Below are 56,367 nucleotides of genomic sequence, written 5' to 3' on the forward strand. Positions count from 1 at the left end.
CAAACTCACCCCGATCGAGTACGAGACAATAAACCGGCCCGCGCTCGCGGCCTGAAAGACCACACCCGCGAGTCAACCGAACTCGGGGCAGTCCCATGCCCAGCCCGGCCGCGATGCCGAGTGCGTATCCGATCGGGTCGACGTCGGCTGGTGGGCGCACGGTGTACACGTAGTGGTAGCCGAGTGTCCGGGCGTGTCGTTGCACGTCGTTGGCGTGGCGTGGCGCATGCAGACCGGACACGTCGTTGCGCACGAAACCAATGGCTTTCGGTTTGTCGTTCGTCGATGGTGACTTGATGGCTTGCGTGTGAGTCATGGTTCCCCCGGAACCTGGTCGGTGTGCTGGTTTGGGGCGTTCGGGTGACCGGCAGCAACGATCGTTATTTCGCTCGCGGGCATGGATTTCGAGCCACAGCACTTAGCTGAAGTTGGTGCAGCTCCGGATTTTTGACGACATCTCGGGGCGATGACCTGCAGTGTCATCCAAACGCTGTTACCAAGCAGACCACGAGCGATACGATGAGACGAGCTATCTGGGATTCCCAAACATAGTTGTCCCAAATCCGCAGGACGTATCCCGGTTCAGACGTACAGTGCGTTCCACATTCGAGTCGCGACCGTCCCAGATTTGCAGGGGGTGCAAGAACTTTGACCGACGAAGACGACGCTTCGACCCTGCCCCGGCGTCAGCTAGGGCGCTTCCTCCGCGAAACCCGCGAGGGGCAGGGACTTCCTCTCGACCAAGCCGCAAGGCTGGCCGAGCTAAGCAAGAGTGGCCTACACCGCATCGAAACTGCCCAAGTGGCGAAGGTCAAGATTCGCGAGATCCGAGCTCTCTGCGAGACGTACGGGGTGTCGGACGATGAAACCAGCCGCGTGCTCAAACTCGCTGAGCAAGCACAGGTCAAGACCTGGCACACGGCGTTCGATGGCCTCTACAGCGATTCGACATTCAATATGTATGTCGGACTCGAAGCCTCTGCACGTCAACTGATTTCGTACCATGAAATTGTCCCGGGCTTGCTGCAGACGCCTGACTACGCACGTGCGCTGATCAGCGCGTTCTACTGCGATAGCAGCCAGGACGACATCGACCGTCGGGTAGAACTGCGACTGAAACGGCAAGCCATCCTCACCCGCAAATCCGGGCCAGTGAGACTTGAACTGTTGCTTCATGAATCTGCTCTACACCGCATCGTCGGCAGCCCCCGCATCATGGCCGCAGAGCTGCGGCACTTGGCCGAGATCAGCAAGCTACCCAACCTCTCACTCCAGATTCACCCGTTCACCAGCGGATCAATGCGGGGGCTATTGCACGGTCCGTTCGTCATCCTCGACTTCGGCACCGACGCCAAGGGCGAGCCGGTTGAGCCACCGCTGGTCTACTTCGAAGGTGCCGGTAAGGCGGACCTCTACCTCGAGCGTGTCGAAGATGTACGACGTTATGCTGAGCTTGCTACAGCCATCCGGAGTACCTGCATGGATGCAACGAGATCGCGAGACCTGCTCAGGCGGGCAGCAAGGAGCTACGCAGCGTGAATACTGATTTGTCCGAGGTGAATTGGTTCAAGAGCAGCCACAGCAGCGGCCAAACCGAGTGCGTTGAGGTGGCTTGGCTTGAAGGGGCCGATGTCGGCGTCCGTGACTCCAAGAACCCAGCTGGCCCGGCACTGATCTTCACACCAGGCGAATGGGACGCCTTCACCGCTGGTATCACGAACGGAGAGTTCGACCGCCCCGCCTGAACCAGACACCACAAACCCACCAAGCGGCTCGTTCGACGAGCCCACGTCGGAATCAGGCCTTCGGCTGTCGTCAGACCACGAAAGCGCTTCCCGCGCAAGAAGTTCGGCGGCATCATGATCAAGAATGCCGCCGGGCCGAAGACCGCAATCCAGCACCGACATCCGCGTGGAAGTCATAGGCACTCTGCGAACTAGCAAGGCATCCAGGTCGCTGTCCGTATCCGCAGCACACACCTTCTACTTCGCTGGAGCCACGCCCCTGGGCGGTTGCATGCTGATTGACTGGGCCGGTACGTTCAGTCCAGCTGAACAGGGGGCGGGGTGCCGGGCCGGCCCTGATCGATGTCATCGATACAGCCGGCGGCCGGAAGGAACACACATGATCAGCAGGGAAAACACACTGCTCGGTGCCGCGTTTGCGGTCGGGGCTGTTGTCTTGTTGTCGGGATGTGGCCCATCGATCGGTGGTGAAGCCAAACCCTCCGCAAGCTCGACAAACACCGGACCAACACAGGCAACCGATGCGCCGAGCGCCTACGACCCGTGCAAAGACGTCCCGCAGGCAGTGCTGGACTCGGAGAAGCTGCGCCAAACCCGCATCGTCAACGACGACACGAGCGCTGGAGTCAAGTGGCGAGGCTGCGCTTACATACGGTCGAACGGCTACGTAGTGAGTATTACCACCACCAATCTGACCGTAGACGCCACGCGCAGCCGTAACTTCGCCGAGACGGCCGAGTTCACCATTAACGGTAGGCGAGCGATCTCGACCCGCCAGTTCGACGGCCCGTTCATCAAAGAAGCCTGCACGCTGAACGTCGAGATGAAGGGCGGCAGCCTCGATTTCAACCTGAGTAATCCCCCGTCGAATCGCGACACGGGCAGCATCGACTCATGCGTGCTCGCTCGGGGGTTGGCAGAAAAGGTTGTACCCAGCCTGCCCGCCAGTGCCTGATCATTGCTTCACGGAACGACTGGGAGGGGACCGGCATGGCAAACGACGAAAAGGCTCAATCGAGCCCATTGGCGAACCTGATCGGGGAGGCTCGGGAAGGTCGGCTGACGGTGCGCATGGATCTCGAGAAGTTCGTCTACGTCGACCGCGACTGCCAATACTTTATGGACCAGATCCGAGACATGCAGGCGAGAATGTCCGAGATCTCGAGGCAAGATACGTGGGGGCTCGGCGAGAAATTCGAGCCGCAGGGAGAACGGGATCTGATCTCAGCCAAGACGATGGTCACGCGCTGGCGAGAGAAGTCACACAGCACGCAGAACCCGAACAATATCTACGCGGTCATGGAGTCGCACTACAAGGTCATCGAGGACTTCCAGACGCTGTTCCGCACCGTCCGCGAACGCATCACCAGCGTCGACACCGAACAGGCCACCAAATACCAGGACCTGGAGGCGAACCTCCCGAAGCAACCACCAGCCCAGGCGAAGATCTTCTCCTGGCCGGGCCTGTAAGGAAAGCGGACCGGACGAAAGCACTGCCAATCATCCCCATTTGACAAAGCCGCTATCGGCGACTTGACCCAGCAGTACAAGCGATCTTTACGACAGTAAAGATGATGATTGGTATCAAGAAGGGGAGGAGAGGGAGAAATGAACTACATTCAGTCGCAATCCAGCAATGGTCGCCGCATGTCGCATTCCGGCCAGATGAACCGATAACGGAACCGTCCGGCGGACCTGTCAGGTACCCGAATCGTCCCAGTTCGTCGGCTGAAAATGTGGATTAGGAGTGAATCCTGCCGACGGGTCGGTCGGATCGATGAGTACACCTTTGATCTTGTTAGCTGGGACACCGCCTTTGAAGGCTATTTCTAGCTCGTCTGCGGCGACGGGCTGGTCCTTCGATGCGTACCAGAGGTTGACGTCGATACCGCCAGGGGCGTCCTCGATGATGTAGACGTACCCGCGTTCGTCGACGCCCGTGTGGTCGTTCGCATGCGCCGCATCGGTCGAGGTCGAAACATAGTTCGAGGTACTGTCACCTACCAGGTGATCGTCGAAGTCCTCGTTGGTACCTCTCGGTTCGAAGCCATGGAGAAAAACCTCGTGCGGCGGTCGCTGATCACCGCGATACAACGGCGATCGCGGATACCGCAGCCCACGTTCGCTCGCACTGTAGGGCACCCGGTAGCGCGGATTGGCGTCGAGGGCGTCCCGATACAGCTGGTCAGACCAATCACCCATGGCCACACCATGCTCGCGACCAGTGACGCCTCGTCGACGGAGGTCGTCTTCCATCATTCGCATGCCTTCGTCCCAAGCCCGAGATGCCAGAAACGCACGGTCCCCGACCAGATGGGGGCTGGCATGCTGCTCGACGTGGGAGTAGATGTCTTGAAAGCTCTGCGGTGCGGCGGTGTTCAGCGTGAGCCGGGGCATCGGGGTCCACTGAGGCGGGCTCGATACTGTCGGCATGCCGTCGCCGACATCGCTCAATTCGCGGGCCACGGTGTGGTCGGTAGCGCCCAGTTCAGGCCTATGGCCCAGTTCACCGCTCACGGAATGGTATCGGCCATACACCCCGCCTGCCAACGCCCTGGCGGCCTCGACGCATTGATTGGCAGACCTTTTGACGATCTGTGCGATTTCGCTGAACCCCGTCATCGCGAGACTGGCCCCTACCCCGGTTCTATCCCAGCACTGTCCTACTGGCGCAACCGCTTCCGGCATGAACATAGCAGCGCGCGATGTGGCTGCGGGGCCGCCGCGCACATGGCGGGCCTTCCATACCCTGCCTCTGGCGGTCGACCGGACCCGGGCACGAACCTGTCCTCCGCCCCCCTGGGGGGCATACTTCGGAACGTTGTGGCGACTTTCCACAGGGTGTACAAAGCCACCACGCCAAGCACTAGGACAACTCGAGAGAGTGCGACGGGTCGCCGAAGGATCAGCTGTGCGCCGGGCTCACGGGACGGTCTTCGGCGAGGCTTGGGCCGGTGGCGAAGTGCTGACGGTAACGCTCGGGGGTGGTGGAGAGGCGGCGGGTGAAGACTCGGTGGAGGGTTTCGCCATGTCGGTAGCCAACCGCGCGGGCGATGGCGGTAATGGTGAGTTCGGTGGATTCCAGCAGGCGGCGGGCCGCTTCGATGCGGTGGTCTTCCACGAATGCGGCTGGGGTGGTTCCGGTTTCGGCGCGGAAGGCGCGGGCGAAATGGCGTTCGCTCATCCCGGCGCGCTGAGCCAGGGCGGAGACGGCGAGGTTGTCGTCGAGATGGTCGGGAAGCCACTGCTGGACGGCGCGGATGGCAGGGGTGCGGGCGGGCTGGGCGCGCAGTTGGGCGCTGAATTGGGCTTGGCCGCCGGAGCGGCGGGTGAAGACGACGAAGGCGCGGGCGATCTGCTGCGCCATTTCGCGACCGTGATCGTCCTCGACGAGGGCCAGGGCGAGGTCGATGCCTGCGGCCACGCCCGCGGAGGTCCAGCGGTTGCGATCGTGGACGTAGATGCGGTCGGGCTCGACTGTGACACGAGGGTAGGTGCGGGCCAGTCGATCGGTCGTACCCCAGTGCGTGGTGGCTCGGTAACCGTCGAGCAGGCCGGCCGCGGCGAGCAGCAGCGCGCCGGAGCACACCGAGGTCACTCGGCGGGATTTGCGGGCCAGGGCGGGCAATTCGCGAGCCACTTGCGCGGACACCGGTTCGGAGATCCAGCCGCCGACGACCATCAGGGTGTCGATCTCCTCAGCGGAGGCGGCCAGGTCATGGAGCGCGTGTTCGACCGCGATGGTCAGACCGCCGTCGGCCTTGATCGACCGCCCCTGCGGCGAGGCGGTCACGAGCCGGTACAACGTTTTCTCGGTGACCGCGTTGACGAACCCGAAAACATCCATCGGCCCGGCCAATTCGACCAGCTGCATGCCCTGGTAGACGACGAAAACAATGGTGCGCGGCACGGGCATTCCGCCATCATCGCAGTCGGGACAGGTGGCCGCCACGGTCCGTGCGTAACAGTGACGGCAGTCGGGCTCCCCCACCGCCGCGCGCAGCGGGAGTATCGCCGCGCGCCATGGCGATCGGGAGGCCCTCCCAGACAGCCGCATCAGCCGACGCGCTCGACTCCGGCGCTCGTGCCGCGCACCACGTGCTGATCGAGGAACGGGATGATCACTGCGGCAACACGATCCGAGAATTGGGCGTGCGGATAGTGTCCGCCGTTGTCGACCATCACGACCCGGCCCAAACCGTCCGGCATGGCCGCCACGATCGCGTTCGCTTCGGCCTCGGGATCAGCGAAATCCGGTTCCGCCGAACCCATGATCACCAGTGCGGGGCAGCGGACATCCGCCAACCGGGCGTGCGCGTCCGCAGGGGTGGTCTGGCCGGTTTTCATGAATTCCGCCCAGCGCTCGGGCTGCCGCAGGATGTTCTCGAGGCCCGCGAGGTACCGGTCGTAGTCGGCGGGCTTGGTCGGATAGGCGAGGTCCAGATACCGCCGCCACCAGGGCAGCGAGTTCATCATCGAGGTGAGGGCGAGGCGGACCAGGCCGCGACGGTATCGGCGGTTGGTGAGCAGGGCTCCGGCGTGCAGGCTCTGGGTGAGGGTGAAGGGTCCGATCTCGACGATCGCGGTCACCAGCTCCGGGGCCTGCGCCGCGGCGATCGTCGCCGCGCCGCCCGACAGCGAGTGCCCGACGATCACCGCCGGGCCGCCGAAGTGGCGGATGACCCCCAGCAGATCCTCCGCTACATCGGTGCGGCTGATAGCGGCCTTCCCGGTCACCGAAGGCCAGTCGAGGCTCGATTCGCCGTGCCCGCGCATGTCCACGTTGACCACCCGGTAGCCCGCCGCGGCCAAGGGGCCGACGAGGTGGCGGAAGTCGTGCCGCACGGTACCCATGCCATGCGACAGCACCACGAGCGGTCCGTCACCGACCACATCACAGGCGAGTTGTCCGTGTTCGAGCGTCACATACTCGGTCATTGTCGTTTCCTTCCAGCGGAACCATCCATTGGCCGCGACTGCGACCTGCTGGAATTGAACGCCGGAAGACCGGCGGGACCGATACCGAAGGCCGGAAGAATCAGCCGGACGGCCGATTTCGTCAGATCCTGACCATTGTCACCGACCTTGCAAGGTCGGGGTTGCCCTCCCCACTGGTAGCGAAATTCGAGACCCTCCAGAACGACCGAACACCGGCGAATCGGCCTACGCGGCAAGCCCTCGTCGAATACAGAGCCGTCGACTGTGCCACCTTGTGAAAGTCGACCAGCGCAACAGGTTCGAAGTGACCGGAGCCCAGTGGGCAGATCCGGCGGTTGTGAGAGTACCTGCGGCTGCTGTTCTCGGCGGTGTCACAGCTTCCCGCCCGCAGCGAGCCATTGTGGCGGGGGGTGTCGTTGGACCTGCGTGCGCAGTATCCGCTGGGTCGGACCGTGACCTGGTGGGGAGTGTCGTCTTGCACGTCTCAGCCGAGCGTGGCACGGGGATTCCTCGGCAGTCGCGGCAAGCGAACACTTTTCGAGGTACTCCCCGCCCGGGCCGTGAGCATCCGGAATTTCTCCGCGTTCACCGACGAAGAGGAATTCGTTCTGTTGCCGGGCACTCAGCTCGAGGTAACACGCGTCAAGGCCGCGCGCGGCGGGTTGTGCACCGTGACGTTGACCGATTCGGACGAGCGACCCTCGTGTCCTGAGCGTCGAACTGCCCCCGGCCCCACGAACCACATCCACGGATTCCCAACGGGGCATGCTGGGTACCTCTCACTCGTGCCATTGCTGCGGATTCGTGCGTGCAGGTCGGGGCGTGCCTCCCCACTGGTGGTGACAGCCGTTGTGCCGCTGTATGAAGGTGAAGCGCGACGGCAGAGTTGACGACCGCCGACTACCGACAACTCCACATTCTGGACAGCAATTTTTCGAGCAAGTCTCGAGTGCATGTACGCGCCGATGGAGCTCCGCCCCGTGCGCTGCGCGTTCACGCAAGTCGAGAGTGATTGCGGCACAACCTACGATGGTCGTTGCGCTGAGCTTTGGCGGGACCGCAAGCGCCCAGCAAGTTACTTGATCTGAGCGACAGTCGAATTCGGGTGTCCTCGGTCACCGACCGGGGAACAAACAGGAGGTATGCGGGGTGGGTGGAGCAGCGCGATCCGTGAACCAGCGGGGAATTCGTGGTTGGCTGAGGAAGACCGGCGCTGCCATAGCCACGGCTGGGCTGATGTCGTCAATCGGTGCGACGGTCGCCACCGCCGCGCCGATCCACACGCCTGTACTGCGCGCACCGGCGGGCGGCTACCAGGAGCTCTTCGTACCGTCGAGCATGGGGCCGATCAAAGTCCAGGTGCAGTGGGCGCACCGCGGCGGGAGCGCCGCCCTGTACGTGCTCGACGGTTTCCGTGCGCCCGCCGACCACAATCAGTGGACGACCGATACCGATGTGCTGCGCCAGTTCGCCGGCGACAACGTCACTTTGGTGTTCCCCGTCGGCGGTCACTCGAGCTTCTACACCGACTGGTACCGGCCGAGTAGCACCAACCGTCAGACAACGACATACAAGTGGGAGACCTTCCTCACCCAGGAACTGCCCGCCTTCCTGCAACAGTACGGCGTGTCGCGAACCAACAACGCCATCGTCGGAGCCTCTATGGGCGGCAACGCCGCTCTGACGCTGGCCGGCCATCATCGCGACCAGTTCAAGTTCGCCGGATCCTTCTCGGGATTCGTGCATCCGACGTATCCGCTCTGGAACGAAGCGATGCGCGTTGCCATGTGGGACGAGGGCAACTTCAACGTGGACGACATGTGGGGTCCGACCAAGGACCCGGCCTGGACCCGCAACGATGCCACTGTGCAGGCAGAATCCCTGCGCGGGCTGCCGATATACCTCTGGGCGGGAAACGGGGTGCCCGGTCCGCTCGACCAGCGGTACGGAATCGGCAACACGATCAACGCGATGGCCCTCGAGGCGATGGCGACAGCCTCCACCCAAATGTTCAATGATCGAATCACGGCGCTCGGAATCGCCGCTCGCGTCGACATCGTCAACGGCACCCACACCTGGCCCTATTGGCAGCAGGCGTTGGCGACTGCGCGTCCGATGATCCTCGATGCTCTGGGCGTGCGCTGACGGAACCTGTCACGAACAAGGTCGCGGCTCTGGGCGAGGTTCGCAGGGCAATCGTGGTCGAGCGATAGCGGCGCGAATTCGGTGACCGGCCTGCCACATCGGTGATCGCCGGGCACGTAGTAGTCGTGGTGCGCGCCGGTTATCCGGATGCTTGCTGTCCGAACGTCACGTCGGCAGGCATACGCCTGAACGCAAACCTCGGTCCTAGTGCCGCGTCCACATAGCTCCTGTCGTATCGAGCCCTGTGTCCGGGAGTCCTTCGAACGCAGTCGAATGGTGGTTGCCCAGGCCGTATTCGACCGCCATATGCCTACGCTCGGCGCGCAGCCGGAGTGGGTAGCGCAGCGATCTATCTGGACGGGGCACTAGCACCCGAACACACTGATCGGTCGTCAGCGAACGGTGTCCGGTCCGGGCATGGCATGCTGGCGGGGTGAAGTCGGTCGCGGTGGAGATCGTCGGCATCCTCGATCAGGTGTTGGCAATCGTGAAACGCGATCCACAGGAGCTGATCTGGCAATCCCGATACTCGGATGAGCGGGAGCTCGTGAATGATCTGACCGATCATGCCCAGCGCATCAGGCAGGGAGATTTGAGCCGGTTGCCCGATCTTTCCTTCCTGTTCGTGCCGACCGGGCCGCTGTGTGAGATCGCGGCCAGCAGCGGATGGCTGGAGGCCTACACGGTGCTGGGGAACCGGTTCGATGAGTTGCATTCGCGCCTGCAGCAGTCGTGACACTGACAGATATTGAAACGAGCTTGGACTGCCAACTTTGGACGGTCTCTTGTTCGGGGCGGTTCGACCTGGACTCAAAGGTCTTTCGTGATGCCTATCCGGGAAGCCAGTTCCGGAGTGAAGACGACCATGACGTCGTCGGTGCCGAGCCAGAAGCTGGCTGCCGATCCTGTGCCCACTGAGCATCCCGCGGCGATCCATACGAAGCCGAGTCGGATAGCCGACGGCACCCGGGCTGTGCCATTGGGATCGTGGTCCCAGCAGATTTCGGCAGCGATTTCTCTGCCGATCAGCCCGGCCCAGTGCGGGTGGTCGGACACCGGCACCGCGGCACTGCCTCCCGGCCCGCCGACCAAGAAATCGGTCATCGACTTCGGGAAGATTTCGAGTCCGTACTCGTCGAAGGTGTTGTGCCAGATCGCTGAGTAACGATGACCGAGGTCGGTGATCAGCTCAACGCCCATGGTGGGTTCGTGCCGGTCGCCGAAGTCCCAGCCAGCGGCGAGCGGGGCAGCATCGTCGATGGGCAACGGGTAGTACACGACCTCGACGAGACGTTGGCCGCGCAGCGTTGCCACGACTGCTTCGAGGTGTTTCTCAGCGGAGGATGTCGATGGCGACACGACATGATTGTTGTCCGGGTGGTCGGATTTCACGCAGGTGGCGGCGGTGGGAGCCGAACCCGTACCTGTACGACGGTCGCAGGCCGACCAGGCGCGCCGGGTGGCCGACGTGGTGCGTCATCAGAATGTACTGTGCGGCGAACTGGGCGCAGATGCATGACGTTTCGGGCGTGCCGTCTGTGGACGTTTCGGCAGTTCGCTATGGAAGACAGCTCCGTCACAGAGCAGCGCGCCGAGGTACTGGGCGTCAATGAACTGCCAGCGTGGCGGGCTGTAATGTTCTGCGCCGTAATCGGTCTCGAAATGCCTTGATCGAGAATGCATCCAGTTCTCAGTCCGCGTCCACAGCGCGCCTCCTACTTCGCCGTAAACCCGCCTGGGGACGGTTGCACGCTGGTTGACCGGCCGGTACGGTCAATCCAGCTGAACAGGGGGCGGGGAGCCGGGCCGGCCCTGATCGATGTCATCGATACAGCCGGCGACCGGGAGGAACACATGACCAGCAGAGCAAGCACGCTGCTCGGTGCTGCGACTGCGGTCGGGGCTGTTGTCTTGTTGTCGGGATGTGGGCCGTCGAGTGGTGGGGACGCTAAGCCAGCGACTCCGACGAGTGCGGGCCCATCGCTTGCGGCGGATGTACCGAGCAGCTATGACCCGTGTAAGGACGTTCCCCAAGGTGTGCTGGACGCGGAGAAGCTAGGCTCGCCGGTCACAGCCAACAGCGACACGAGCAGCGGGGTCAAATGGCATGGATGCCGGTGGGTAAAGCCGAGCAGTTACTCGGTGAGCATCCGTACGACGAATCTGACCGTCGATCTCGTCCGCAGCCGCAACTTCACTGAGGCAACCGAATTCACCATCGGCGGCAGGCGAGCGATCTCGACACGCCAGTTCGATGGCCCGTCCATCAAAGAGGCATGCACCGTGGACGTTGAGATTAAGGGCGGCAGCCTCGAATTCAACCTGAACAACCCGAAGGCGACCGACACAGGCAGTCTTAACTCATGTGACTTGGCTCGCGACTTGGCGGAGAAGGTCGTCCCGAGTCTGCCCGCCACCGCCTGACCACTGCTTCGAAGAACAAACTGGGGAGGGGTCCCACATGGCCAGCGACGACAAGACTTCACCGAGCCCATTGGCGAACCTGATCACAGAAGCCCGCGAAGGTCGACTGACGGTGCGGATGGATCTCGAGAAATTCGTCTACCTCGACCGCGACTGCGAGTACTTCAAAATCGCCATCCTGCAGATTCAAGGAGCGATGACCGAGGTTGCCAACCAGGATAAATGGGGTCTCGGTGAAAAATTCGAGAAGCAGGGAGATCGCGACCTGATCTCAGCCAAGACGATGGTCTCGCGCTGGCGAGAGAAGTCACAGAGCACTCAGAACCCGAACAACATCTACGACGTCATGGCGTCGCACTACAAGGTCATCGAAGACTTCCAGACCTTGTTCCGCACCGTCCGCGAACGCCTCACCGGCGTCGATACCGACCAGGCCACCAAATACAAGGACCTGGAGGCGAACCTCCCGAAGCAACCACCAGCCCAGGCGAAGATCTTCTCCTGGCCAGGGCTGTAAGGAAAGGGGCGATCCGTTGACTGGCACCGAGTCCACCAAAATCCCCCCGCACGGGGAGAACGTATTCCATTGGGAACGCACCGAAATCGAGGAAGCGTTCACCCCGTTGAACCCCAAAGACGCCCACGACGCTGCCATGAAGTACTCCAACGTCGCCACCCAATGGGATCAAGGCCTCGAAACCTTCGCCCGTTCGGTCCAAGCCTCGATCGCCGAATCATGGGAAGGCTCGGCCGCGGATAAAGCCAAAGACGCGATCACCCGCTACGTCAAAGACGCTCACGAGCTGACCCCGCTGATCACCCAGATGTCCAACGACATGGAGGCCGCCGCCGACGCGATTCGCACCGTCGCCAACGGAATCCCGGAGGCCAACCACCACTCCTGGACCGCGAACGTCTGGCCACCACGTGCCTCGGAGGAAGAAAAAACTCGCAGCGAGGCAACCGCAGGCGCTCGCAACGCCATGCTCGAAAACTACGTGAAAAAGTTCGCCGAGTTCGATGGGCGGGTCCCGGTCCTCCCCACCGCACTCAACCCCACCAATCCTCTGGACATCTCCGGTCCCACCGTGCCCGGAGACAACGGCCCGGGCACGCCCGGCGGTTCGGGAAACCCCAATTCCCCTGGCAAGAGCGGCAATCCAACAGATACGGGCGACGAGAACCCGGACGAGAAGAAGTCCGAGGAAAAGTCGACCGAAGAACAGCCGACCTCGCAGGACACCAACCCATCCAGTACCAATCCGACCTCGACCGACCCGAGCAGCACACCGACCACCCCGACCACCCCCACCGCGCTCGACCCGTCCAAATCCGGCACTCCGACCACTCCGGCGGGCACGCCGGGCGGGCACCCCGGCTCTCCCGGCGGCTCCGGCACACCCTCCGGCTCCCCGAGCCCGGGCCGCAGCGTCCCCGGAGTCCCCGGCACACCCACCGGCGCCAATCCGGCGGCAGCTGCGGCGGCCAGACTCGCGGGCAGCAGCGGTATGCCGGGTATGGGCGGTATGGGTGCAGGCGCCGGCCGGGGCAAGTCCGATGACGAAAACACCCACCAGACACCGGACTACCTCATCAACGAAGCCAACACTGCGGAGCTGATCGGAGAGATCGCACGGACCGTCCCCGGCGGTGTGATCGGCGCAGACCCCGCACCTCCGCCACCACCACGCAGCTGACCACCCCCAGATATCCCGTTCGGCGGCGAATCGCGGACAGCAATGGACCGCGCGGCACCAAGCCGCGCGCGTCCTGTGTCGCGCGCAACCACCCGCCGATGAATCCGGAGCACCACTGTCGCCCGCCGAACGCGGACCCGCACAAACCCACCCCGCACGACCGATTGGAATCTCTAGATGGCTGAATGGACTTGGGAGCCCGACGATTTCGCCGCGCTATGGTTCAGCCCCGCGAACGACCGGTTCCCCAATCCACTCCGCTTCACCAGTCGCTTTCCTTATCGCGACGATTTCGACGCCCACCGCGTCACCGTGCGTGAGCGCTACTCCCGCGACGAGCTCGAAGAGATCCAGCTCGCCCTGCACACATTGACCACCTCGACCATGCGCATCGAAATCTTCGGCGGCACAACCCACCACAAGAATCCCCAGGGCGGAACACGTGTTTACCGCGTCGTCGGCGCGCGCAACGACCACCGCGCCATGTCGCTGGCCCAAGCCACTTTCGGCGACTCCAACGGCCCTATCCGCTGCCGCCTGTTCCCCGTCGACCATCTCACTGCGCAACTGGCCAGTGCCCTGCCGCCCTGCAAACCCGGCGCACAAGCACCGGACACCTTCCACCCCGACGACCTCTACGGGCGCCCCAACGGCCACCTCGAAAGCATCAGCCGTAACACCCCCCGCGAGCGCTACCAGCGCCTGCTCCATCGCCCCTCCGATGGCGGCGGATCCGCGCTTCTCTACACCGGCCCGGTCAACAAACTCACCGACCCACTGAACACCGTGCAATGGCACGACATCAGCGGCGACGGCCGCTACACCGAATTCCGCGGCCAGCACATCACCGTCCGCCCCACCACCCCCAGCGACCTCACCGCGCACTTCGGCGACTGGATCGACCGCGTCACCCAACGACTCCGCGAAGCCGAAGAAGACCGCTGGTAACCGGCACTCACCCAATCGGGTTCAAACCCCTAATCGGCCGCACCTCCCCCAGGGCTCCCGCCCAGCCGCCGCGTCCGGATAGCTTCTGCCGTATCGAGCCCCGGGTCGGGGAGTCCGTCGAGCGCAGTCGAATGGTTGCCGCCCAGGGCGTACTCGACCGCCATATGACTACGCTCGGCGAGCAGCCGAAGTGGGTAAGGCTGTGGATGAAGGCGGGCCCACGCCCGCCCCCCGGCCGGCACTCCCGCATGATCGACTCCGCAGCTTGTCGGCGCAGAATGAACGCTATGCGCTTCACCGTCCCCACCGTGATATTGATGATGGCGGCAGTCCTGCTGACCGGATGTTCTATACCGACACGAGGACCCGACCAGGCCGAGCGTGACAACTGGTCACGCGTGATCGAGTTTGCCCTCCGGGCGCTTCCCGGGGTGCTCGATGCGTCGCATTTGTTCGATTACGAGGGTAAGTCCCGCACGTACCATTCCCGGCTCTTCGTGCGGCTCGAGGATGGCGCCACACCGGACGAGGCCGCGTCCGTGGTGCGTGCCATGGGCGCCCAGCAGCTTCCGCCGCGCTACCAAGGCGACCAGACCGAGGTCCATCTCGACCGGATGACGGACTCTTATTATGCGAATTGGCGGTTCGGTCGGGACGTGAGCAGGGAAGCGAACTCGGCACACACCTGGGCGAGAGTCTCGGCCCCCGGCACGCAGGTGCACTGGTCGTCACGCGGCATCGACGTAGACCAGATGAGCAACGCCATCGGCGTCGGAGCGGGCTCCCAGGCGGAACCCCACCGTGCCATCGCGGCGATGCGCCGAATCATCCAGGACTTCCCAGAACTGGCATCCAACGACTGGACGGTGGCCACCCTTGATGAGGGCGACGGCAGCGCGATCAACGATCACTCGAGACTGGAACCCGGGTGGCTCAACTCGGACCGTCGCCCCCTGTTCCCGTCCAGCCGACCCCGCTTTCCGTCCACTAGCGAACTCGAGATGTGGGAGTGGTTCCTGACCGATCAACCCACCCCGTTCTTCGTCGAGATTTCCGTATACGACCCGCCCGGCAAAGCAGGCCGCACCCTGGACGTCGCGATATACCCTCCTGTCGGACAGCAACTCACCGCTGCGCAGGCAACACAACTCGCCGAAAAGCATCTTCCCTACTTGGCCCAGCCCGGTGCCGTGGTCGACTACACGATCCAGACACGCAACGGCCCCACTTTCGCGGTCTTCATCGGCGGTTGCCCCCAGCCATCCTGGCGCGATGTTTCACCGGAGTCGCAGCCCTACGCGAGTCAGTATGAACGCTGCTAGGCAGTGTCTCAATGGGGGTTTGCGTTGTGGGGCGCTGCGAAGCGGCGTCCCACAACCGATGGGTCCGAAGGTATTGGCCGCGTTGGTAATAAGGTGCGGCCTCCGGTAGATGAGTTTGTTTCGACCAAGAAGCAACTGAACGCCGGAGACCTCGTGCCCCGCGTAGCGGTGACGAGGCGAGCAGATCTGACCGATGCCCAGTGGGCACGGTTGGAACCGCTGCCGCCTCGCGGCAAGAAGGCGGGCCGCCCGCCGACATGGGCGAACCGCCAGCTGATCGACGGCATCCGATGGCGGACCCGTTGCGGGACACCGTGGCGTGACGTGCCCGCCTGTTGCAGGCATCAGAAGAGCGTCTACGGCTACGACATGGATGAAGGCAGGCCCCCCACCCACTTACGAGACCCGACCTGGGTGGCCTTCTCCATTCACGTTGGCGACCGCCCAATCCTCAACGGTGACAACGACTCTCAGCTGAGGGCCAAAAGGGCTCACTGCCCGAGTTCCCTGGTCAAACCAATCAGGAACTGTGATGCGTTACGGATCTGCTGGTCCGTGATTTTGAACTTTGATTCACCGCTTTCAGCCTTGATCAAACCCGTGTGGTTGTGAGTGTCCCCTGCCAACCGTCGACCTTGGTGGCAATACGAACCGCATCGTCGGCGCGCTTCAGCCATACTTTCTCGTCGTATCCAGTTTGGGAAATATAGCTCGGATCGTCTTTGAGCAGAGGAGGATCCGTCTCACTCGGCAGCATCACCCGAAGCCGTGTTTGCCCCACCCCACCAAGGATGCCTGCGTTATGGTACAGGTAGCTCCTCGCCCTATTACCCCTTCGGGCTTGTCGGACCCATATTCGATACTCACATCGGCTATTCCGAGGTCTTTTCCAAAGAATCCGAGCGTATTATCACACTGCTCACCAAGGGTGTGGTCAGAGTTTTGTTGTGCAGGGTTTTTGCTTGCTATCCCGCATCCCGATATGAGCACGATAGATATCAGTCCCGCAGTCGTGTACATCGATCGCCTTACAGCCCAACCCAATCGCCGCTCCCATCTTCAGTGAATGCCGGTTACTGCGTCCGTTTATCCGTATACCCGGCCACTTGCTGTGCCGTCGGTGACGGTCGCGTCATCAAATTTGGCAGAATCGCGAGAGGTGTCCTCTAACTCCGTAGGGGCTCGTCGTCTCAGCACTCGCCTCGTCGTAATCGTCGACTATCCTCTGTTGGTCATCGCGACACCTCGCGACAGAAACGGACTGCCAGCGCACTTTTCGTCGGACTCGACATAACACCCCCGTTTGCGTAGTACAGCCCAGCCTAGGCCCGGCAAGCGAATATCTTGTCGGCTGCTATTCGCATTGTCAACCACGACGACCTACCGGGCGGAGTCGAAGTCCGCCGTCTGATGGCGCGACCTAGGGGTGTCAGCGTGCAATGGCGTGGGCACGGCTTCAGCGCATCGATGATCGAGATGGCACCGACCGGCGGGCGTCAAAGTCATTGCTGTGCAAAGGTTCTCATCATCTGCGACGCACACCGTGTCCGTCGACTCGCCGCCACAACGCCAGGTGTCCGGTGCCCTCGGCGCACCAGATTCACTGACGCCCGGGGTTGCCGCGATCTCCTCACCTGCGCGACCGGATCGAGCTCAGCGGATCGCGCACGCCAACAGCCATCGCGCCCAAAGATGTCCGCTGCCGGCAACAGCTCGATGTCACAATCCGGCTCATTCAGCCATGTCCGATAGGTTTCGTCGTACTCGCTGCTTAGGGTCGTGATCATGAATGCACGTTCCTTCTTCGGAGCCGCCGTGACAGCGGTGGCAATCACGTTGGCGGGCAATACTATTGCGGCCGGCGCACCCAATGATCATCTGGTCGAGGCCGACCTGTCGGACTTCATGGTCGGCGACACCGTGTACTTCTCCGACTGGCTCGGCAGTGCCAACTGTGCCATCCACCCGAACGGCGATGTCGGCTGCGACCTCCGCCCTGGTTACACCCTGTGGGGCATCATCCCCATCACCGATGTCACCATCGACACACCCGCCCTGCCCGCCCACCCGACCTTCGGCCTCGGTGGCCAGCACGGACGGCCGGGCAGCCGATGGATCACCGACGTGCCGCGCCAAGACGGCGTCGTCTACCAGGGCACCCGCATCAGCTACGCCGGTGTCACGTGCATCGGCGGCCTTCCCCATGGCGCTGCTACCAATTGCTCCGCCAAGGGGCACAACTTCACCCTCGGCTCGCGCGTCCAGATCAGCTGAGCGCACGAAGCGGTGCCGGGCCAAACCGTGGTATGGCCCGGCACTGCCGCTGATCAGTTGTCCTGCAACACATTCGATCGACTGATCAGACAGCTGGCAGCAAGGCGCGCGCGTTCCCGACCATCCGGTGACGACGTTCGAGAGGCGTCGTCGCCCGGCGCTTGCCACCTCGATCCGCGCCTTCGCCGCAGGCCGTGCTGATCAGCGGTGCGGAAGCCACACAGAGCCCATATTGCGGAACCGCGCAGGACGCGGCCGAAGAAGGCGCATGCTGCGGCAGCCGGGCGAAGAGCGCAGCCGTAGCCTCCGGGCACCGGTTGCCGCGGCTGATATCGCCAGCAGATAGGCCCGGTTCTCGAGGGTCGCCACAACACTGCCCGGCAGCAGTACCGCAGGGGCGCTCGTCCGAATCGGCGCCGGCAGACCTGTCGTATGGTGTTGCCTCCCGGCATACCGACACCGAGGCCACCCAGCCCCTGACCGCCGTTGCAGTACTCGCCGCGCACTCTGCGGCACCTGACCCCGGGCGTCCACTGCGCGATCTTTTCGAGTAGCGCTCTACTCGTGATGCCCCGCACGCCATTCGAGACGCTGAGTGGCCAAACCTCGAGGCACGAACCCAAGTCTTCGATGTTCGGCGAACAGCAGCACGGTGCCGACCGGTACGCCAAAAGTCGCTGTCGGCGACACCGGCGAGTCGGAAGTGAGCAACTCCCGTCCCTTCCGATGGCTGCAATGCGCGCACACATCTCGTTGACGACCCCGCCTCCTGGACGCGGCTTTCTCGGTCTTCGGGTGTGTGCCGTCATACAGGAAGTCGATCGCAACGAGGAAGGCCGGAATCACCCGATTCGTTGGGGGCGCCGGACAATAGCCACAACTATCGTTAGGGGGCAATCGTGCCCGAGAACAGTGATCCGATGGCGAGCGCCGCCGTACTTGATCCAAAAATTATCGCCACGATCAATGCCGTGAACAACGTGGCGGATCTCCGACAGGCATTGTCCGCAGTCGGCCAACTGGCCGCGAAGCTGGCCTGGCTCGGCGAACCGGCGAGCGCCGGCGAGTCGACGAATGAAATCGGTGGGAAATTCCGTCACTTCACGAATGGAATTCTCTACAGGTACACGCATAGCGACGGAAAAGCAGTCGTCGGGGCAGTCCCACGAGGCGGCGTGTACGAGCTGTGGACCACATCGCACAGGGAATACGGGCCGTTCGGCTATCCCATCGATATGCCCGAGGTGAACGGGAAGACGACCGTGTGCCGATTCGAAGGTGGCACGATCACCTCGGTCGCGGAGAAACCGCGCTCCGTCATGTTCTACAACACCGCCCTCATCGGCATGGATATCGTCGGCGTCACCCAGAACAGGGCCAAGTTGAAGATCTTCGGTGAGGCTGTGATCGACAAACAGATCTACACCGGTCGTGGGCGCGCCGCGCAGCTGAAGGCACTGATCGACACTGTATCTCGGTCGAAAGCCGACGTGGTGGTGCTGGCCGAGATGATGGGCGACGCAGAACGCGCCGAGCTCGTGAAAGCGGTCAAGAAAACATTCCCGCACAGCGCAGAGGGACCCGACGAAAAGGATCCCGAGGAAGACAGCGGATTGCTCGTCGTCAGCCGCCACCCGATCAAAGAGGTACAGACCACGATCTTTCGCTCGTGTTGCGGCGAAGACTGCCTTGCCAACAAGGGCGCGGTGATGGTGCGTGTCTCCCCGAGCGATGGACCGGAATTCTGCGTGGTCGGCACCCACCTGCAGGCAGGCAACGCTGCTTCGTGTTCCTGGCCGACCAATGCCGGTGTCGGAAGCGGCGCGAAGGGAAAGCGAGAAGCTCAGTTGCGCCACCTCGACTCCTGGATCATGGCGGTACGCGACCTCGAGTTGCCAGTGATCATCGTGGGCGACTTCAACATCGACGCCAACAAAACGGCCGACCGCAAAACTCTCGCGGACAATCTCCCCGATGCCAGGGAATTGTGGCCCGAGTACCAGATGTGGCTACCCTCGGACACCAACCGATACGACCCCATCACAAACGACGGCGCCAGCACATACCGCCCAGGCAAGGAAGCGCTCCCGCTGTTGAGCCCCCAGCGCGGCAAGAACGGTGGACGGATCGATTTGACCCTCGTCGACCAAGGCGAACACATCACCGCTCACGTCACGCATATGGCGGTGTACGCCTACGAGCTCACTCCTGGTATCGACCTGTCGGACCACTACGCGATCTATACCACCTTCGATATGTCGACGGTCACGCACAAACTGAATCGGAAGGTTCGGAGGACGGCCGCCTGGCTGAAATACATCCACGCACTCGAATTGACCGACGGTGCGGGCGTGCCGCACTGGTCCAAGAAAGACCCCGACGAAGTCGACGTCTCGGGAAGAATCTACCAAGGTGCGAAACCGATTCCCCAACGCGCCCCCACCGCATCGGAACCGGGTCCGGAAGACAAAGGTATTGCGCTGCAACCGAATAATCCGTTCGGTACCATCCCCGGGTCGGACACGCGGCCGCGCGCCAAGGTCGAATATGACCCCCTTACGATGTCGATGGGCGAGCGTCACGAGTATTCATATAAACCGGGAAAGACCCTGATATTCGATGGACGCGGTGACATCCAGATGGAGATCTCCCTGGTCGAAGTCGACACGGTCGGACCTATCACAACGGATCGAACGGCGATCGGAAAGAATCGTGATGTGGTCGCGCCGAAGTCCTCGCAACTGCTCCACGCATTCGCGGGACGCCGATACGCACCCAACGTCATGACCGGCGACGGCTCGGATTACGTCGCAATCATGCAGGTCAATGTCTCTCTTGAACCATTTTCTCATCGGCGGGAATATGAATCACCCTGGACGAGATTCCTGATTTAGCACAAGGAACATTGACGACGTCGCAGGCGGCGAACCCGACCAACTCCCGGAAACCGAATCCTTGCCCTCCTGGCCACTCACCTCGGTATGGCCTGGCGGATACATCGACAGTTCCCTCAGGTGCAGCAGTTCGGGTCGAGCACAATGCACAAGGCGGACAACGCATTCCGCAGTGGCTGATGCCGGACGCTCATGCCGTGTCGGGTCGATTCGATCAGCCCGGCCGCTCGGAGTTGGCCCAGGTGATGGCTGACCGTAGATTCCGACAGCCCGATGACCTCGGCGAGCTGTCCGGTGGCTTGCTCGCCCTTCGCCAGCAGCAGTGACATGAGTTTGACCCGCGCGGGGTCAGCCAAGGCTTTGAGGCGCAGGGCTACCTCGAGGGCGGCCTGGTCGTCGACCGGTCCGGCCGCGACCGGGGCGCAGCAGATGGGCGCGGTCACATCGATGACAGGCAATGCTTTCGGCATGGCCCCACAGTACCCGAGGATCTTGACATATGTCGAAATGGTGGGCATGATCGGGACATCCCAAGCAATTCGACATACATCTCAAAGGTGGAGGTCCTCATGTCTCGTATCCAGCTCGCCCTCAATGTCGACGATGTAGACGTGGCGGTGAAGTTCTACTCGACGCTGTTCGGTGTCGAACCCGCCAAGCGCAAGCCGGGCTATGCGAACTTCGCGATCGCGCAGCCGCCGCTGAAGCTGGTGCTGCTGGAGAACCCGGGCAAGGGCGGCAGCATCAACCACCTCGGCGTCGAAGTCGAGTCCAGCGAGCAGGTGCACGCGGAGATCGCCCGACTTTCGCAAGCAGGTGTATTCACCGAGGAGGAGATGGCGACGACATGTTGCTTCGCCACCCAGGACAAGGTCTGGGTCACCGCGCCCGGCGGTGAGCGATGGGAGGTCTACACAGTGCTCGCAGACAGCGAAACCTTCGGTACCGCACCGCAAAGCACCGCAATCACCACGAATGCCGACGCCGTGGAAGGCCCGTGTTGCGGAACCACGCAGGAGGCGGCCGAAGAGGGCGCATGTTGCGGCAGCCGGGCCAGGAGTGCAGCCGTAGCCTCCGGCGCCGGTTGCTGCGGCTGACGCCGACAGTTCCGGCAATCAATGGCCCGGTCCGCTCGGATCCTGAAATCCAGCGCATCCCCTCAACTGAGGTGTTGCGCAGACCCCATGACCCGATCAGCGGACCGGGCCTTCCGTGGCATCCGGAGGCAGACGCAATGAGATGGAACCGTGTTCCGACTCCCACCGAGGCAAGCACCTACTCGGCCGTTCCCTCCGCGGGTTGTCGCGCAGCCGACCTCGGCAACCGCGCCACCCCGGTATCCAAATCGATGTCGAACCGAGGACGATGTGGCTGGCCGTCGCTGTCCTCGCTGCCCTCATCGGTCAGCTTCTGTCCCGGGAACAACTCGCCCATAACGCCCATACCCCCACGATAGTCGCGGCGAAATCGATCACAGCGATACCGGTTCGGGGCGTGCCCCGAGTCAGACAGTCCCGGTTATCAGGGTCTTCACAATCATCAAGATGGCTACGACGCCGAACAGTGCCAGACCGACAACCCATATCTGGAACATGAGCCTCAGATGTATCAGATTGTCGACCCAGCCGGCATCGGGGTCCGAGATGTACTGCGGTCGGAATTCTGCGCCGTGGGGGCTCCAAGCGCCCGCACCCAGCTCCTGCTGCTCGAAGCGCTCCAGCCACTCAGCATCCCGGCTTTCGGCTCGGTAGTGGCTGGCCATGAGCATGATCGAGATGACCGACAGGTTCAGCGCGAGCAAACCGGCGAGAATCCGAGGAAAGGACTCGATGTTCTGGCTCAGCGCGACGCTGAACAAGAAAGCTTGGGCGGTCAGACTGACGGCGGGCACCTGCCAGAGCAGGTTCTCGTATTGCAGACGCCGATCCGCCACAACTTGATACAGCGCCTCGGGATTGTTCAGGTGCTGAGCAGGAGGATTGGCCACGACCGCACTGTCTCATAGATCAGTGCCTCCAGCCGTTACCGCCACGACGTCCGCAAAAGGGCCGCACCCAACTCATGAGCGCTCGAATCCATACAGGCGCGGGATGTCATTTCGACGGCTCAACAGCCTCGCTCGCATGTGCCGCCGCGCCGATGCCCTATTGCCGGGCCATGTGCATGCGCATCTCGCTTTGGATGTCGGTGATCAGCTCCCCGGAAAGGTCGACGGTGACGCTGTACAGCGTGCCGGTGAACCGCGAAGGCGGTTCGTAGTCGGGTGCCACCGCCGAACCCGAGTTGGCGCCGCAGGTCATCCCGCCGGGGTTGAAAGCGACCGGCGTGGTAACGGGGATGTCGGCCTCGCCGACCAAGCGGTGGTCGATGTAGAGCTGGCCGTGGCCCGGTGTGCCTTTGCCGTGGGCGAGGTCGGGTTCACCGGTGGGTTCGAATTCGAAGCGCAACTCGTGGCGGCCTTCGGGGACCACCTCCATGGAGTAGACGCGGTAGATGGCGCGTCGAACGTAGTTGTGGGCGTAGTGCAGTCGACCATCCTTGAGATAGAAGGACCAGCCGCCGACGTTGGTGCCCTGACACAGCAGGACCCCTTCGGCGCCCCCGGGCGGGATCTCGGCATCGGCGGTGATGCTGTGCGGACGGTTGATCACCCGGGGCGCCACGGCCGCGGGCAACGCCTCGGTGCCGGGTCGGAGGGTGTAGCTGAGCTGCGCTGGTGTGATCTGGGGGCGCTCCACTGTCAGCCGTTGCAGGCCGCTGCTGTCGATGGGCAACACCTGGTACCTTCCGGCCTCGACGTACCACAGTGAGATCATTTCGATCAGTTTGTCCGGCTGCTCTGCGGCGATGTCGCGGGTCTCGGCGAAGTCCTCGTCGATGTGGTAGAGCTCCCAGTGGTGGGCGTCCAATTCGCCCAGGTCCTCGGCTGTGATGGGGGTGCCGAAGAGCCTGCCCGACTCGGTGAAGGAAGGGCCCGGCCAGGGGCACACGGCACGCCATCCGCAGTGATCGATCGCGCGGTGACCCATCATCTCGAAGTACTGCGTGTGATGCCGGGTCGGCGCGTCCGGGTCGTCGAAGGTGTGCGCGAAGCTGACACCATGGAGGGGCGACTGGGGCACACCTTTGATCGTGGCCGGGGGTTGGATTCCTAACGCGTCGAGGACGGTGGGGACCATGTCGACCAGGTGCGCGTACTGCTTGCGCAGCTCACCCCGTGCCTTGATGCCCCGTGGCCAGTGCACCAGGAACGGATCACTGACGCCGCCACGGTAGGTCTCGCGCTTCCACCGCCGGAAGGGCGTGTCGCCCGCCCACGTCCAGCCCCACGGGTAGTGGTTGAACGTGGTGGGGCCGCCGAGTTCGTCGATCGCTCGGAGACTGTCCTCGATCGGTTCGGGGGCATTGTTGAAGAATTGCAGCTCATTGGTGGTCCCGGTGACGCCGCCCTCGGCGCTGGCCCCGTTGTCGGAGATGACCATGATCAGCGTGTTGTCGAACTCGCCGATCTCCTTCAGGAAGTCCAGCAGCCGCCCGATGTGGTGGTCGGTGTGGGAGAGGAATCCGGCGAAGACTTCCATCATCCGCGCGGCCAGGCGGCGCGCATCAGGCTGCAACGAGTTCCACTCCGGCACATCCGGGTCGTGGCGCGACAGCCGCGCGTCCGATGGCACGATGCCCCGTTGCTTCTGCCGGTCGAAGGTGAATTCGCGGTAAGCCTCCCAGCCGTCGTCGAACCGGCCCCGGTATCGGTCGGCCCATTCCTTCGGAACATGGTGCGGGGCGTGCGTCGCTCCGGTGCAGAAGTTCAAGAAGAACGGCTTGTCCGGAGCAACCTGCTTCGCACTGGAGATGAAGGAGATCGCCCTGTCGACCAGGTCCGCGGTCAGGTGGTAGCCCTCCTCCGGAGTCGCGGGGGGCTCGACCTGGTGGTTGTCGTGGATCAGATCCGGGTACCACTGGCTGGTGTCGCCACCGAGGAAGCCGTAGAACCGCTCGAAACCACGGCCGAGCGGCCAGCGCTCGTACGGGCCGGCAGCCGACTCCTGATCCGAGGGCACCAAGTGCCACTTACCGACCTGGTAGGTGTTGTATCCGTGCTGGAGCAGCATCTCCGAGAGGAACCCGTTCTCGAACGGAATGTTGCCGTTATAGCCCGGATATCCGGTGGTCAGCTCTGCAATGCCCGCCATCGCGTTGGCATGGTGGTTTCTTCCTGTGATGATGCACGAACGCGAGGGCGAACACAGCGCTGTCGTATGCATGTTGTTGTACAGCAATCCGCCCTCGGCCAGGGCGTCCAGCTGCGGTGTCGCTATCGGACTGCCATAACAACCGAGCTGCCCGAACCCGGTGTCATCGAGCACGATGAACAGCACGTTGGGCGCACCCAGCGCAGCCCGCATCGGTTGGGGCCAAGCGGGACTCGACACATCGGCCGTCCGACCGATGACTCCAGGAAAAGCAGTTCCCGGCCGGTATTCCTTCGGTGACATCTCCTCGATCCTCCGTCCCGCCGACCGGCATACATCCGGCCGATCGGCGCGTAGGTTCTTGCCGATGTTGCCCGCGGTCACGCGGTGAGACTGGTCGTTGCCAGCCTTCTCCGAAGCAATCTGCGCAGTCCCGTCGACGAGGTAGCTCAGCGCTGTGACTTGCCGGCTTCTAGCTCTGGAGCACGTGCGGCGCTCTTGCGGAGACACCGACGCTCCGACGGAAACTTGGAGAGCGCACCCATTACCGATGGGTGAGGTCGCTCCGTGAGCCGCCACCGTTGATGGCTCTGCGCATGTCTAAAGGGAGACAAGGCCACTCAACACAGCAACCTGGGAGGACCAACGCCACCCATGCATCCGATTATGTTCTTTTCGACCCACTCAGTTCTGCGACGGCGCACAGAAAATAGTAGCCGACCAGTAGCTTTAGGGCCAGTGAACAAGGTGATGCACTGGTTCTGCACGAGCCGGAACGCGGCATGCACAGAGCCTGGAGGACGGCCGGCAAAAGGCTGGAGTCTCCGGATCGTGTCGGCTACCCGGCACCGCGAACAGCCGAATCGAACGCCCGGTCCTCGCGGACCCGAGCCTGCTGTGGACCGGAGTCGGTCACACGCAATATTGGCAGGTTCCGCTGGCGGGCAGCTCGATGAAACACTGGGCGCACACCGCGGCGCGGGTCGGCTGCGGCTTGACCTCGGCTTGCCCCACAGCCCGCGCCGAACGGTGGCTGGCCACCTTGGGGGTGAGCGGCGGGACACCTTGGTCGGCCGGCATCTCGGCCCCGTGGTGCAGATAGCACTGCCAACGAGCGTAGGCGGCATGCAGCTCGAGATCGTTCGGAATCGGCAGTCCGGCGAGTTCCAATACGTACTTATAGGTTTCGCCAACGGTATGGTTCTGCCGAACACACAGCGCGGTGAGCGGCGGCTCGCCCGCGTTATGACAGCGCCGGGCGATCTTGCGCAGAATGGCATCCATCCACGTACGCGTCGGCGCCTCGGTGTACACACCCGACGCCTCCTGCACCCGCTCGGCCAACTCGGCGACGGTGATGAAGTGCCCATACCCGGTGGCGATCTCGGACAATTCCGCGTGCGCGGCCAGCATCCATGCCATCGTCGCCTCGCGCAATGGCACCGCAGCACCATCGCCTGCCCGCCATGCTCCTGCCACCGTGGGTGTCGAATTCCTCATCACCCGAACAAGTTATCGCGACAAGACGAACAGAGGAAATAGCCTCACGCACCGATCTGCACACAATTCGAATCATGAGAGCTATGCCACGTCGACCCGCTCGTCTCGGCGGCATCCAGCCATCCCTCGGCCATCGCACACCTACACCTCGACTTGCGAACCCATGATCACTGTCCGCTCACCCGGCAGCCCGAAGTATTCGGCAGCGTCGGCGGTGATATACGACGTCGCAATGAACAGGCGCTTGCGCCACGGCGCCATCGTGGGCGCCGAGCCCTTCTTCAACTCGATCTTCGACAGGAAGTACGAGGCGCCGTCGACCGATATCTGGCCTTCGGTCTGTGCTGGGTCGAGTAGGCGCAACGCGTGCGGGACATTCGGTGTTTCCATGTAACCGAAGTGCGCGGTCACGTGGATAATCCCGTCTTCGCCGTACCCGAGCGCGTCGATCTCCGTGCGCTGTGCATCAGGCACACGAGGCACCGGCAACGTCTCGATCGACAGAATCACCACGTGTTCGTGCAGCACGCGATTGTGCTCGACATTGGCCCGCATCGCCAGCGGCGCGGTCTCTTTGCCTCGGTTGAGGAAAACTGCCGTCCCAGGGATCCGCACCAGCGGCGGGCGATAATCCTGCAACTGATCGATGAACGCGCGCAGCGATCCCTCCACCTGTTCCCTTGCCCCGGTGACGATTACGCGCCCACGCGCCCAGGTGATCATCACTGTGAACGCTGTGAGACCGATCAGCAATGGCAACCACGCGCCGTGCACCAGTTTGGTGAGATTCGCCGACAAGAAGAGCACATCCACCGCCAACAACGGGATGGCACCGAGCAGCACCAGCCACAGCGGCGTTCCCCACTTGGTACGAGCGACGTAGAAGAAAAGCAACGTCGTGATGGAGATCGTCGCGGTCACCGCCATGCCGAACGCGAACGCCAATGCCGCCGAGCTGCGGAAGGCGAACACCAATGTCAGCACCGACACCATCAGCACCCAGTTGATCCACGGCACATAGATCTGCCCGATCGTGGACTCCGAAGTGTGCGCCACACGTAGTCTCGGCAGGTATCCGAGCTGAGCCGCCTGCGCGGCCACCGAAAACGCGCCGGTGATCACCGCCTGCGAAGCGATTACGGTCGCGGCGGTCGCCAACAGCACCAGCGGCAACCGCGCCCACCCGGGAGCGAGCAGAAAGAACGGGCTGCTCACCGCGCTTTGGTCACCGAGTAACAAGGCACCTTGCCCGAGGTAGCTCAATGCGCACGCGGGCAGCACAAGCCCGAGCCAGCCGCGGGTGATGGCCTTCCTGCCGAAATGGCCCATGTCGGCATAGAGCGCCTCCGCGCCGGTTACCGCGAGCACGACCGCGGCCAGCGCGAAGAACGCAATTCCGAAGTGCCCGAACATGAAGCCCAGCGCGTAGGTCGGCGACAGTGCCTTCAGGATCTCTGGGTGGCGCACGATTCCGGAGACCCCAAGGACACCGATCGTCACGAACCAGAGGATCATCACCGGGCCGAATAATCGACCGACGGTGGCGGTGCCATGGCGCTGCACCGAGAACAGCGCGACGATGATCACCACCGTGATCGGAATGATCAAATTCTCGAATCCGGGCTCGACGATCTTCAAACCCTCTACCGCGGACAGCACCGAAATCGCGGGAGTGATCATGCTGTCGCCGAAAAACAATGCGGCACCGAAGATGCCGACCCCTGCCAGCACCGCGGCCGCTTGCCGACCCCGCGTGCCACTCAGGCGGCGCAGCAACGTGATCAGCGCCATGATCCCGCCCTCGCCGTCATTATCGGCACGCATCACCAGCGAGATATAGGTCAGCGTGACAATCATCATCACCGACCAGAAGATCAGCGACACAACGCCGTACACATTGTCCGTGCTGATCGGGACCGGGTGCGGGTCGGCCGGGTTGAACACCGTCTGGATGGTGTAGATCGGGCTGGTCCCGATATCACCGAACACGACACCGAGAGCGCCGACCACGACCGCGGCCCGAACGGTTCCGCCACCGCCCGTCGCATGCAAAGACGGATCGACTCCAGTTTCGGTTTCCAAGCTGCACTCCTCGTCTGCGGAACAGCACCCTATCGCGTCGTGCCCGGCCACCATGGCACCCAGTTACGCAATGAACGAAGGTGGGTCGACACGACACTCTGCGTGCGATCGTTCTCATCACCACCGAGCCCGGGCGCGGATGCCGAACAGATCGCCGCTTTCGCTGCGCAGGCGCAGGTAGTTCGCGCCGAGCCCGGCTGCTTGCACTACGACCTGCACGCTGTCAACGGCGATCCGGACCGCTTCGTACTGTTCGAGGAGTCGGCGTCGGCGGAGGCGCTGCGAGAGCACGCCACCTCGGAGCACATGAACGCAGCTGATGCTGCCAACAAGGCGTTCGGAGTGGGTCCGGCCGAGCTGCTTGCGCTCAGCACCGCGCCCGTGGCCTGACGCGTGGTGGACAGTCCACCCGGCTGTGGCGTAGCGGCTCGGAAAAGGACCGAAACCAAAGCCCCGGCCTGAGCCGGGCTCTCCGGTGAACTCGGCGGGAACTTACTCGAACCAGACAGAAACGACCGTAGGACGGGCCTGTGGCGCGCAACTGGGGACGCGGACGGCAAAGGCCCGGCCCTTATGGACCGATATTTGTGGTGCCGGCGCCTGGACTCCGTCTAGAGCGGCAACTTGGAGGGCCGATCGGCGATATTCTGGTTTCAGTTTGCTTGCCCCGTCCAACTGAGGAGGGTCGGCATGTCGGCGTATCCAGACCCGGACGATCCCCGGGTCCAGGCGGACATTCGCGAAGCGGTGCAGCGGGCATGTCAGTCAGCCCTGTCCCCGTTCATGTCCGAACGGGACATCACCACTATGGCCGCGGGCTTTCTGGGGGTGGCCGACGCGAGTACCCCGGGCATCGAGCTCGACATCCGACGCGAAGTGCGGCGCCAGTGCGGCACCGACTGGAGCGCACAAGACCGACGCGGCCGCGACCAGGGGCCACCACCCACCAGACCGGCGGAACCCAGCCCCGGTGCGAGTGTCCCTGACCCGGTCTTCGACGTGCTGGTGGACCATTGGTGCACCGACGCGGAAATCCTCGGCATTCAGGGCTACGCCGTCTACGACAACACCATGATGCAGAGCCGCTACGACCCCAACTGCCCGTCAGAGCTCTACGGCGGCTACCTCACCGCGCTCGTGGGCCTGATGCAATCGGTGGCACCCCACGACACACTCGACCGCTATCGTTCGGTCGTCGAAACAATCGACAGAACTTTCAAGACCTGGCCCGGCACCCGGGACAGATCCACCGGAGCCACCCTCGCGTTGACAAACGCCTGGGAGTACGCCAATTCCGGCGCCTCGGTACTACAGATCCTCGCCCACCTACGCGGCGAGATAGCCTGCGTCGCCGACTGTTTCCACATTGCTCGCGCCGACGGCCTGTAGTCCGCGCGGGAGCACGCTCTCGGCGATGCACCCACGCTCTGCTCACGACCAGCACAGGGTGCGATGACACCCAAGAGTTCCGGGCGTGGCATGACTGCACCGTGCAGCCCGGTCCAGATGGCTGGGCCGCACGGTCGGCCGAGTGGTCAGGCGCCGAAGTCGGTGCGGTGATCGGTGGCCCACTCCGCCAGGGCACGTCCGGGCTTGCCGGTCACGGTGGTGACAGGACGTACCTGGTCGGGTGTGGTGAGGGTGTCACTCCAGTAGTCGAGCAGCATCTTCATGATCGGCTGGGGGATGAATTGCGCTGTCTCGGCGCGGAATTCATCGGGGGTGATCTCGGTCAGCGGAATCTGTCGTCCGAGTGTGGCGCCGATCGTGGCGACCTGCTCGGCGCGGGTGAGCGCCCGCGGGCCGGTGATCGGGATGGTATGCCCGATGTGGTCGTTGGACAGCAGCGTCTCGGCGGCAGCCTCGGCGACGTCGTATTCGTGGACCGGTGCTTGCGCGGATGCCAGGTAGGGTGCGCGCAAGGGGGCACCCGAGCGGATCTGCCACTGCCATTCGAGCAGGTTGTTGGCGAAGGTGCCGGGGCGCAGGATCGTCCACGCGTCGGTGCGATCGGTGACGGCGGCTTCGACGGCGCTGTGGTGCAGCTGGCTTGCCGAGCCGCGGTCACGGGGAAATTCCATCGCCGCGGCCAGCGAGGACAGGACTGTGAAGCGGTGCACGCCGGCGGCAACGGCCGCGTCGAGGAAGACGTCGAGGCCCTGCGCCGGGAAGATGAAGGCACGATCGACACCCTGGAATACATGTGGGCCGAGGGTCGAGGCGTCGGCGAGGTCACCCGCGACAACTTCGGCCGCCGCGGGCAGGTTCGCGTCCTCGGGCTTGCGGGTCAGGGCGCGGACTGCGGCGCCGCGGGCGAGGAGGGTGGTGACGAGGTGGCGGCCGACGGCACCGGTCGCGCCGGTGACGAGAACGGTCGGGTGGGAGGTGCGAATCTCTGTGCTGCTCATGACATGAATATTTCCGGTAAAGCCCATGCCGCCACATCACGAGAATTCGTTATTTCACGCGGTACCTAGCGTGTTCGGCGCGCGAGCGGCTGCGACCGAACGGGACTTCGGGCATTGTTCGGCCTTGTTGGCGGGTTGCGGCCAGGTTCCGGCGGCCAGCAAACCTCGCGCCACTGACCAACGCCGCCGAGTACGATGCGAGGAATCGACAAGGGTTCGAATAAAGGGCATAACGTACAAAGATCCCCAGGCTGTTGACCTGGGGATCTTTTGTGTGTGGAGCTAAGGGGAATCGAACCCCTGACCTTCTCGATGCGAACGAGACGCGCTACCAACTGCGCTATAGCCCCGTGCGGCTCCGGGGAACCGCGCTGTGACACTGTATCAGTAGCGGGGCTCAGACTCCGAATCGGCCCGTTGACCTGCGCGAATGCAATTACTCGCCGGCTGCCCTTCGCATGTCGCCGGTGCGGTTGCGGACGGCGCGAGCGGTGGCGGCGTCAAAAGTTTCCAGGTGTTCGAACATGGGGTCTTCGTCGTCGGCCTGGAGTCGGGCGGAGCGGCGGCGCAGGGCGCGGGCGGTGTCGCGGTCCATGGCCTGCTGCGTGGCCTGCTTCTCGGTGTGGTGCGGGAAGTGCTCGGCCCGCTCACGGCCGCGGCCGAGGCGCGCGGCCCTGCGGCGGCGGATCTCCTCTTCCATGCGGACCTGCTTGCGCAGGTACGCCAGGTAGGTCACCAGCACGATCGCCGACAACCCGCAGGCCCACCAGAACAGCGATGCCACTGCGACGCCGAGGCCGCCGAACATGATGGCGCTCAGGACAAGTCCGAGTACCGCGCGCTGCCGGAAGGTGTAGCGGGCGGCGCGGGCGATCGCATCGGCCTCCGGGTCGAAGCCGCCGCGACCGCGCCGGGTCGGAACGAAATCCGTTTCGGTCGAATCGGATTCGGTGTCGTCGTCAGGTTCGAGGTACCGCGCGGGCGCAGCCGAGCGCGCCGGGGAGATCCGGGCCGCCGGATCGGTACGCTCATCGGCCACGAGGTCATCATCGGCCTCCGGGTCGACGTTCGCAGCGAATCCGGCCGCAGCGATGTCGATACTGTCCGATTCGGTATGGAATTCACCGTCGAAGCCATCGGATTCGGTTTCGGCATCATCGAATTCGGCCGCCGCAGCGCCGAGTTCGTTCGCATGGTCGTCGAGCTCGTCATCGAGCTCATCGATGTCGGCCTCGGAGATATCGGAATCGGAGGCAGCAGATCGGGAATCACGGGGGGTGTCGCCCTCGAGCTCCAGCGTTTCGTCTCCAAGAGGCTGTTCGTCGTCGATTTCGGTGACGGGCTCGTCGGCCGGTGTTGTCATCCGGTCCTCCGCATCATCACAATGGGGATGCTTTCTCTGCGCGCGGGTCGGCCGATAATCAGGATCACTGTCGTGCCCTGCGGCCGGTCCACTTTTCGGGCGCCGCTTGGAATCTCCGCGGTGCAATACGCGGGTCGCCAGCGCCGCGTCGGTCGTCTGCCGGATTCTCGGGTGCCGATCGGCGAGTATCGGAAACAGGACGAAGACCCAGAGAATGACGAGACCGATCCACAGAATCGAATTCGGCATATCGCCTCAGCACCTCCGTCCCCGCCTGGGTTGTCCGTTCGGCCTTCGACCGGTCGCTCCGCTCCCCATCGCAGTGCGTTCGCTCGCCGCAAAACGCACTCGGACTCCACGGACGTCCGGTCGCCACAAAGCGTTTCGGCGAGCTCGCCGGACGCCTCGCAGGCTCCCTGCCGATGACGCAAGACGCGCCACCGACGTCCGTAGGTTAATTCCGTGTCGCGGCGAGATCCGTCAGGCGCGCCGTGCACATCTGCCACACCTGTCACACGAATCGGCGAAAAACCACGCTCAGAGCAAGGTGGCGCGGCCGTTGCGGACCAGACGGTCGACCACGGTTCCGGCCACCTCCTCGACGGTGATGCCGACGAGCAAGTGATCGCGCCAGGCTCCGTCCACGTCCAGATACCGCGAGAGCAGACCTTCCTCGCGGAATCCGACATTGCGCAGCACGGCCTGGCTGGCCAGGTTCTCCGGGCGGACGGTCGCTTCCACGCGGTGCAGTCCGGCGGGTCCGAAGCAATGGTCGAGGCCGAGGCCGAGTGCGGCGGTTGCGACGCCCTGGCCGCTGAGATCCTTGGCCACCCAGTAGCCGATCCAGGCCGAGCGCAGCGCGCCGCGCACGATATTGCCGATGGTCAGCTGGCCGCTGAACGTGCCGTCCACCTCGATGACCAACGGAATCATCGCGCCTCGACGGGCTTCCGCCTTCAGGCCCGACCACAGCGACGGCCAGTTCGACGCATGGTTGCGCGCCTCCCATGCGCCGCGGCCGGTCGGCTCCCACGGCTCCAGGTGCGCCCGATCGCGCAGCCGGATCCGGCTCCACGCCGCGGCGTCGCGCAACCGCACCGGCCGCAATGTCACCCGGCCCGCCGCGACGCGCAACGGTCCGAGATGCGCGGGCCATCCGGGATGCTGCGTGACCCGGAACACGTTCATCGACTCCACGCCTCAGCCACGCTGTGCGAGAAAAGCGACTCGGACCTCGTCACCGGTGCGAAACTCGGTGTCGTCCGGATCGATCACGATCAGGCTGTTGGCCTCGGCCAGCGTCGCGAGCAGATGCGAGGAGGAGCCCGCCCCGCCGCCGAGCGGTTGGACGAGGTAGTCGCCCGTGGTCTCGTCGCGCATGAGTTGCGCGCGCAGATAGCCTTTGCGCCCGGCCATCGAGGAGATCGGCGTGATGGTCCTGGCCCGGATGATCCGTCGCATCGGATGCCTACGCCCGAGCGCGATCCGGATCAAAGGTCGCACCATCACCTCGAAAACTACTAGTGCACCAACGGGATTCGAGGGCAGCAGGAAGGTGGGCACCTCATCGCGGCCGAGCCGCCCGAAGCCCTGAACCGAACCGGGGTGCATCGCGACCCGCGCGATCTCCAACTCACCGAGACCTTCGAGCGCTTCCCTGACCTGCTCCGACGCCCAGCCACCGATGGCACCGGCGATCACCACTACCTCGGAACGAACAAGCTGACCTTCGACCACATCGCGAAGTCGCCGTGGATCCGCGCTCACAATGCCGACCCGATTGACATCGGCGCCCGCGTCACGGGCGGCGGCGGCCAATGCGTAGGAGTTCACGTCGTAGACCTGGCCGGGGCCGGGCGTGCGATCGATGTCGATCAGCTCGCCGCCGACGGAGATCACCGAGAGCCGAGGCCGCGGATGCACGAGCACCTTGTCCTGGCCGACGGCCGCGAGCAGCCCTACCTGCGCCGCACCGATGATGGTTCCCGCGCGCACCGCGACATCGCCCGGCTGCACATCGTCGCCGATGCGCCGCACGTAGTCGCCGGAGCGCACCGGCTCGTACACCTTGATCCTGGCCCGGCCGCCATCGGTGAAGTCCAGCGGCAGAACGGCATCCGCCAAAGTCGGCAGCGGCGCACCGGTATCGACCCGAACGGTCTGGCGCGGTTGCAGCCTGCTCGGCTGCTTGGAACCGGCGACCACCTCACCGACCACCGGCAAGGTGAGATCGACCAGCTCGCCGTCTTCGTTGCGGATATCGGTACCGGCGGCTGCCACATCGACACTGCGCACCGCATAGCCGTCGATGGCAGCCTGATCGAAGCCGGGCAGCGGTCGTTCGGTGACAACGTCCTCGGCACACAGCAGGCCCTGGGCCTCGGAGATCGCGACCCGGACCGGCCGGGGCGCGACCGCCGCGGCGGTCACCTTGATCTGCTGATCCTCAACCGAGCGCATCCAGCCCTTCCTGATCTCTTCGCACCCAACCCGGATTCCGCATCAGCGCAACCGGGTTCGGTGCGCCCGCATGGTGAACCATCATTCGTACCCGACGGTCCACTATCGGCGAAACCCGATGCCCATCCGCGTTAGTCGTCCGTTGTCAGCTGCGGATCCCAATCCGAACTCAACCGATGCTGCAGCCACTCCCGTAAGGCGGGGCCGTATTCCTCGCGTTCCAACGCGAAATCGACCGCAGCACGAAGATAACCGCCAGGGTTGCCCAAATCGTGGCGCGACCCACGGTGCACTACCACATGGACCGGATGGCCCTCTTCGATCAGCAGCGCGATCGCGTCGGTGAGCTGCAATTCACCACCCGCGCCCGGGGTGATCCGGCGCAGCGCGTCGAAAATGGCGCGGTCCAAAAGATATCGGCCCGCGGCCGCGAAGGTGGAAGGCGCGTCGGCGAGGGCAGGCTTCTCCACCATGCCGTTGACGCGCAGCACATTCGGGTTCACCGCATCGGGCACCGGGGCGACATCGAAGACGCCGTACGCGCTGACCTCGTCTTTCGGCACGTCGATGGCACACAGCACGGTGCCGCCGCGCTTGCGGCGCACCCGGCTCATCACGTCGAGCACACCGCAAGGCAGCACCAGGTCGTCGGGCAGTAGCACGGCGATGGCGTCCTCGTCGTCATCGAGAACGCGCTCGGCCTGCGCGACCGCGTGGCCGAGACCGAGCGGTTCCTCCTGCACGACCGAGGTGACATCGAGCAGACCCGGCGCCTTGCGCACCTTCTCCAACAGGTGGAACTTGCCGCGCTCGGCCAGCGTGCTCTCGAGCAACAGGTCCTCGACGAAGTGCGCGACAACACCGTCTTTACCCGGTGAGGTCACGATCACCAGCCGGTCCGCACCGGAGTCTGCGGCCTCGGCCGCCACCAACTCGATGCCGGGAGTGTCGACTACCGGCAGCAATTCCTTGGGCACCGTCTTGGTTGCAGGCAGGAACCGCGTCCCCAGGCCGGCCGCGGGTACCACGGCCGTTCGGAAACACGACACCACCGCGTCTTTCGCGGGCTGTCCGGCCGTTTTATCCGGCACTGCTGTCATACGCCTACCCTATCCATCCGTCACAGCGTCCCAACGCCCGTCGGGCACAGCACCGGAGTCGGCCGTCGGGCCGATCCGGGTCCCGGTGAGCTTAAGGTGATCACTGTGGAGATGCCCGGTCAGCGTGACAAACATGCGTGGCGCACCGAAATCAGCGCTCGACGGGCCGCGATGACAACCGTCGATCAGCAGGCGGAGGCGCGTGCGCTGGCCGAGGCCGCCGCGAGGCTCGAGCTGCCCGAGTGGGTGTGCGCCTATGTTCCGGTGCGCGGGGAACCCGGTTCGCCGGCGCTGCTGGATGCCATGCGCGCGGCGGGAGCCAGGGTGCTGCTGCCGGTCACCGGCCCGCTCGGGCCGCTGAGCTGGGCCGAATACACCGGTGTCGAGGGCCTTCGCCCCGCGCGATTCGGACTGCTCGAACCGTCCGGTGCGGTGCTGCCCACCGCCGCGGTCGGCACGGCCGGACTGATCCTGGTGCCCGCGCTCGCGGTGGACCGCCGCGGTGTCCGGCTCGGGCGGGGCGCGGGCTACTACGACCGCACGCTGGCCGCTGCCGATCCGGCCGCGCGCCTGGTCGCGGTGGTGCGTGACGACGAGCTCGTGGACCGGCTCCCCGAAGAACCGCACGATCTGCGCATGGGCTGGGCGCTCACACCGCTGGGTGGCCTACAACAACTCGGTATGGAACAGGGCACGGAATGAAATGCCGATTAGCGGCGTTGGCAGTGTCGGCTGTAGAGTGCCAGATTGACGAACCCTGCGGAGGATCCTGTGCCAACTTATTCATACGCGTGCACCCAGTGTGACAACCGCTTCGACATCGTTCAGTCCTTCACCGATGAGGCGCTGAGCGTCTGCCCGGAGTGCTCTGGCAAGCTGCGCAAGCTGTTCAATTCGGTCGGCATTGTGTTCAAGGGCAGCGGTTTCTACCGGACCGACAGCCGCGGCGGCGCCTCGACGGCGAGCGAGCCCGCGAAGTCGGACAACGGTTCGAGCAGCTCGACAAGTTCGGATTCGAGCTCCTCCAGCAGCACGTCCACGCCGACGAGCACTGCCGTCGCCAGCTGAGTTATCCCCAGCCTCTCGCTATCCACAACTAGCCGTCTCAGCGGCCGAGCAGATGTGATTGTGGCCATAGGATCCGGCCATGACTCGATCACTGGGCGACCTCGGCCACGATGGCGCCCTGCGTTTCGCGCTGTGGAATCGACCACCGTGGGCCGATGGCCTGCTGGCCCGGCGATTGCTCGCGGTCGTTCTCACCGCACTCGCCGCCGGGCTCTTCATCCGAGGTGATCCGGGCGCCGAGCGCACCCCGATCGTGGTCGCGGGCCGCGACCTGCCGCCCGGCCATCTCATCCAGGCCGACGACCTGCGCTCGGTCGCTCATGAATCGGGCGCCCTGCCGACGGGTGTCGTCACCGACAGCGCCGCTCTTGTCGGTGCGACACTGACCGCGGCCATGCGCACCGGCGAGATATTCACCGATCTGCGCATTGTCGGCCCACGCTTGGCCGCTGTGGCCACGGGTGGGCGCGACGCCAGGATCGTGCCCATCCGCCTGGCCGACACCGCGGTGGCGGAGATCTTGCGCGCCGGTGATCGGGTCGATGTCGTCGGCGCCGAGGAACAGACCGGTCCTGCGGCCCGCCCGGCGCGAACCCTCGCGACCGATGCCGCGGTGGTTCTGGTCGCCGGCCCCGGCGATCGACGTGGCCAGGAACGGATCGTCCTGGTCGCGATGGATGCCGAGCGCGCCACCACCGTCGCGGCAGCCTCGCTACGGACCGCACTCACCGTTGTTTTCCATTGAGAAAGTTCGCCAAGTATTTGCCAATACTGTCAACTAGCATCGTCGGACCGGCTGCATAAACCGCCGAGCGTGACTGGAAAGCTCCCCATCCGAAGAGGAGATATCGGCAATGCTCAAGGGTTTCAAGGACTTCTTGTTCCGCGGAAATGTCATAGACCTCGCCGTAGCCGTGGTAATCGGTACCGCATTCGTCGCGATCGTCACCGCGTTTTCCAACGGCATCATCAACCCGATATTGGCTGTATTCGGTGGCAACGACGAGCTCGGCCTCGGTTTCCGGCTGGTAGCCGACAAGCCGGCGACCTATGTGCAAGTCGGTCCGATCATCACCGCGGCTCTCAATTTCCTGATCATCGCGACGGTGCTGTACTTCGTGCTCGTGTTGCCCGCCATGCACGCCAAGAAGCGCCGGGGTTCCAGCGAGACGGAACTCACCGATTCCGACGTGCTGCGCCAGATCCGCGACCTGCTCGCGGAGGGCCGGGACAGCACAGGCGGCAAGCACGAGTTCTGAACCGGATCGTTGCCGGGATTCGGTCCCGACACAAGTCTCCGACCAGCCGATTACAGCTCGCACGCGCCGTCCGCGATGAGGATGAGCGCGCCGAGGAGCACAAAGCTGTTACTACAATCGGATGTCCCATCCGAGGAGTACCCGCTGGTCGGCTGGCGGCGGCGAAGTGTAGATCGACGGGGAGCTCGACCACCGGCACATCGGCGACCCCCCGACGGGCGAAAATTCAGCACCACTTATCGCTGAGAGTCACACCGGTGGTTTCGTCGGTGAGCTCAGGAGTCAGTTCTGAAGCGAGCGAGTTGGGCACGCGTCGAACTGTTGTCGGTTTGGCGTAGGCCGGCCTGATACGCGGGAGCCCAGTTTGCGCGATCATAGAGATTCGTGCCGAAGAGCTCGACCGCTGTGGTGTCCGGGCCGATGCGAACGACTGTGTCGGCAAGCGGCTCCGGTGACGGATCATCGGAGAACAGGTGCGCCAGCGGCTCGATGACCACGAGAGTTTCCGCGCCTGCGGCAAGGTCTGCGTTGGTGGCCGATCGTAGACCGCCGTCGATGTAGTAGCGCCCATCCACTGGTATGGGTGGTTGGGCGCCGGGGAATGCGGTGCTGGCAGCGACTGCGGTCGGCAGTGGTACGCCGCTGTGTCTGTCCCAGACTGTCGGTTCGCCGGTTTCAGCGTCTACCACCGTGATTCGCAAATCTCGGTCGGGCCATTCGGATACGCCGATCAGGCAACGCATCCGTTCGATCTGTTCGGTCGGGTCACCCGTGCCGATTGTGAGCGCGAGTTCGCCGACACGGCGCCGTGCGGTCGCGGGTTGCTGGCCTGGCTCGCGGAGTATGGCGAATACCTCGCCCAGCCGGGGGTGTGCAGGATCTGTCGGCGCGCTCTGCTGCTGTGTTCGAGCGGGCAGAGTCGCCAGTCGTTGCATCGATTCGCCGGTGGCCAGGATGGCGCCGGCGATCGCACCAGCCGAGGTGCCAACAATCAGATCGGCGGAGGCCAGGTCGACACCGTGACGACGCAGACCTGCGAGGAGGCCGGCCATCCATGCTGTGCCGACTACTCCACCGGCACCGAGCACCACGGCTGTGCGCGGAGTACTCGCCTGTTCTGCGTCTGCCACGACGACATTCTAGTCAGTGAATCGGGCGCTTGCCGTGCGAGGCGACACCGCAGGGGGCAAGCACGCGTCCTGAACCGAATTCACGTCCGCGGGAACGCAAACGGGCCCGTCGCAGTGGGGTGAACCCCAGTGGCGACGGGCCCGTTCGTTGTGCGGAGTCGGTGACTCCTGGGTTCAGCCGAGGCTGAACGGCCTGCCCCACAACGTCACCCAGGTGATGACACTGTCGGTCTCGACCTCGACGCTGACGAACGCGCGCGCCTGCGCATAGCCGCCACAGCCGTTCAGGCCGATGGTCTCATCGGCCCAGGTGACCGAGCCGCTGCCACCCTTGAAGCGATTGCGCTTCTTGTGCGACTCGTTACCGAAGTCGTCGGCCACTTCCTGGTCCAGGACGTAGAACGACTGCGATTGGCCCGGACCGAGCGATAGGTTGCCACCGCTGTTCGCGCCGACGCCGCCGGTGACGGTCTCGCCGCTCCAGTCGGCCGTTCCTTCGACACCACCGCTGACGCCACCGCCCGCGATATTCACCTGGCAGCCAACGGTGTAGCCCGGGAAGATTTTGCCGCCGGCATCATCGGACACATCGACTTGGGCACTACCGGAGACCCACACATTGCGATGCAGCGGCGTAGCTCCCATGGACGGGTTGATATTGGCAGACTCGCCGACCAGGCGGATCGTCACGACGGTGCCATCGGACAGCGTCTTGGAGATCTCACCTCCCGGCAGCGGAACGAAAGTATCGGCTTGCGCTGCTCCAGTGGACAACAGGCCGAGGGCGATGGTTGCCGCGGCACCGGCACCCGCCACCTTGGCCAGATTTTTACGGTTGATCATTGGTTTCCCTCGAGGATTGAGTTCGCTTCAGCGAGAAGAGTTTTCGTTGGATTCGACAGACGTCAGCCAATGCTGAACGGCGCACCGTAGAGGGTGGTCTTCGAGTAGTGGTCACCGATGATCTCCACAACTGTGTAGGAACGCGCTTGCGCATAACCCGCACAGCCCTGGATCTCGATTTCGGCATCCTGATACTCGACGGAATAGACGCCTGGTTTGAGAACGTCCTTCGAATCGATCGAAACGAACTTGACATCACCGGGGCCGAGATTGAGGCCGATCGAGCCGCCGAGGCTGCCACCGCTGAGGTTGATGCCGCCGGAGACACCGGCGGAGATCGCGTTGTCTGCGATGCTGACTTGGCAACCGACGATGTAGCCGGTGCTGAGTGCCGAAACACCATGTGTCGAGGAGTTATTGGTGCCCGGAGCGTTGGTTGCGCCGTTGGTGGGGCCAACCTCTCCCTCCGGGGTGACCGAGATATCGGCGATGGCATTGCCCGATACCCAGACGACGCGACCAGCGCCGTTGGCGGCCAACGATGGTGAAATGAGCGCGCGCTCGGCTGTGTGCCTGATGGTCACGCCTGGACCGAACTTCTGGCCGTCCGGCAACGGCACAAAAGTATCGGCGTTGGCAGCGCCGCTCGACAAAAGTCCCATAGCCACAGTTGCGGTGGCGGCGGCGCCCGCTAAACGGACACCGCGACGCAACAGGGCGGGGTGGTTGTTACTCATACTTCCCCTCATCAGGTTCTAGCGGTCGGTCTCGGGGTTTGCCGAGGCCGAAAAACTCCCTTTCAGGTAGGCCGAGCATGGCGGATTGGACTGTCCACCATGGGAACTGCCGACCATCTCGTTTGATGAACGATCTTGGGGTTTCAATGTTATTTGTTTCCGGCACTTCTCTCAGGCAATTCGACCAAGTGGCACCACACCGGTCCGTTGCCCGATACGATCGGCGATCATGTTGGGCACCAAAGGGTCTGCACGCGAAACGGGCCCGTTGCATGTGCAACGGACCCGTTTCGTCTGTGATGGGTCAGCGACCCGAGAAGACTCAGCCGAGGCTGAAAGGCTGGCCCCACAACGTCACCCAGGTGATGACATTGTCGGTCTCGACCTCGACGCTGACGAACGCGCGCGCCTGGGCGTAGCCGCCACAGCCGGTCAGGCCGATGGTCGAGTCGGCCCAGGTGACCGAGCCGCTGCCACCCTTGAACTTGTTGCGCTTCTTGTGCACCTCGCTGCCGAAGTCGTCGGCCTGTTCCAGGTCCAGGATGTAGAACGACTTCGACTGGCCGGGGCCGAGGGTCAGGTTGCCGCCGCTGTTGGCACCGACGCCGCCGGTGACCTGCTCGCCGCTCCAGTCGGCCGTGGCTTCGACACCACCGGAAGCGCCGCCGCCCGCGATGTTCACCTGGCAGCCGACGGTGTAGCCCGGGAAGATAGACCCGCTGCCATCGCCGGACACCTCGACCTGAGCGCTACCGGAGACCCACGCGTTGCGGTGCACCGGGGTGGAGCCCATGGACGGGTTGATGTTGGCGGATTCGCCGACCAGCTTGATGGTGACGACAGTGCCGTCGGACAGCGTCTTGGAGATCTCGCCACCCGGCAGCGGCACGAAGGTATCGGCATTCGCCGCACCGGTGGAGAACAGGCCCATGGCGATGGTGGCAGCAGCACCGACACCGGCCACCCGCGCCACGTTCTTACGGTTGATCATGTTTTTCCCTCAGGGGTTGAGTTCGCTTCCGCGAGAAGAATGTTCGTGTGATTCGACCGATGTCAGCCGATGCTGAACGGCTGCCCGTAGAGGGTGGTCTTCGAGTAGTGGTCGCCGACGATCTCGACGACGGTGTAGGAACGCGCCTGGGCGTAGCCCGCGCAGCCCTGGATCTCGATTTCCGCATCCTGGTACTCGACCGAGTAGACGCCCGGCTTCAGGATGTCCTTCGAGTCGATCGAAACGAACTTGACTTCACCGGGGCCCAGGTTCAGGCCGATCGAACCACCGAGGCTGCCACCACTGAGATTGATGCCGCCGGAGACACCGGCGGAGATCGCGTCGCTGGCGATGCTGACCTGGCAACCGACGATGTAGCCGGTCGTGAGCGCCGAGGCGCCGTGGGTCGAAGAGTTGTTGGTGCCCGGGGCGTTGGTCGCGCCGTTGTAGGGGCCGACGGTTCCTTCCGGAGTGACAGTCACGTCGGCAATGGCGTTGCCGGAAACCCAGACAACACGGCCGGCGCCATTGGCGCTCAACGACGGCGAAATCAGCGCGCGCTCACCCGTGCGGGTGACCGTGACGCCTTGACCGACCTTCTGGCCGTCCGGCAACGGCACGAAGGTATCGGCGTTGGCAGCACCGGTGGAAAACAGGCCCATGGCCACAGCCACGGCAGCGCCGACGCCTGCGACGCGGACACCGCGGCGCAGACCGATGGTGCGGTTCTCGCTCATACTTCCCCTCATCAGGTTCGAACAGTCAGCCTCGACCATCGAGGCTGGACGGTGGTCCTCTCAGGCCCAGCTCAGTTTGTGCTCCATTTGTTGCCGACTTGTAACCGGCTGTTATTTCGGCGCAACACTCCAGCTGGCCAGGAACCGAGCCCAGGTTCCGCCGGTTCGCCGCGTACGCGCCGAACCAGGCCCGCAAGGTCCGGCATGTGGGTGGCTCCCGGCGAACACTAAACGTTCGGTAACGGCGAAGCAACGTACGGAAACGTTAAGATCAATGTGATGTAGATCACAATTGCCGACATGCACATGTAGCTTGACGTGCATAAATAGCTGGAAAGTGTCCCGTTTTGGCCGCAAATAGGGGCCATGGGCGCAGGCAGGCCACCCGTCAAATACGGGCCATGACCGTAAGTAATCGCCACATTGCATTCAGCCGAAAGTAATCACAGGTGAATAACACCAAGAATTGATCTTTATACGTAGCTGGGCAGTAGATGAGCCTCAGCCGTGGTGCGGCGGCACCTGGTCGCGAAGCCAGTCATCGGAGGGCGAACCCACCTCGGAATCATGGTCGCGTTCGTCGCGCGTGGTGTCCGGCAGCGCGTCACCGAAAATTTTGTTCAGACGCGCGGAGTCCCTCGCCCGGCGTACGGCCGGGCGAGGGTCCTCGGAAGAATCCGGCGCTGGAATTATTCGGCCAATCCGGACAGCTCACCGATCACTCGGCTGGCAAGCGGACCGAGGGTGGCCATGCCGTCACGGATCGCCGACCGCGTACCGGGCAGGTTCACCACCAGAGTGCTGCCCGAGACGCCGGCGAGACCACGCGACAGACCCGCGTCGAGCGAGCCCGCCACCCGACCGGAGGACCGCAGCGCCTCGCTGATGCCGGGCAGTTCCCGGTCCAGCACCTGCGAGGTGGCCTCCGGCGTGACATCGCGCGGGGACATTCCGGTGCCACCGACCGAGATGACCAGGTCGACGCCGCCGATCACCGCGGTGTTCAGCGCATTGCGGATCTCCACCTCATCGGCCTGAACCGTCACCGAAGCATCGACGAGAAAACCCGCCTCGGTCAGCAGCTCGGTAACCAGTGGACCGAGCGAATCCACACCTCCATGCGCCGTTCGATCGTCGACGACCACCACAAGTGCGCGCCCAGCCACCGGAGTATCGATTTCCATGGTGCTCACCGTAGCGTCCGCATCCAGAAGCCGGGCGCCCACGCCCGCAAGCTCTGCGTCCATCGCGAGCAGCTCGGTGTCGACGGCGAGTCGGGGCCTCTGGTCGCCGGGCAGCACGCGCATCACCGGCCACCGCTCGCGGGCGCGCCGGAGAGGGTTACCTCGACGGTCTTGGCGTTGTTTCCCTGTTCGTCTGTGTAGGTCACCTTCACCTTGTCTCCTGGCTGATGTGAGCGGACCGCCGCGATGAGCGCGTTGCCCGAATCGATGGGCCGGTCGTCGAGCTTGGTCACGATCGTGCCCGCGGGAATGCCCGCCTTGGCGGCCGGACCGTCCGGAGTCGCCTCCAGCACGCGTGCCATGGTGTCCTGCGGGCGCAGCTTGATGCCGAGCTGCGCGTAGGTCGCGTGGCCGGTCTTGATCAATTCGTCGGCAACCCGGCGGGCCTGATCGACCGGAATGGCGAAGCCGAGGCCGATCGAACCGCTCTGCTGGCCGGGCTGCTCGCCCGCGCCGAGGCTCGCGATGGCGGTGTTGATGCCGATCAGCTTTCCGCTGCTGTCCACCAGCGCGCCGCCGGAGTTGCCCGGGTTGATCGCCGCGTCCGTCTGAATGGCGTCGATCACCGGGTTGACCGAGGGATCGGGAGTGCCCTGACCGTTGGTCGACACCGGCCGATTCAACGAAGAGACGATGCCCGTGGTCACCGTGCCCGCCAGGCCGAGCGGCGACCCGATGGCGATGACCGGCTGACCTACCTGGAGGTTCGAGGAGGAGCCGAGCTCGATCGGGGTGAGACCGCTCTTACCGTCGACCTTGATGACGGCCAGATCCGACACCGGATCCGCACCGACCAGGGTCGCGGGCACGGTGCTCGCGTCGGAGAAGACCACTTCCATCTTGGCGTTGGCGCCGCCACCGGCCGCCACGTGGTTATTGGTGAGGATCAAGCCGTCGGAGGACAGCACCACGCCGGAGCCCTCACCCTCGGCCCTGTTGCTCGCCACCTTGATCATCACCACGCTCGGTAGCACCTTCTGCGCCACCGCCTGGGTGGAGCCCGCCGGGGTGTTGACGACGTTGTTGACATTGGGTTTCGGGGCATCGAGGGCGTTGGTCACGGCGGTGTGCCCGGTGTCCGACCGCGTGACGAGCGCGCCGACCGCGCCGCCGATGCCACCGCTGACCAGAGCGAGCGCCGCCGCGCCCGCGACAAGCCCGGTCCGGATCGGCCGCCGCGCCGGTCCCGGATTCGGTTGCGCCCCGAAGGCCGCGCCGGGCGGGATCGGCGGATCGAACGAGGACGCGTTGTACTCCTGACCGGATTCATACCCCGGGAAGGGCTGAGTGTGCTGCGCGGCGGTCTGATGGGGAGCCGCACCCTGGTACGGCGCGGCCGGGTAGTACTGCGGTGACGGCGCGCCATATACGGGCGGCGGTGACGTCGGCTGTCCTGGGGCAGGGATCTGCCCTGTCGAATGCGAGCCGGTGGCGGCGCTCGTAGCTGCCGGCTCCCCCTGCCGGTCCTTGGCATCCTCGCTCATGGTTTCTCGTTTCTCCTCACGTCTGCCGACCAGCTTGGCGGCGACGGCTTAGAGCGGACTGAGACGCCGCTATCAGTTGGCCGAGATCTTCTCCCGATCCATCGGCTACTGATCGCGTTCTTCGATGGTGGCGCCCGGACCGGGCGCACCACCTTCACCAGGTAACACGATACGGATCAGCGCGCCACCGCGCGGCGAGGTATCGATGGTGATCGTGCCACCGTGCTTGGTGACCACCTGCTTGACAATGGCGAGACCGAGGCCCGAGCCAGGCATCGAGCGCGAGACCGTTGTTCGATAGAACCGCTCGAAGACCAGTTCGCGCTCATTGGCCGGAATGCCGGGACCGGCGTCGTCGACGGCCAACTCGAGCAGCCCACGTCCGGCCTCGCGCATGGTGACGTTCACCTGAGCCCCGGCCGGACTCCATTTGGCGGCATTGTCGAGGACATTGAGGATCGCCCGCTCCAGCCCCGCCTCGTGGCCGTACACGAACCACGGTCTGAGCTCGGCGACGAACTCGATCGAGCCACGCCGCCGCCTGGCCCGTTCCAGTGCGCGCTCGGCCACTTCGCCGAGATCGATGCGGTCGTAGACGGTTTCGGGTGCGTCCTCCCGCGCGAGATCGACCAGGTCGCCGACCAGGGTGGACAGTTCCTCGATCTGCCCCATCACATCCGCACGCAGCCCGGCCATGTCCTCTTCCGGAATCGCGGGTGCCCCGGGGCGGCTGGAGGCGATCAGCAATTCCATATTGGTGCGCAGCGAGGTGAGCGGGGTGCGCAATTCGTGCCCGGCGTCGGCGACGAGCCTGCGTTGCCGGTCGCGCGACTCGGCGAGTGCCCGCAGCATGGTGTTGAAACTCTCTGTCAGCCGGGCGAGTTCGTCGTCACCGGTGACGGGAATCGGCGTCAGGTCGTCGGTGCGGGCCACGCGTTCGGTCGCGGCGGTCAACCGTGCGATCGGGCGCAGGCCCGTACGGCCGACCGCGGTGCCCGCCGCCGCGGCGAGCACGACGCCGCAACCGCCGACCACGAACAGCAGCCACGCCAGCCGGTCGAGCACCTCGCGGGTCGGCTGTAGCCGCTGCGAAATGATCAGCGTCGCACCGGAATGCGTCGGCGTGGCGAGCACGCGCTGATTGCTCACGGTGCGCAGCGACGAGGGGAGCTCGCCGTCCGCTACGGCGAGCTCCTCACTGCCGACCGGCGGAATCGTCTGCTGTGGCGGCATGTAGGGCTTGTGGTCGGGGAAGACCAGCGCGACGCCGACATCGTTGGAATACAGCCCCGCCAGGATGATCGACTGGAAGCCGAGGCTCTCGAAATTGTTATTGATCATCGTGGCGGCGCGAGCTTTCAGCTGCGCGTCGACATCGGCGTACAGCGCGCGCGCCACCATCGCGTAAGCCGCGATCGAGGTCACCGCGACCGCGATGGCTACCACCGAGGCCGCGAGCAGTGTCACTCGCCAACGCAGCGAGACCGATCTGGTCAACGGCATGGGCGGGCGCATCTCCGCCGAGTCCGGCGGACCGAGCGCGGCGACGGCAGATCGCTTGGGAATTTGGCGGGCCATGGTCCGGGCCTACGGGGGTGTTTCACGCAGCACGTAGCCGACACCGCGCACCGTGTGGATCAGTCGCGATTCGCCCTCCGCCTCGGTCTTGCGGCGCAAGTATCCGATGTACACCTCCAGCGCGTTGCCGGAAGTCGGGAAGTCGTAGCCCCAGACCTCCTCGAGGATGCGACTACGGGTCAGCACCCGGCGCGGATTCGCCATCAGCATTTCCAGCAGTGAGAATTCGGTGCGGGTCAGGCTGATCGCGCGCTCGACGCGCGATACTTCGCGCGTCACCGGATCCAGCGACAGGTCAGCGAACGTCATCGTCTCCGACATCTCACCCGCGTCAGTGGTCCGCCTACGCAGCAGTGCCCGCAGCCGGGCGAGCAATTCCTCCAGTGCAAATGGCTTCGGCAAATAATCGTCGGCGCCGGCATCGAGTCCGGCAACCCGCTCCGATACCGAATCCCGCGCCGTCAAAACCAGAATCGGCAGATCGTCTCCGGTACTGCGCAAGCGCCGGCAAACTTCGAGCCCATCCATCCGCGGCATCATCACATCGAGCACGAGCGCATCGGGTCGCTGCGCGGTTGCTTTCTCCAGCGCATCGACGCCGTCGACCGCGAGGTCGACTGTGTAGCCGTTGAAGGTCAGCGACCGGCGCAGAGATTCACGGACGGCGCGATCGTCGTCGACTACCAGAATGCGCATGCCACCAGTTTGACCGCACCGACTGAGAGTCGACTGAGAGGGCAGCTTCCGACACGCCGCGTCAGGCCGTAGCCGGCCTAAGAGCAACACTGAGCAACACTGGTCGATGGACCAGCATCTTTCGTGACCTTCTACAGAACTTCCCGCACCTGGGAACCAATTGGGCCTTGAATCATGTTCTGTATAGCCATATTCCGCCGAATATCAGACTGAGAGCCCCAGATTGCCGTGGCTCACTCTGCGCGGTATGTTCCCTGCGGTAAAAAGAAGACCTCTAGTTGGTTCTCAGCGGGTTGAATCAAAACCGAACAGCCACGCGCCATCCGGGGGCCACTCGTGAAGCGGAGGCAACGGAAGCGGATGGAAGCTGCACCGCGGTCCTGGCAATTCAGCTTGTCCAACTGGTCTGTCACTCGCAAGGTCGGCATCGTGCTGGTGCTTCCGGTGCTGCTGGCCACCGTGTTCGCCGTACTCCGCATCAACAATGAGCTGCGCACCATGTCGCAGTTGGACGCGGCGACCGAGCAAGCCATCATCATCCGCCCGATCGGCAAGTTCGGCACGGCCACCGAACAACTCGCGATCGCGGCAACCTCCTCGTGGGGCAACATCGCCGATCCCGCGACCGACGCGGCGCTGACGAAATTCGACCAGGCGCTCGCCGACCTCGAGGCCGCGATGCGTACCTCCAAAGTCAGCAACCGGGTCAGCGCCGAACTCGCCTCCGCCGTCGCGACCGGCACCACCATGCGCAACAGCCTGCGCAATGGATCACCCGCGATGGTCGGCGAGCAGGCCGACGAGATCGCGGTGCGCATCGGCAACGCCTTCGCGATGTCGCCCTCGGTCGAAGACCTCATCATCCAGCGGTACTTCCTGCAGATCGGCGCGATCCAGACCTCGCGACGCGTACTCACCCAGCAGCGGATGCTGGTCGGCTCGCCCGAGGCAGGCCGCAATCCGGCCGTGCGCCCCCGAGTACTCACCTCGGCGGGCGCCGAGATGACCATGATCAACACCTATGGCGTCATCCTGCCCGACAACGCCACCAACATGCGCCAGATGCTGGACGCGGTCTCCACTCGGCTCGCGGCCTTCAGCCAGAACGCGGGCGATCCGACCGCCAATCCCGCAGTGCTCGACTCACTACAAACCAGCGCCGACCTCTATGAGAAGACCACCGCCCAGCTGACCGACGTCATCGACAAGGCGCTCGCCAACCGGACCACCGAGGCCCAGACCGGCGCGCTACGCGAGACCACCATCGTGATCGGCATGCTGCTCGCCGGTCTTGCGCTCGCGCTCGCTGTCGCACGCACGTTGGTCGTCCCGGTCCGCAGGCTACGGCGCGACGCGCTCGAAGTCGCGCACGTCAAGCTGCCGGAGGAACTCGCGGTAGTGCGCAGCGGCGGCGCGACACCGGAGATCACGCCGGTCGCGGTGCACACCACCGACGAGGTCGGGCAGCTGGCCCGCGCCGTCGACGAAATCCACGAGCAAGCGCTGAATCTGGCAGCCGAGCAGGCCCGGCTGCGACTGCAGATCGGGAACATGTTCGAAACGCTGTCCCGGCGCAGCCAGTCGCTCGTCGAACAGCAGCTGGCGCTGATCGAGGATCTGGAACACGACGAGGACGACGGCGAACGGCTTCAGAGCCTGTTCCGCCTCGATCACCTCGCGACCCGTATGCGCCGCAACGGCGACAACCTGCTCGTGCTCGCGGGCACGGCGCTGCGGCGCGGTCAGCTGCACCCGGTGCCGCTGTCGGACATGCTGTGGAGCGCGGTTTCTCAGGTCGAGGACTACCAGCGGGTCGAGATCGGCGCGGTGCCCGACGGCATTGTCGCGGGCGAGCCCGCGGTCGACATCGAGCACCTGCTCGCCGAGCTGATCGACAACGCGCTGCGCTATTCGCCGCCGACGACTCCGGTCGCGGTGATGGTCGCGCGCGCGGTGGACGGCGGCTACCTGATCGAGATCACCGACCGCGGCCTCGGTATGGGCCTCGACGATCTGCAGACCACCAACGACCGGCTCGCCTCCGGTGGTGAGGTCACCGTCGAAACCGCCCGTCGAATGGGTCTTTTCGTGGTCGGCAGGCTCGCCAAGCGGCACACCATCACGGTCAGCCTGCGCCGGACCTCGACGATGGCGCAGCAGCCAGGTATCACCGCGAGTGTGCATCTACCCGGTGCACTCGTGGCACCGCCGATGGATCCGGAGCCACCACAGCTCGAAGCGCCAGTGCTGCCCGCCCCACCGAGCCAGCCGCAGCGCACGCTGGTACCGGTGCCGAGTCTGCCGCAGCGCGAACCGCCGCGTTTCACCAGTTCCGGGCTACCGCAACGCCGGCCGGCCATCCGGGTGGCCGACACCGCCGACCAGCCCGCCATCGCGACGCCCACGGTCGACGACTCCGAGCCGCTGCCCGATATGTTCGCCGAACATCCGATCGAGACCCCGAGCATCGAGCTACCGAGGGTCGCAACATTCGGGCCGCCCGCCTCGGTATCGAACAAGTCGGCCGCACAGTCTTCGGTCGATATGGACACCCAAGCCTGGCCCGTCTTCGACACCGGCTCCTTCGAAGCCATCGATGATTCGACGCCCGTCGCCGACGTCGAACCGCAGGTGCCGCTCGGCACCGCGGGCGATACCTGGACCGAGGCCGACGCGGCGGTGACGACCGGCTCCAACCCGGTCCTCGACCGGGACCCCGCTCCGGTTTCGGCGGGCGCACGACCGGCATCGCCCGCCAAAAAGCCCGCAGGCGCACCGGAACCCGCGACCGTCACCTCGTCGCGGCTACAGCCGGTGGCAGGCGAATCGCCGACACCGATCTACCAGCGAATGGTCTCGGAGTGGCTGGTCGAGCCCGCTACCTCGCAGCAATCGGAGGCGACCTGGTCCTCACCAGCGGTGGACGCGGGCTGGCTGGCCGCCGAGGACGCCGCCCGGCCGACCACCACCTCCCGCACCGTCGGCGGCCTGCCGATCCGGCGCCCAGGAGCGCAGCTGGTGCCCGGTGGTCTTGCGCCTGCCGAAGACGCGGCAGCTCGTGATCCGGAGGAAATCCGGAGCAACCTCACCAGGCATCTCAGTGGGGTCCGCAGTGGGCGGGCCGATGCCCAGTACAACGACGGAGGGCTTGGATGACCAACGCGAACAGCACCACCGATGAAAACCTGAACTGGCTGGTCACCCGCTTCACCAGGGATGTCCCCGGGGTATCGCACGCGGTACTCGTCTCGGCCGACGGCTTGCTGCAGGCAACCAGCCCGCACCTACCCAGCGACCGGGCCGAACAACTGGCCGCGGTCACCGCGGGCCTGGCCAGTTTGTCCGCCGGTGCCGCACAGCTTTTCGACGGCGGCAAGGTGATGCAGTCGATCGTCGAGATGCAGCGCGGCTACCTATTGGTGATGAGTGTCGGCAACGGCTCGCACCTGGCCGTGCTCGCCAACAAGTCACACGACATCGGCCGCATCGGCTACGAGATGGCCCTGCTGGTCGACAGAGTGGGCTCGGTGGTTACCGCCACCGCCCGCACCGCCGTCTGAGGGTGAGATGTCCAGCCCCAACGGCCCCGGACAACACCGACCGGCCACACGCGTCAGACCGTATGCGCTGACCTCTGGGCGTACCGAGCCCGCGGTCGACCTGCCGCTTGAGGCTGTCATCGAAACCCTGTCCTACACTGCCCATCTCGACTGGCCATCGGGCGATCTCCGTACGGAGATCCTCCGGCTGGGCACCCACCGTCTCTCGGTTGCCGAGATCGCCGCGCACCTGGATCGTCCACTCGGAATGGTTCGGGTCATGGTCGGCGACTTGGTCGTCGACGGACACCTGCGGATGCATTCGACACTGACCGAAGAGGCGAGTTTTGACGAGCGCCGTTCACTGATGGAGAGGACTTTGCGTGGACTCCGCGCGTTATAACAACCTCGCACCGAACGATGCCGATTCCCGCGTCGCATCGACGAAAATCGTTGTAGCGGGTGGCTTCGGAGCGGGCAAGACAACATTTGTCGGCGCGGTGTCGGAGATCGTTCCGCTGCGCACCGAGGCGATGGTGACCCGTTTCTCCGACGGCATCGACGATCTCGCCGACACCCCGGAGAAGGAAACAACCACGGTCGCCATGGACTTCGGGCGGATCATCCTGCCGGGCAACCTGGTGCTGTACCTGTTCGGAACCCCGGGCCAGCGTCGCTTCTGGTTCATGTGGGACGACCTGATCCGTGGTGCTATCGGCGCGGTGGTGCTGATCGACACCAGGCGGCTGGAGGACAGCTTCGCCGCGGTCGATTTCTTCGAGGCGCGCAAACTGCCGTTCCTCATCGCGGTCAACCGGTTCCCCGACGCGCCACGCTTCCCGATCGCCGAATTGCGCGAAGCGCTTTCGGTGCGCGAGGGCGTACCGATCGTGGACATCGACGCCCGCAACGCCATGGAGGTGCGCCAAGCACTCGCCGCGGTGACCGAGTACGCAATCGCCCAGCTGAAGGCCACGGAACTGGAAGGAACCGCCTCGCATGCATGAGGTCCGGTTGTTCTCGCTCGGGAACAACGGTGCGGTGGACCAGTTCTCGATGGGCTACTGGATCGCCGCGCTCTCCTTGGGGATCTCGGTCGTCGGCGCGGTGGTCGGGGTGGCCTGCATCCTGCACGGTTCGCGGTCGATTCGCTTCCGGCTGGTGTGGCTCGCCTCGGCGGCCGTGTCGGTCGGCGGCGTCGGGATCTGGCTCGCCACCTCGGTGGTGCTGCTCGGCGTGCACGTGCCTGGCAGTGATGTGCGATTCGACGCGGGCAGCCTCATCACGTCGATGGTCGTGGCATTCGTCGCGGTGTTCGCCGCGCTGGTGATCATCGGGCGCACTCTGCACCTGCCGCGTTTGATCGCGGGCGGCGTCGTCATGGGCCTGGGCACCGGGCTGTCGCTCTACCTCGGCATCGGTTCGATCGAGGTTCAGGGCTCGGTCGAGATTTCACCCGCGCTGGCCGCGGTATCACTGGCCGTCGCCATCATCACCGCGACCGCCACGCTGTGGTCGATACAGGCCTTCCAGTTCCCCATGGCACGAGGGGCGACGACCGTGCTGTTCGGCATCGGCGTGGCCGGGATGTACTACGCCGGAATCGGCGCGATCGAACTCACCATCGATCCGGCGGCGAAGCCGCCGACCGGACTTCCGTTGTTCGACTTCGTCTTCCCCATGTTCGTCATCGGATCGCTGGCCCTGACCGTGCCGATCACCGCCGTGCTCGTCGCACCCGATCGGCGCGACACTGCGGCGGTCGCCGAGAACACGCGGCGGGTCGGGCTCGAAGCGGCTCGCTAGAGTCGCCTCGAACCCGACCGGGTTCCTATGCGGATCGAACCCGCCTCAGCCCTTCGGGGCGGGCATCTCGCCTGCGGCGCGACTCGGATCGATGATGCCGAACGACTCACCCTGCGGAGCCGCGAGGACCGCCGACCGCCCGACCGGCGAGTCCGACGCGGGCTGCAAGACGGTGCCGCCCAATTCGAGGGCCTTGGCGATGCCCGCGTCGACGTCGTCGAACTGGAACCACACCAGCCAGTAGCCCGGCATCGAGTCGCTCAGCGTGGCCGAGTCCTCGGTCAGCCCGCCGACCCCTTCGGTGCGGCCCGGCGGGGTGAACATCAGGTACTCGGTGTCGCCGAGCTGGAAATCGGCGTAGGAGAAGCCGAAGACATCGGCGTAGAAGTCTTTCGCGGAGGGCAGGTCGCGGGTGTGCAGTTCGTTCCAGACGTAGGCGCCGTGCTCGTTGTAGACCGCGGCGCCGTTGTGCTGTTTCGCTTGCCATACGGCGAAGGCCGCGCCGCTGGGGTCGGCGGCGACGAACATCCGGCCGAACTCCATCACGTCGAAGGTCGGCACCACCAACCGGCCGCCCGCGGCCACCACAGCGTCGGCGCTGGTGTCGGCGTTCACGACGGCGAAGTAAGTCGTCCAGGCCGACGGCATCCCGGGCATGGAGTCGGGCTTGGGCCCGATGCCCGCCACCGCCGCGCCGGATTTCGCCGCCATCAGATAGCCGCCCGTATCCGGGCCGCCGTCCTGGATCTCCCAACCGAACAACTGGGTGTAGAACTCACTGGCCTTCGCCGGGTCGTCGACCTGACAGTCGACCCAGGCGGGTGTACCGGGTTGCCAGGCCTCGTTGCGTATGGGCATTGGACATCTCCGTTTCGATGAGTTTCGTATCGACGAACGGCCGAGCAATCGCCTTCTCACAACTCCGCGGTGCACACACCATCTCGGCGACCACGCGAACCACCCACAGTCAACCAGCCGGGACCGACAGTTTTCGCGGGTTCGGCAATGCCGCCGATTTCCGTGCCGGACCGTCTTACAGTGAGAGATATGCGTTTCGGTCTGGACTACGCCGCGGGACGTCCTGGGGGTGCAGCAATCCGCGCGGCAGGGTTCGACTTCGTGGTGCGCTACCTGTCCGATGGCGGCCCGACACTGCCGGGCAAGCTGCTGACGCCCGCCGAGGCCGACGATCTGCGGGCGCACGGGGTATCGATCGTGTCGAACTGGGAAACCACCGCTGCCCGCATGCTCGACGGCTACGGTGCCGGCATCGTGGACGCCCGCGCGAGCCTGGCACAGGTGCTGCGCTGCGGTGGCCGCCGGGACCGGCCGATCTACTTCTCCGCCGATTTCGATTCGACACCGCAGGATCAGCTCGCCATCAATGCCTACCTGAATGGCGCGGCAACGGTGCTCGGGACCGCGAATGTCGGTGTCTACGGCGGGTATTGGTCGGTGAGCAGGGCCATGGACGCGGGCAGTGCGGCCTGGGCGTGGCAGACCGATGCTTGGTCGGGGACCAATGTCGAAACTCGGCGCAATATCCACCAGACGCTGCGCCAAGTGGTGGTCGGCGGAGTGCTCTGCGATGTGAACGAGGCCGAAACCGAAGACTTCGGCCAATGGGATTTCCTACAGGAGGAACCGGACGTGACGCCGGAACAAGAGGCAGTGCTGCGCGACATCCAGATTCAGCTGCGTGGGCCCGGCCTTGCAGGCTGGCCGCAGTTGGGCACCGACGCCGATGGACACAGCCTGACCCTGGTGGACGGACTGGCCGCGGCGCTACACCGGATCGAGGACCTGGAGCGCGAATCGACCGGATTGCGAACACAAATCGGCGAATTGCGGACCGAGATCAGTGAACTGGAGTCCACGACAGCCGATTTGGTCGATGAGGTCGAGCGGTTGAACGGACGGCATTGGCCGTGGCCGCTGTCCCTGATCGAAGGTCCCGCGGCGCTCGTCGCGGAGCAGCTGGCCCGACTGGAGTCCTTGTTGTCGGACTTGCCCGGTATGCCCGGTCATGGCGAGTCGACACAGGACGACCCCCCGGAGATGGCGAAGCCGGCACAGCTCGGGACTGTGCAGTGAACTGAACCTCGCCCATGGCCGCACTGTTGCTGGATCGACTGGCGGCACGCGAATCACAGGGCGACAAAGGGATTCGGAAGGTTGAGAGCGGCCGATTCGGCCGGAAATTTGGCGATGAGCGGGTTCTCTTGGGGGTCCAGGAGAACCCGCCCTCTCGCACGAGGGTACCGGCGTATGAACACGAAATCATCACTTCATGGGGACTTTTACGGACACCAAAAACCAACCCTCAGTACGTATTTCAGCCGATGGCAACCGCGTCGCAACCAATCTGTCGAAGAATTGCCATGTGGCGTAGGACACATCGGTTGCTAATCGATTGCCCTGCCGCACCAGACGACGACCTGGACAGCAACAATTTCTTCCGGCTCGCCGCGATCCTCGCGGATCTCGCTGTCGAAGAAGACCGAACAGGGGCCTCGACACAGCAGTGGGCCGGTAGGTTTCCCTACCGACCCACTGTCGTTCGAGCACACTACGTTCGAACTGAACCGAACCGAACCGATCAGATCCGATCGAGGTCGATCAACCCACGTCGCACCGCTTGCAACAACCGGCGCGGCACCTTGTGCACCACGCCTGCGACGGTGACCGGCACCAGGTCGGGCGGTGTCGCCTTCCACTGCGCGCGCCGGCTGCGGGTATTCGACCGCGACATCCTGCGCTTCGGAACCGCCATGTCAGCCCTCCCCTCGTCCGGGCTGGGACGCTCCGCGTGCCCGCCTGCCGTACTTGCGCTCGAACTTCTCCACCCGCCCCTGGGTGTCCATCACGCGGTGCGCTCCGGTCCAGAACGGGTGCGAATCGGAGGTCACGTCCACCACCAGCAGCGGATAGGTGTTGCCGTCCGACCACCGCACCGTCCGCGCGCTGGTCGAGGTGGACCGGGTCAGGAACTGCTTGCCGGTGCTCGAATCCTCGAACACCACCGGGTGGTAGTCCGGATGTATTCCGGTTTTCATGTGCTTTCTCCTTTCGGGCTTTTCGACTGTCCCGCACCACCTTCCACGTGCAGGCCGGTCGATTCACCGGTCTCACACGGGTCGGTGTGCCATTCGCCGAACGGGTCTTCCCACTGCGCGACCAGTTCGGGCGCACGTTCGAGCAGGCGTAGTTCGTCGTCCTCGACAAGAGCCCAGTGCAGGGCCTGCCGAATCTCGCCGGGGTCGGCGTCGTGCACCAGGATCACCAGCGAAGTGTCTCGATCACCGAACCTGTCGTCCCAGCGCAGTGCGGCCATCGCCCGCCGAGCCGGATCGGCGCTTTCCAGCTCCGCCGGGCTCATCGCCGCCAGCCACGGTCCCGCACCGCCGACGCGCAGGCCGCCGCCCGCCGACTCCAGCCACACCACCTCGTCGGGCTGGGTGGCGAGCCAGATGCGGCCGCGCGCGGTCACCACGCCGTCGAACAGCACGTCGAGCGCTTCGTGCAGGCGCACGGGATGGAAGGGGCGGCTCGCGGCGAACTCCATCAGCGTGACCGCGTGATCGGCGCCGAGCGGCGGCTGTCCGCGCAAGAGCGGCGCGTGCGCGTCGAAGACCCGGCCGCGCCGGGATGCCACGGGAATTCGGGTGAGCAGGGTCTCGACCTCCTCGGTGCCGGGACCGTCGTGGGCCACCCAGGCGACGGGGGCATCGGGCACCAGCCTGGCCAGCACCGCGCCGAGCC

General features: G+C 64.6%; 57 protein-coding genes and 1 tRNA gene (1 of these 58 only partly in view). 28 read left to right on the forward strand and 30 right to left on the reverse strand.

The window, feature by feature from the left end; translation table 11 throughout:
• The coding region (locus AB0M74_RS24295; RefSeq protein WP_366528582.1) for a hypothetical protein at positions 1-316 on the reverse strand (316 nt) is incomplete at its 3' end.
• Positions 317-648: 332 nt separating this feature from the next.
• Between AB0M74_RS24295 and AB0M74_RS24300 the strand changes: the two genes are divergently transcribed.
• From AB0M74_RS24300 to AB0M74_RS24315, 4 genes are all read left to right on the forward strand, one after another.
• Positions 649-1,539, forward strand: a complete 891-nt coding sequence (locus AB0M74_RS24300) for a helix-turn-helix transcriptional regulator (RefSeq protein ID WP_366528583.1) — start codon at positions 649-651, stop codon at positions 1,537-1,539.
• On the forward strand, positions 1,536-1,745 hold the full coding sequence (locus AB0M74_RS24305; protein WP_366528584.1) for a DUF397 domain-containing protein: 210 nt from the start codon (positions 1,536-1,538) through the stop codon (positions 1,743-1,745). Before AB0M74_RS24300 ends, AB0M74_RS24305 begins: the two co-directional genes overlap by 4 nt.
• Before the next feature lie 379 nt (positions 1,746-2,124).
• Entirely contained in the window at positions 2,125-2,700 is a 576-nt protein-coding gene (locus AB0M74_RS24310; protein ID WP_366528585.1) for a DUF3558 domain-containing protein, read from the forward strand.
• 35 nt (positions 2,701-2,735) lie between these two features.
• The gene (locus AB0M74_RS24315) at positions 2,736-3,215 is read left to right on the forward strand and encodes a hypothetical protein (RefSeq protein WP_366528586.1); all 480 of its coding nucleotides are present in this window, start codon (positions 2,736-2,738) and stop codon (positions 3,213-3,215) included.
• 228 nt (positions 3,216-3,443) lie between these two features.
• Here the strand turns inward: AB0M74_RS24315 and AB0M74_RS24320 are convergent, their stop codons facing one another.
• The 3 genes from AB0M74_RS24320 to AB0M74_RS24330 form a co-directional block, all read right to left on the reverse strand.
• Entirely contained in the window at positions 3,444-4,262 is an 819-nt protein-coding gene (locus AB0M74_RS24320) for a hypothetical protein (protein WP_366528587.1), read from the reverse strand.
• A 388-nt stretch (positions 4,263-4,650) separates the two neighbouring features.
• Positions 4,651-5,661, reverse strand: a complete 1,011-nt coding sequence (locus tag AB0M74_RS24325) for a helix-turn-helix domain-containing protein (RefSeq protein ID WP_366528588.1) — start codon at positions 5,659-5,661, stop codon at positions 4,651-4,653.
• Positions 5,662-5,801: 140 nt separating this feature from the next.
• Positions 5,802-6,683 carry an alpha/beta hydrolase gene (locus AB0M74_RS24330; protein WP_366528589.1) on the reverse strand — a complete coding sequence of 294 codons (882 nt, stop codon included), beginning with the start codon at positions 6,681-6,683 and terminating at the stop codon, positions 5,802-5,804.
• A 368-nt stretch (positions 6,684-7,051) separates the two neighbouring features.
• Between AB0M74_RS24330 and AB0M74_RS24335 the strand changes: the two genes are divergently transcribed.
• From AB0M74_RS24335 to AB0M74_RS24345, 3 genes are all read left to right on the forward strand, one after another.
• Positions 7,052-7,573, forward strand: coding sequence for an ADP-ribosyltransferase domain-containing protein (locus AB0M74_RS24335; RefSeq protein ID WP_366528590.1), 522 nt, complete (start codon positions 7,052-7,054; stop codon positions 7,571-7,573).
• 343 nt (positions 7,574-7,916) lie between these two features.
• Positions 7,917-8,828, forward strand: coding sequence for an alpha/beta hydrolase family protein (locus AB0M74_RS24340; RefSeq protein WP_366528688.1), 912 nt, complete (start codon positions 7,917-7,919; stop codon positions 8,826-8,828).
• Between the two features lie 448 nt (positions 8,829-9,276).
• Positions 9,277-9,564 carry a hypothetical protein gene (locus tag AB0M74_RS24345; protein ID WP_366528591.1) on the forward strand — a complete coding sequence of 96 codons (288 nt, stop codon included), beginning with the start codon at positions 9,277-9,279 and terminating at the stop codon, positions 9,562-9,564.
• 74 nt (positions 9,565-9,638) lie between these two features.
• Here the strand turns inward: AB0M74_RS24345 and AB0M74_RS24350 are convergent, their stop codons facing one another.
• Positions 9,639-10,187, reverse strand: coding sequence for a hypothetical protein (locus AB0M74_RS24350; RefSeq protein ID WP_366528592.1), 549 nt, complete (start codon positions 10,185-10,187; stop codon positions 9,639-9,641).
• Between the two features lie 495 nt (positions 10,188-10,682).
• On the opposite strand from AB0M74_RS24350, the gene AB0M74_RS24355 reads away from it, so the two are divergent.
• The 8 genes from AB0M74_RS24355 to AB0M74_RS24390 all read left to right on the forward strand — a co-directional run bounded on the left by AB0M74_RS24355 (position 10,683) and on the right by AB0M74_RS24390 (position 20,387).
• Positions 10,683-11,252: a DUF3558 domain-containing protein gene (locus AB0M74_RS24355; RefSeq protein WP_366528593.1), complete on the forward strand. Its 570-nt coding sequence runs from the start codon at positions 10,683-10,685 to the stop codon at positions 11,250-11,252.
• A gap of 37 nt (positions 11,253-11,289) precedes the next feature.
• On the forward strand, positions 11,290-11,769 hold the full coding sequence (locus AB0M74_RS24360) for a hypothetical protein (protein ID WP_366528594.1): 480 nt from the start codon (positions 11,290-11,292) through the stop codon (positions 11,767-11,769).
• A 16-nt stretch (positions 11,770-11,785) separates the two neighbouring features.
• Positions 11,786-12,949: a WXG100 family type VII secretion target gene (locus tag AB0M74_RS24365; protein WP_366528595.1), complete on the forward strand. Its 1,164-nt coding sequence runs from the start codon at positions 11,786-11,788 to the stop codon at positions 12,947-12,949.
• A 177-nt stretch (positions 12,950-13,126) separates the two neighbouring features.
• Positions 13,127-13,897 carry an ESX secretion-associated protein EspG gene (locus AB0M74_RS24370; RefSeq protein ID WP_366528596.1) on the forward strand — a complete coding sequence of 257 codons (771 nt, stop codon included), beginning with the start codon at positions 13,127-13,129 and terminating at the stop codon, positions 13,895-13,897.
• A gap of 287 nt (positions 13,898-14,184) precedes the next feature.
• A complete protein-coding gene (locus tag AB0M74_RS24375; protein WP_366528597.1) occupies positions 14,185-15,219 on the forward strand; it encodes a hypothetical protein in 1,035 nt (344 codons plus the stop codon).
• Positions 15,220-15,387: 168 nt separating this feature from the next.
• Positions 15,388-15,831 (forward strand): transposase, encoded by a 444-nt coding sequence (locus tag AB0M74_RS24380; protein ID WP_366528689.1) that lies wholly within the window; start codon positions 15,388-15,390, stop codon positions 15,829-15,831.
• Positions 15,832-17,004: 1,173 nt separating this feature from the next.
• Positions 17,005-17,493: a hypothetical protein gene (locus AB0M74_RS24385; RefSeq protein ID WP_366528598.1), complete on the forward strand. Its 489-nt coding sequence runs from the start codon at positions 17,005-17,007 to the stop codon at positions 17,491-17,493.
• A gap of 920 nt (positions 17,494-18,413) precedes the next feature.
• Positions 18,414-20,387, forward strand: coding sequence for an endonuclease/exonuclease/phosphatase family protein (locus AB0M74_RS24390; RefSeq protein ID WP_366528599.1), 1,974 nt, complete (start codon positions 18,414-18,416; stop codon positions 20,385-20,387).
• Positions 20,388-20,503: 116 nt separating this feature from the next.
• On the opposite strand, the gene AB0M74_RS24395 is transcribed toward AB0M74_RS24390, so the two are convergent.
• On the reverse strand, positions 20,504-20,857 hold the full coding sequence (locus AB0M74_RS24395; protein WP_366528600.1) for an Rv2640c family ArsR-like transcriptional regulator: 354 nt from the start codon (positions 20,855-20,857) through the stop codon (positions 20,504-20,506).
• 99 nt (positions 20,858-20,956) lie between these two features.
• Between AB0M74_RS24395 and AB0M74_RS24400 the strand changes: the two genes are divergently transcribed.
• Positions 20,957-21,484, forward strand: coding sequence for an ArsI/CadI family heavy metal resistance metalloenzyme (locus AB0M74_RS24400; RefSeq protein WP_366528601.1), 528 nt, complete (start codon positions 20,957-20,959; stop codon positions 21,482-21,484).
• A gap of 178 nt (positions 21,485-21,662) precedes the next feature.
• Here AB0M74_RS24400 and AB0M74_RS24405 read toward each other — a convergent pair whose 3' ends face one another.
• The 5 genes from AB0M74_RS24405 to AB0M74_RS24425 form a co-directional block, all read right to left on the reverse strand.
• Positions 21,663-21,830, reverse strand: a complete 168-nt coding sequence (locus AB0M74_RS24405) for a hypothetical protein (RefSeq protein WP_366528602.1) — start codon at positions 21,828-21,830, stop codon at positions 21,663-21,665.
• Between the two features lie 61 nt (positions 21,831-21,891).
• Entirely contained in the window at positions 21,892-22,374 is a 483-nt protein-coding gene (locus AB0M74_RS24410; RefSeq protein ID WP_366528603.1) for a hypothetical protein, read from the reverse strand.
• A gap of 157 nt (positions 22,375-22,531) precedes the next feature.
• The gene (locus AB0M74_RS24415; protein ID WP_366528604.1) at positions 22,532-24,964 is read right to left on the reverse strand and encodes an arylsulfatase; all 2,433 of its coding nucleotides are present in this window, start codon (positions 24,962-24,964) and stop codon (positions 22,532-22,534) included.
• 528 nt (positions 24,965-25,492) lie between these two features.
• On the reverse strand, positions 25,493-26,080 hold the full coding sequence (locus tag AB0M74_RS24420) for a hypothetical protein (RefSeq protein ID WP_366528605.1): 588 nt from the start codon (positions 26,078-26,080) through the stop codon (positions 25,493-25,495).
• Between the two features lie 141 nt (positions 26,081-26,221).
• Positions 26,222-28,195, reverse strand: a complete 1,974-nt coding sequence (locus tag AB0M74_RS24425; protein ID WP_366528690.1) for a potassium transporter Kup — start codon at positions 28,193-28,195, stop codon at positions 26,222-26,224.
• Between the two features lie 69 nt (positions 28,196-28,264).
• Between AB0M74_RS24425 and AB0M74_RS24430 the strand changes: the two genes are divergently transcribed.
• Both AB0M74_RS24430 and AB0M74_RS24435 read left to right on the forward strand, forming a co-directional pair.
• The gene (locus AB0M74_RS24430; protein WP_366528606.1) at positions 28,265-28,552 is read left to right on the forward strand and encodes an antibiotic biosynthesis monooxygenase; all 288 of its coding nucleotides are present in this window, start codon (positions 28,265-28,267) and stop codon (positions 28,550-28,552) included.
• A gap of 300 nt (positions 28,553-28,852) precedes the next feature.
• Entirely contained in the window at positions 28,853-29,551 is a 699-nt protein-coding gene (locus AB0M74_RS24435) for a hypothetical protein (protein ID WP_366528607.1), read from the forward strand.
• A 146-nt stretch (positions 29,552-29,697) separates the two neighbouring features.
• Here AB0M74_RS24435 and AB0M74_RS24440 read toward each other — a convergent pair whose 3' ends face one another.
• The 6 genes from AB0M74_RS24440 to AB0M74_RS24465 all read right to left on the reverse strand — a co-directional run bounded on the left by AB0M74_RS24440 (position 29,698) and on the right by AB0M74_RS24465 (position 35,493).
• Positions 29,698-30,570: an NAD(P)H-binding protein gene (locus tag AB0M74_RS24440; RefSeq protein WP_366528608.1), complete on the reverse strand. Its 873-nt coding sequence runs from the start codon at positions 30,568-30,570 to the stop codon at positions 29,698-29,700.
• A gap of 277 nt (positions 30,571-30,847) precedes the next feature.
• Positions 30,848-30,920 (reverse strand) — tRNA-Ala (locus AB0M74_RS24445).
• A gap of 86 nt (positions 30,921-31,006) precedes the next feature.
• Positions 31,007-32,182 carry a gephyrin-like molybdotransferase receptor GlpR gene (gene glpR / locus AB0M74_RS24450; RefSeq protein ID WP_366528609.1) on the reverse strand — a complete coding sequence of 392 codons (1,176 nt, stop codon included), beginning with the start codon at positions 32,180-32,182 and terminating at the stop codon, positions 31,007-31,009.
• A 288-nt stretch (positions 32,183-32,470) separates the two neighbouring features.
• Complete coding sequence (locus AB0M74_RS24455; RefSeq protein ID WP_366528610.1) at positions 32,471-33,121, reverse strand: GNAT family protein; 651 nt, start codon at positions 33,119-33,121, stop codon at positions 32,471-32,473.
• A gap of 12 nt (positions 33,122-33,133) precedes the next feature.
• Positions 33,134-34,393, reverse strand: coding sequence for a gephyrin-like molybdotransferase Glp (glp, locus tag AB0M74_RS24460; protein ID WP_366528611.1), 1,260 nt, complete (start codon positions 34,391-34,393; stop codon positions 33,134-33,136).
• A 131-nt stretch (positions 34,394-34,524) separates the two neighbouring features.
• Entirely contained in the window at positions 34,525-35,493 is a 969-nt protein-coding gene (locus AB0M74_RS24465) for a UTP--glucose-1-phosphate uridylyltransferase (RefSeq protein ID WP_366528612.1), read from the reverse strand.
• 111 nt (positions 35,494-35,604) lie between these two features.
• On the opposite strand from AB0M74_RS24465, the gene AB0M74_RS24470 reads away from it, so the two are divergent.
• From AB0M74_RS24470 to mscL, 4 genes are all read left to right on the forward strand, one after another.
• The gene (locus AB0M74_RS24470) at positions 35,605-36,195 is read left to right on the forward strand and encodes a 5-formyltetrahydrofolate cyclo-ligase (RefSeq protein ID WP_366528691.1); all 591 of its coding nucleotides are present in this window, start codon (positions 35,605-35,607) and stop codon (positions 36,193-36,195) included.
• Between the two features lie 69 nt (positions 36,196-36,264).
• Positions 36,265-36,561 (forward strand): FmdB family zinc ribbon protein, encoded by a 297-nt coding sequence (locus AB0M74_RS24475; RefSeq protein ID WP_366528613.1) that lies wholly within the window; start codon positions 36,265-36,267, stop codon positions 36,559-36,561.
• A 79-nt stretch (positions 36,562-36,640) separates the two neighbouring features.
• Entirely contained in the window at positions 36,641-37,306 is a 666-nt protein-coding gene (locus AB0M74_RS24480; RefSeq protein ID WP_366528614.1) for an SAF domain-containing protein, read from the forward strand.
• A gap of 109 nt (positions 37,307-37,415) precedes the next feature.
• Positions 37,416-37,820, forward strand: a complete 405-nt coding sequence (mscL, locus tag AB0M74_RS24485) for a large conductance mechanosensitive channel protein MscL (protein WP_366528615.1) — start codon at positions 37,416-37,418, stop codon at positions 37,818-37,820.
• 275 nt (positions 37,821-38,095) lie between these two features.
• Here the strand turns inward: mscL and AB0M74_RS24490 are convergent, their stop codons facing one another.
• The 9 genes from AB0M74_RS24490 to AB0M74_RS24530 form a co-directional block, all read right to left on the reverse strand.
• A complete protein-coding gene (locus AB0M74_RS24490) occupies positions 38,096-38,950 on the reverse strand; it encodes a patatin-like phospholipase family protein (RefSeq protein ID WP_366528616.1) in 855 nt (284 codons plus the stop codon).
• Between the two features lie 174 nt (positions 38,951-39,124).
• Positions 39,125-39,793, reverse strand: a complete 669-nt coding sequence (locus AB0M74_RS24495) for an MspA family porin (RefSeq protein ID WP_366528617.1) — start codon at positions 39,791-39,793, stop codon at positions 39,125-39,127.
• A gap of 62 nt (positions 39,794-39,855) precedes the next feature.
• Entirely contained in the window at positions 39,856-40,530 is a 675-nt protein-coding gene (locus tag AB0M74_RS24500; RefSeq protein WP_366528618.1) for an MspA family porin, read from the reverse strand.
• A gap of 322 nt (positions 40,531-40,852) precedes the next feature.
• Positions 40,853-41,521, reverse strand: a complete 669-nt coding sequence (locus AB0M74_RS24505; protein ID WP_366528619.1) for an MspA family porin — start codon at positions 41,519-41,521, stop codon at positions 40,853-40,855.
• A gap of 62 nt (positions 41,522-41,583) precedes the next feature.
• Complete coding sequence (locus tag AB0M74_RS24510) at positions 41,584-42,258, reverse strand: MspA family porin (RefSeq protein ID WP_366528620.1); 675 nt, start codon at positions 42,256-42,258, stop codon at positions 41,584-41,586.
• Positions 42,259-42,947: 689 nt separating this feature from the next.
• A complete protein-coding gene (locus AB0M74_RS24515) occupies positions 42,948-43,442 on the reverse strand; it encodes a MogA/MoaB family molybdenum cofactor biosynthesis protein (RefSeq protein WP_328413430.1) in 495 nt (164 codons plus the stop codon).
• Between the two features lie 122 nt (positions 43,443-43,564).
• Positions 43,565-44,986, reverse strand: a complete 1,422-nt coding sequence (locus AB0M74_RS24520; RefSeq protein WP_366528621.1) for a trypsin-like peptidase domain-containing protein — start codon at positions 44,984-44,986, stop codon at positions 43,565-43,567.
• Between the two features lie 105 nt (positions 44,987-45,091).
• Positions 45,092-46,564 carry a HAMP domain-containing sensor histidine kinase gene (locus AB0M74_RS24525; RefSeq protein ID WP_366528622.1) on the reverse strand — a complete coding sequence of 491 codons (1,473 nt, stop codon included), beginning with the start codon at positions 46,562-46,564 and terminating at the stop codon, positions 45,092-45,094.
• A gap of 9 nt (positions 46,565-46,573) precedes the next feature.
• The gene (locus tag AB0M74_RS24530) at positions 46,574-47,260 is read right to left on the reverse strand and encodes a response regulator transcription factor (protein ID WP_366528623.1); all 687 of its coding nucleotides are present in this window, start codon (positions 47,258-47,260) and stop codon (positions 46,574-46,576) included.
• A gap of 360 nt (positions 47,261-47,620) precedes the next feature.
• Here AB0M74_RS24530 and AB0M74_RS24535 point away from each other — a divergent pair, with 360 nt between their 5' ends.
• Genes AB0M74_RS24535 through AB0M74_RS24555 form a run of 5 tightly spaced genes read left to right on the forward strand, consistent with a single transcriptional unit; the run spans position 47,621 to position 52,605 of the window.
• On the forward strand, positions 47,621-50,416 hold the full coding sequence (locus AB0M74_RS24535; protein WP_366528624.1) for an ATP-binding protein: 2,796 nt from the start codon (positions 47,621-47,623) through the stop codon (positions 50,414-50,416).
• Complete coding sequence (locus AB0M74_RS24540; protein ID WP_366528625.1) at positions 50,413-50,820, forward strand: roadblock/LC7 domain-containing protein; 408 nt, start codon at positions 50,413-50,415, stop codon at positions 50,818-50,820. Before AB0M74_RS24535 ends, AB0M74_RS24540 begins: the two co-directional genes overlap by 4 nt.
• Before the next feature lie 7 nt (positions 50,821-50,827).
• Complete coding sequence (locus AB0M74_RS24545) at positions 50,828-51,202, forward strand: DUF742 domain-containing protein (protein ID WP_328406322.1); 375 nt, start codon at positions 50,828-50,830, stop codon at positions 51,200-51,202.
• Positions 51,183-51,806: an ATP/GTP-binding protein gene (locus AB0M74_RS24550; protein WP_366528626.1), complete on the forward strand. Its 624-nt coding sequence runs from the start codon at positions 51,183-51,185 to the stop codon at positions 51,804-51,806. The genes AB0M74_RS24545 and AB0M74_RS24550 overlap by 20 nt, the downstream gene beginning before the upstream one ends.
• Entirely contained in the window at positions 51,799-52,605 is an 807-nt protein-coding gene (locus tag AB0M74_RS24555) for an MHYT domain-containing protein (protein WP_366528627.1), read from the forward strand. Before AB0M74_RS24550 ends, AB0M74_RS24555 begins: the two co-directional genes overlap by 8 nt.
• A 45-nt stretch (positions 52,606-52,650) precedes the next feature.
• Here AB0M74_RS24555 and AB0M74_RS24560 read toward each other — a convergent pair whose 3' ends face one another.
• Positions 52,651-53,463 carry a VOC family protein gene (locus AB0M74_RS24560; RefSeq protein WP_366528628.1) on the reverse strand — a complete coding sequence of 271 codons (813 nt, stop codon included), beginning with the start codon at positions 53,461-53,463 and terminating at the stop codon, positions 52,651-52,653.
• A 189-nt stretch (positions 53,464-53,652) separates the two neighbouring features.
• Here AB0M74_RS24560 and AB0M74_RS24565 point away from each other — a divergent pair, with 189 nt between their 5' ends.
• A complete protein-coding gene (locus AB0M74_RS24565; RefSeq protein ID WP_366528629.1) occupies positions 53,653-54,699 on the forward strand; it encodes a DUF1906 domain-containing protein in 1,047 nt (348 codons plus the stop codon).
• Positions 54,700-55,204: 505 nt separating this feature from the next.
• On the opposite strand, the gene rpmF is transcribed toward AB0M74_RS24565, so the two are convergent.
• The 3 genes in view from rpmF to AB0M74_RS24580 are tightly spaced (at most 1 nt apart) and all read right to left on the reverse strand, a layout consistent with a single transcriptional unit that may run on beyond the window.
• A complete protein-coding gene (rpmF, locus tag AB0M74_RS24570) occupies positions 55,205-55,378 on the reverse strand; it encodes a 50S ribosomal protein L32 (protein ID WP_366528630.1) in 174 nt (57 codons plus the stop codon).
• Position 55,379: 1 nt separating this feature from the next.
• Positions 55,380-55,661, reverse strand: coding sequence for a type B 50S ribosomal protein L31 (locus AB0M74_RS24575; protein ID WP_366528631.1), 282 nt, complete (start codon positions 55,659-55,661; stop codon positions 55,380-55,382).
• Positions 55,658-56,367, reverse strand: the 3' portion of a protein-coding gene (locus AB0M74_RS24580) for a GTP-binding protein (protein WP_366528692.1). It continues 598 nt past the right edge of the window; the window shows 710 of its 1,308 coding nt (coding positions 599-1,308); its start codon lies beyond the right edge, outside the window — the gene reads right to left on this strand; its stop codon occupies positions 55,658-55,660. The genes AB0M74_RS24575 and AB0M74_RS24580 overlap by 4 nt, the downstream gene beginning before the upstream one ends.

The sequence above is a fragment of the Nocardia sp. NPDC051463 genome (genome assembly GCF_040681975.1).
In the GTDB taxonomy this organism is placed as follows: Bacteria; Actinomycetota; Actinomycetes; order Mycobacteriales; family Mycobacteriaceae; genus Nocardia.

Coding starts and splice junctions, on each gene's coding strand:
- AB0M74_RS24310 (WP_366528585.1), top strand. CDS start 2,125: ATGATCAGCAGGGAAAACACACTGCTCGGTGCCGCGTTTGCGGTCGGG.
- AB0M74_RS24315 (WP_366528586.1), top strand. CDS start 2,736: ATGGCAAACGACGAAAAGGCTCAATCGAGCCCATTGGCGAACCTGATC.
- AB0M74_RS24325 (WP_366528588.1), bottom strand. CDS start 5,661: ATGCCCGTGCCGCGCACCATTGTTTTCGTCGTCTACCAGGGCATGCAG.
- AB0M74_RS24330 (WP_366528589.1), bottom strand. CDS start 6,683: ATGACCGAGTATGTGACGCTCGAACACGGACAACTCGCCTGTGATGTG.
- AB0M74_RS24355 (WP_366528593.1), top strand. CDS start 10,683: ATGACCAGCAGAGCAAGCACGCTGCTCGGTGCTGCGACTGCGGTCGGG.
- AB0M74_RS24360 (WP_366528594.1), top strand. CDS start 11,290: ATGGCCAGCGACGACAAGACTTCACCGAGCCCATTGGCGAACCTGATC.
- AB0M74_RS24370 (WP_366528596.1), top strand. CDS start 13,127: ATGGCTGAATGGACTTGGGAGCCCGACGATTTCGCCGCGCTATGGTTC.
- AB0M74_RS24375 (WP_366528597.1), top strand. CDS start 14,185: ATGCGCTTCACCGTCCCCACCGTGATATTGATGATGGCGGCAGTCCTG.
- AB0M74_RS24385 (WP_366528598.1), top strand. CDS start 17,005: ATGAATGCACGTTCCTTCTTCGGAGCCGCCGTGACAGCGGTGGCAATC.
- AB0M74_RS24390 (WP_366528599.1), top strand. CDS start 18,414: ATGGCGAGCGCCGCCGTACTTGATCCAAAAATTATCGCCACGATCAAT.
- AB0M74_RS24395 (WP_366528600.1), bottom strand. CDS start 20,857: ATGCCGAAAGCATTGCCTGTCATCGATGTGACCGCGCCCATCTGCTGC.
- AB0M74_RS24400 (WP_366528601.1), top strand. CDS start 20,957: ATGTCTCGTATCCAGCTCGCCCTCAATGTCGACGATGTAGACGTGGCG.
- AB0M74_RS24405 (WP_366528602.1), bottom strand. CDS start 21,830: ATGGGCGTTATGGGCGAGTTGTTCCCGGGACAGAAGCTGACCGATGAG.
- AB0M74_RS24420 (WP_366528605.1), bottom strand. CDS start 26,080: ATGAGGAATTCGACACCCACGGTGGCAGGAGCATGGCGGGCAGGCGAT.
- AB0M74_RS24435 (WP_366528607.1), top strand. CDS start 28,853: ATGTCGGCGTATCCAGACCCGGACGATCCCCGGGTCCAGGCGGACATT.
- AB0M74_RS24440 (WP_366528608.1), bottom strand. CDS start 30,570: ATGAGCAGCACAGAGATTCGCACCTCCCACCCGACCGTTCTCGTCACC.
- glpR (WP_366528609.1), bottom strand. CDS start 32,182: ATGCCGAATTCGATTCTGTGGATCGGTCTCGTCATTCTCTGGGTCTTC.
- AB0M74_RS24455 (WP_366528610.1), bottom strand. CDS start 33,121: ATGAACGTGTTCCGGGTCACGCAGCATCCCGGATGGCCCGCGCATCTC.
- glp (WP_366528611.1), bottom strand. CDS start 34,393: ATGCGCTCGGTTGAGGATCAGCAGATCAAGGTGACCGCCGCGGCGGTC.
- AB0M74_RS24465 (WP_366528612.1), bottom strand. CDS start 35,493: ATGACAGCAGTGCCGGATAAAACGGCCGGACAGCCCGCGAAAGACGCG.
- AB0M74_RS24470 (WP_366528691.1), top strand. CDS start 35,605: ATGCCCGGTCAGCGTGACAAACATGCGTGGCGCACCGAAATCAGCGCT.
- AB0M74_RS24480 (WP_366528614.1), top strand. CDS start 36,641: ATGACTCGATCACTGGGCGACCTCGGCCACGATGGCGCCCTGCGTTTC.
- mscL (WP_366528615.1), top strand. CDS start 37,416: ATGCTCAAGGGTTTCAAGGACTTCTTGTTCCGCGGAAATGTCATAGAC.
- AB0M74_RS24495 (WP_366528617.1), bottom strand. CDS start 39,793: ATGATCAACCGTAAAAATCTGGCCAAGGTGGCGGGTGCCGGTGCCGCG.
- AB0M74_RS24500 (WP_366528618.1), bottom strand. CDS start 40,530: ATGAGTAACAACCACCCCGCCCTGTTGCGTCGCGGTGTCCGTTTAGCG.
- AB0M74_RS24505 (WP_366528619.1), bottom strand. CDS start 41,521: ATGATCAACCGTAAGAACGTGGCGCGGGTGGCCGGTGTCGGTGCTGCT.
- AB0M74_RS24510 (WP_366528620.1), bottom strand. CDS start 42,258: ATGAGCGAGAACCGCACCATCGGTCTGCGCCGCGGTGTCCGCGTCGCA.
- AB0M74_RS24515 (WP_328413430.1), bottom strand. CDS start 43,442: ATGGAAATCGATACTCCGGTGGCTGGGCGCGCACTTGTGGTGGTCGTC.
- AB0M74_RS24520 (WP_366528621.1), bottom strand. CDS start 44,986: ATGAGCGAGGATGCCAAGGACCGGCAGGGGGAGCCGGCAGCTACGAGC.
- AB0M74_RS24525 (WP_366528622.1), bottom strand. CDS start 46,564: ATGGCCCGCCAAATTCCCAAGCGATCTGCCGTCGCCGCGCTCGGTCCG.
- AB0M74_RS24530 (WP_366528623.1), bottom strand. CDS start 47,260: ATGCGCATTCTGGTAGTCGACGACGATCGCGCCGTCCGTGAATCTCTG.
- AB0M74_RS24535 (WP_366528624.1), top strand. CDS start 47,621: ATGGAAGCTGCACCGCGGTCCTGGCAATTCAGCTTGTCCAACTGGTCT.
- AB0M74_RS24540 (WP_366528625.1), top strand. CDS start 50,413: ATGACCAACGCGAACAGCACCACCGATGAAAACCTGAACTGGCTGGTC.
- AB0M74_RS24545 (WP_328406322.1), top strand. CDS start 50,828: ATGTCCAGCCCCAACGGCCCCGGACAACACCGACCGGCCACACGCGTC.
- AB0M74_RS24555 (WP_366528627.1), top strand. CDS start 51,799: ATGCATGAGGTCCGGTTGTTCTCGCTCGGGAACAACGGTGCGGTGGAC.
- AB0M74_RS24560 (WP_366528628.1), bottom strand. CDS start 53,463: ATGCCCATACGCAACGAGGCCTGGCAACCCGGTACACCCGCCTGGGTC.
- AB0M74_RS24565 (WP_366528629.1), top strand. CDS start 53,653: ATGCGTTTCGGTCTGGACTACGCCGCGGGACGTCCTGGGGGTGCAGCA.
- rpmF (WP_366528630.1), bottom strand. CDS start 55,378: ATGGCGGTTCCGAAGCGCAGGATGTCGCGGTCGAATACCCGCAGCCGG.
- AB0M74_RS24575 (WP_366528631.1), bottom strand. CDS start 55,661: ATGAAAACCGGAATACATCCGGACTACCACCCGGTGGTGTTCGAGGAT.